Raw genomic sequence first — 57,671 nt, forward strand, 5'->3', positions numbered from 1 at the left:
TGATAAAACTGGCTGAACGTACTTTCGCCATGCGTGAGTTGACGTTTTCTAGGCCAGAGCGTCAAACTCGTGTCGCGCGTGAGGTCATGACTATTTATGCGCCATTAGCCCATCGTTTAGGTATTGCGCAGCTAAAATGGGAGCTCGAAGATTTAGCTTTCCGTTATCTTGCGCCTGATCGCTATAAAGAAATTGCCAAGCTGCTGTCAGAAAAACGTAGCGAACGTGAGTCCTATATTCAGCGCGTACAAGACAAATTGAATGAATCATTAGCAGACGCCAGTATCGAAGGCGAGGTATCTGGGCGCGTCAAACATATCTACTCTATTTATCGAAAAATGAAGCTCAAAGGCTTATCTTTCGATCAGCTTTATGACATTCGTGCCTTGCGCGTCTTGGTCAATAGCCCTTCTGACTGTTATCACGTTTTAGGCCTAGTACATGGCTTATGGCGTTATATTCCTGAGCAGTTTGATGACTATATTACTAACCCTAAGTCCAATGGCTATCGCTCGCTACATACGGCTGTAATCGCGGAAAACAAGTCACTAGAAGTCCAAATTCGTACTCATGAAATGCATTTTGAGGCCGAGCTTGGCATGTGTGCACACGTTAATTACAAAGAAGGACTAAAGAACAAGAAAGACAATTATCTGAATCAAAGAATCAGCTCATTGCGCCAATTATTATCCATCAATAATGAGACACGTAATCAACCACGCTCAGCTATGGTAGCGGGCGAAGAGATAGATGATATTGAGTTTGATGAAGAAGAGCAACTCGTTGATTTTGATGAGCTAGAACGTATTTATATCTTTAGTCGTGATGGCGACATTACCGAACTACCAAAAGGCGCGACCGTTCTTGATTTTGCCTACTATGTGCATACTCAAGTTGGCAACCGTGCGCAGGCAGCCCGCGTCAATCAGCGTTATGTGCCACTGACCTATCAGTTGAAAACAGGTGAGCAAGTTGAGATTATCACTAAGGCGTCGCGTGAGCCCAATCGTGATTGGTTGGTAGCATCACTAGGTTATATCCATACTAATCGGGCCCGTTCAAAACTGCGCCAGTGGTTTAATAAGCAAGACCGTGATAAGAATATTGAAATAGGTCGCCAAATGCTTAGCAAAGAGCTTGAGCGCCTATCTGTTCATCCTAATAGTATTGATCTGAACGACTATATTCAGCATTTTCATGTCAATACGACCGACGATATTATTGTAGGGCTGGTGACAGGTGATATTGGCCTGAATCAGTTGACCAGTCATATCTCTCGTCAGCTACACCTTGAACCTGAGATACCCCCAGAGAGCTTTGTACCGCATGTAGATAACAGAGATACAGGTAAGCTCGACGCGTATAAAATCCATATCGATGGCTTGGATAATATCGAAATCAATTTGGCAGGTTGTTGCCACCCTGTGCATGGCGAACCGATTGCTGGTTACATCACTTTATCGCGTGGCGTCAGTGTGCATAATCGAGGCTGCCCAGAATACTTACGTCTGGTCGAGCGTGACCCTGAGCGTAAGATAGAAGCCGCTTGGCAAGTGCAGACGGGTCGTTATCAGCCCGTTGATATTCATGTCGAAGCATATGACAGGCGCGGTTTGCTACGTGATTTGACACAGATAATTGATAAAGAAAACGTCAATATTCGCCAAGTTCAAACGTTAAGCAATGACGACAATATTGCTTTTTTAAAGTTCCATATCGAAGTCTCAGGCTTAGCGCATTTGTCTAAGTTGCTCGCAAAATTAGAGCAGCAACATGGTATTTTGCACGCGCGCCGTGCAGTCGTGTAAATAAAACCTTAAGTCAGTCGTTGTTTATTCCACAATAGAGTTGTTAAAAAATACTATGCCTGAATTACCTGAAGTAGAAACCACTAAAGCCAGTCTTGCTCCATTGTTAGGCCAACAGGTAGTTGATGTTAAAGTATTTCAGCCAAAGCTGCGATGGATGATGCCAGATAACTTGGACGAGCTGGTTAATTACACATTAGAGAGTGTCGAGCGCCGAGCAAAGTATCTGATTCTTAATTTTCTGCCAGCAGCTGCACAAAATAACGCTCCCATGTCAGCCAGTAAAGTTGAACCACGTCAGCTTCTTATCCACTTAGGAATGTCAGGTAGCTTACAGCAACATAGCTATGGTACTGATAAGCGTAAACATGATCATCTAGTCGTCGTTTTTAATGATAATGCTAACAAAAAGTCTCAGCTACACTACTATGATCCTAGACGTTTTGGTTCAGTACTATGGCATGAAGATTACGGCAATAAACTACTAGATCATCTAGGTCCTGAGCCACTTTCAAAAGATTTTACCGCAGACTATTTATACAGTTTAATCCAGCGTATTGATTTATCTAGCCAAGATAGCAATGGGTTATCGTCAAATAATACTAAAACGAATAAGCGACTAAAACCCATCTCCCGAGCGATTAAATCTGTCATCATGGAACAAGAAGTTGTGGTCGGTGTTGGCAATATTTATGCGACTGAAAGTCTGTACTTGTCCGGCATCCACCCTGCTACACCAGCCAATCAAATTTCACATGATCAGATTATTACCTTGGTTAATCATATTAAAGAAATTTTAAAGAAAGCGATAAAGCTGGGCGGTTCGACACTACGAGATTTCACAGTAGCAAGTGGTCAGACTGGTTACTTTCAGCAAACTCTAAATGTGTATGGTAGACAAGGAGAAAGCTGTCTACATTGCAGCACGACGCTAGAAAACATTAAGCTTACTGGCAGAGCCAGTGTTTATTGTCCAAATTGTCAGCCGTTAAAATAGCTAATAAATGATATCCGATTACTTGTGCTGCGTTTGGATTAAATGAAGATAATATTTAGATACAGTATCTACTTTTGAAAGTATCAAATATTGCCAAAGCTATAGTTAGATTATTCTCATTTTTGTTGCTTATTAGCGCACATCTTGCTTTAATAGTGCTAGCGCTTACATAAATAGTGCGTATCATTTATTTTTCTGTAATATTTAGCCTAACTATTGTTGCCGCAAGATTCCTGTGTGAAGATAGCAGCAGCCATTAATCATACTACTATGAGTTTCAGGATATCGTTATGACTGTTAAAGCAAGAACCCAACGCACAGTTAAGCAGAGATTTTTTACTGCATTAGCAACTTTAGGATTGGTAGCTGCGACTATTCAGCCTACTTTTGCAGCTATAGAAATTGATGAAACTGATTTCGGGCCTTCGTACGAAACGATGGTAGTCGATACGATTGTTGGTAAACCACTTCAACTCGTGAATGCGGTAGCTGGTACGGCAGCTTATATCGTAAGCCTGCCCTTCTCACTTATTGGTGGTAATGCAGATCAAGCACAGCAGAAACTGTTCGTTGAACCTTGGGATGCGATGGGACGCTGTTTAGGCTGTACAGTTGCAGAAGACAACTATTACAAATCTCAAGTCGTTGATAATAACGTGGTACGTATCGTTGTCGATCAACCATCAGAAATTCTAATTAATACCAATGACTATGTAGTGGTCACTCCGTAACAATTTGCTTTTAGTAGGCACATCAAATAGTTCACAAAAAATGACTATGACTATTTCATAGCAAAAAGGCTAACGAGAAGTTAGCCTTTTTTATTGTCAACGAGTTGATAATTTATTTCGTAATACTAGTATTACTTAATTTGGCACTGATTTCGCGCAGCAACTTCACTTCTTCTGATGGCTCTTCTACTGCTTCTTCAATAACCTCCTCTACCTCTTCAGCACGGCGCATTTTATTGACACCTCTAACCATCATAAAGATGATGAAAGCTAAGATTAGGAAGTTAATAAGTACGGTAATAAAACTACCGTAAGCCAATACAGGTACACCTGCTTCTTTGAGCGCATCATAAGTCATAGCAAGACCGTCAGGTGTATCGCCTAAAACTAAGAACATGTTCTCAAAATTAATCTCGCCGCCAAAAATAAAAGCGACAATCGGCATAATAATATCATCTACTAAAGATTTTGTGATGGTAGCAAAAGCCCCGCCGATGATGACACCGACTGCCAAATCCATTACATTACCCTTGACAGCGAACTCTTTGAACTCTGAAACCATACTCATTGTTTTTTCCTCAAAATTTATCTATAAGCAAATAGATATTTATATAATAAGTGTCACATCTAGCTTTCATGTTAATAATTGAATACATTAATGCCACTATTCATTCTGTCTGTATTTTTCCAAGATTACAACACAAAAAAAAGCAGTATAAAGTGAACCACTAATAGTTCACCTTATACTGCTCATTTTTGAATCACTCAGTGCCCGTAGAAACTACTGACACTAAGTGTTCGCGTCAAACATCAATATTATGAATTACTAAGTAACTCACTGATTGATATTAAGCACCTTTCTTACCACGGCCATGACGCTTACGCTCACTTTCAGTCAAGTAGCGCTTACGAATACGTACCGCTTTTGGCGTTACTTCGACTAGCTCATCGTCTTGAATAAATTCAAGCGCTTGCTCAAGAGTGAACTTCACTGCTGGCGTCAACGTCAATGCTTCGTCAGTACCACTAGCACGTACGTTGGTTAACTGTTTAGCAGTCGTTGGGTTAACAGTCATATCATCGTTACGAGAGTTAAGACCAACAATCATGCCTTCATAAACTTCAAGCTGTGGTTCAGCAAACAACTTACCACGTTTCTGTAGGTTAAATAGAGCAAAACCTAGACAAGTACCATTTGCCATAGAAACCAATACGCCGTTAGAACGACCACCAACATCACCGATCTTCTGTGGACCGTAATGTGAGAAGCTCGAGGTCATGATACCACTACCTGAAGTAAGGGTTAGGAACTCAGAACGGAAACCGATTAAGCCACGCGCTGGTATGGTTGCCTCGATACGCATACGGCCTTTACCGTCCAGCTCCATGTTAGTCATCTCGCCTTTGCGTAGACCAACTTGCTCCATGATAGAACCTTGATGCTCTTCTTCGATATCGAAGACAACGTTTTCATACGGCTCTTGTAGCTTACCATCAACTTCTTTAACGATAACTTCTGGACCAGAAACACCTAGCTCAAAACCTTCACGGCGCATGTTTTCGATAAGTACTGATAAATGAAGCTCACCACGGCCTGATACTTTGAATTTATCAGGAGACTCAGTGTCTTCTACACGCAATGCTACGTTATGAATCAATTCACGCTCAAGACGCTCACGAATGTTACGTGAAGTCACAAACTTACCTTCACGACCAGCAAATGGTGAATTATTTACTTGGAAGTTCATAGATACTGTAGGTTGATCTACCGTTAGTGCTGGTAATGCTTCAACGTTGTTAGGATCACAAATAGTATCAGAAATGTTTAGTGCATCGATACCTGTGATACAAACGATATCACCTGCTTGTGCATCTTCAACGTCAATACGATCAAGACCATGGTAACCCATGATTTTTAGAATACGGCCGTTACGCGTCTTACCATGCTTATCAATAACAGTCACTGGCGTGTTAAGTTTAACTTTACCACGTTGAATACGACCAATACCGATTACACCAACAAAGCTGTTGTAGTCAAGGCTTGAGATTTGCATACGGAACGGAGCGTCAGCATCAACCTGTGGAGGCTGAACAACGTCAACGATAGTTTTGAACAATGGGGTCATGTCGTCAGCTAGATCATCTGCTTCTAGACCTGCGATACCGTTCAATGCTGAAGCATAAACAACTGGGAAATCAAGCTGCTCATCGTTTGCACCTAGGTTATCAAACAAATCAAAGATTTGATCCATTACCCAATCAGGACGTGAGCCAGGACGGTCGATTTTGTTGATAACAACGATCGGCTTTAGACCTTGTTCGAATGCTTTTTGCGTCACAAAACGAGTCTGAGGCATTGGGCCATCAACAGCGTCAACAACCAAAAGTACGCAGTCAACCATAGACATTACACGCTCAACTTCACCACCGAAATCGGCGTGACCTGGAGTATCTACAATGTTGATACGGTATTCGGTTTCTGAAGTTTTATCTGTCCAGCGGATAGCTGTGTTTTTAGCCAAAATGGTAATACCACGTTCTTGCTCAATATCACCTGAGTCCATTGCACGCTCAGCAATGTTTGCACGGTCGCCAAAAGTACCAGACTGATGTAATAACTTATCAACCAAAGTTGTCTTACCGTGGTCAACGTGGGCAATAATTGCAATGTTACGCAGGTGTTTGATATCGTTCGCCATATAAAATGCTCGTTTCGTCTTAAAAAAATGCAGTAGCAGTAAGCGCTGCTGAATAAACTTTCATCATCAATCAGATAGATATTGAATCTAAGATGACGCAAAAAAGAATGCTATCAAATAAAAAAGTTCAATACAATCAAATATCTATACTGACGAATTCATCATACAGATTGCTATGCTAATGTACATACTGTTAATTTACAGAATGTTTGGGTGGCTAGTATAACATTATTGATTCATAAATTTATGTAATAACTCATTTTTCTCAATACATAAATAAAAAAAAGCCACCCATTGGGTGGCTTTTTTTGTAACTGTATATTTAACTATACGGTTATTTTGCTAATACTTACTGAACAACCATATCTTTAGTTTGTTCAACAGTCATTGTTTTGTCACCAGTGATGATGGCATAAACACGACGGTTCATAGCACGACCTTCTTCAGTGTCGTTTGAAGCGATTGGGTTGTCATAACCATAGCCTACAGTTGATAGACGGTTTGGAGCAATACCGAATTCGTTAGTTAGCATAGATTTAACAGCAACGGCACGAGCTTCAGATAGACGTTGGTTATAACGTGCTGAAGGACCAGTCTTAGAAGCATGACCTTCTACACGAGCTGTAGAGTTAGGATACTCACGCATCTTCTCTGCTACTTTAGCGATTTCTGGCTTGTACTGGTTTTTGATAGCTGACTTGTCGTTATCAAAGAATACACGTAGTTCCATTTTTAGTTCGTCAGTAATGTCTACTGGTACTGGGCAACCGCGCTCATCAACTACAACGTTCATTGGAGTGCCTGGGCATGCATCGATGCTATCAGGTACGCCATCACCGTCAGAATCAAGATCAGCTTCAACAACGACTACTGGAGTGTTGTCAACTACTGGCTCTTGCATAGGAGGTACTGCTACTGTAGGTGCTAAATGGCCACCTAGTACTACTTCTAGACCGGCCAAAGCCATGCCTTCCCACCAGTTGTTGTCAAAGTTATGAATCGCACGAGCTTCACCACGTAGGCTTAGCGCGTCATTGATGCGATACATAGCACCTAGACCTAGGTTACCGATAGTGTCTGTAGAGTTTGCAACTTTGTCACCAGCGCGGTTCTCAATATCAAGCTTTGAGCGACCCGCACCAACTAGTACATAAGGCTTCAATGCATTATCAGTGTAACCAGTAAATTCTTCAGTACCAATTAAGAAGTTACCAGAAATCATTTCTTGCTCTGCATCAAAAGAGTCAGAGCCATCCTGACGAATAGCATCAGTATTTGAAACACCATATTCTACTTGGAACTGAGTTGAAGGAGTAAGCTCGATACCTAGCGCAGCACCAGTATATAAACCATCTTCTTTGTAATAGCTATCACCATTGCCGCTATAATCTTTTAACAAGTCAGCTTGATCGTCATCAGCACCTTCGCTGTAATGATAACCTAGTAATAATGGACTGATAGTAACACCAGCATTAGCTGCTAAAGGAGCCGCTGTTACAGCGAACAGGGCTAGAGCGATTTTATTCAATTTCATGGACTTCCTCCAAAGGATAATTTTAGTGATGCATTAAGCAAAACCGATTCTCAAGACGTACTAAGATAGACATCTCTTACGCATTTTAAGTTACAAAGCAAAACCAATTAGAGAGTAGCTTAGCGATTATTAATTCAGTTTACAACTTTTTTCGTTAACGAGCTACACATTATTACACGATAATGTTGTAACTAAAACACAATAAACAGGCTAAGTTACCCAGAACTAACACACCTTACGCTTCTTATCTTTTACATTGCAATTTGCGATAGATGAATAGTTCATTAACAGCTATTTCTTGAAGCATTTTATTACAATTAGAATTTTTTCTCTATTGGTAATATCGTTCTTTCACTAATTGAAACATTTTTTGACAGTCGCTATATATTACATATATATTGTAAAAAACCAATATTCTTCTGAAAATCAATTAATTAGCAATTGGATCTGTCTTATATAAAGTTAAGTTAGAGAAAATTGAAAGAATCTGGACAATTGGTGTGCTTGAAAGATAGTCAACACAAGGATGTGTGAGACGTTGTTTTTTACTTGAATGACAAACAGCTATAGGATGTAGCGCATTATGAACTTACTTAATAAGGTACTAACCAGTTATGATAGAAGAATAGTAACTTTTGTTCTTTATATATCTATTCACAGAAAAGACACATATAGAGTTGGTAAGTTTTTAACCATTGCATATAGGTTACTTGATGAACTACTAAAGTTAGTCAGTTATAGGAAATCATTCCTTCACAACAATAATATTCTAAGTGCTAAGCAATCAAACGGCTTTACTCTCGTTGAGCTAACTGTGACGACAATGGTATTGGGAATTATCGCAGCTATTGCAGCGCCAAGTATCTTAACGCACTTAGCACGAATGGAAGCGCAACGGGTCAAGCATCAGTTAGAGAACACTTTATCCTTAGCAAAGGCCGAAAGTTATATAAGTCGGCAGGATGTCTTGGTTTGTTTATCGAATGATGCACAGCAATGTCATAGGAACAGCGATAAAACGCTTCTGCTATTCGTAGATAAAAATAACAATAAGCATTTTGATTCTCAAGTAGATACCTTATTAACACAGCAATCCTTAAACCTAAGATATAGTACAGTGAAATTAAGAGTTGGCGGTAGGCGTCACTATACTAAATTTTGGGGTGATAGTGGCAGACCGCGAGGACACTTCGGCCATATAAAATACTGCCCTACCTCTTCTTATAACAAGTCAATGTACCAAATCTCTTTTAACCAATCCGGTATCGTCAAACATAAACTTAATGCAGACCACCCTACGAAATGTAATGGTTAACAGATATGCAAACCTATTTATACATAGCCTTTTTCATCATTGTCACAGCGCTTTCTAACCCTACAAAGACCGCATCTGCAATAAGTGCATGACCGATATTTAATTCATATATACCATCAATCTTTGCAATGGCATTAACATTGTCACACGTTAAGCCATGACCCGCGTTAATAAGCAACTTATCATCTAGGCTCTGTGCTGTAGCTACTGCATGTTCAATTCTTTTAAGCTCAGCTAACTGTGCGTCAGTATCATTTGCTAAGCCTGTTTCCGCATAAGCACCAGTATGCAATTCTATCGCGTCTGCACCACACTCTATCGCGGCTGCAATCTGCTTGTCATCAGGATCAATGAATAAGGAAACCTTAATATTAGAATCTTGTAGCTTATGAACATACTCTCTTAAAGACATAATTTGCCCTGCAACATCAAGACCACCTTCTGTCGTTAACTCTGCCCGCTTTTCAGGTACTAGACACACCCAAAAAGGTTTAACTTCGCAGGCTATTGCAAGCATCTCATCCGTTGCTGCCATCTCTAGATTCATTCTGGTCGACAACTGCCCTGCCATTTCATAAACATCAGCATCTTGTATATGACGACGATCTTCACGTAAATGTATAGTGATACCGTCTGCCCCTGCCTTTTCGCACAATAATGCAGCAGCTAGAGGACTCGGATAATTCACACCGCGCGCTTGACGCAATGTTGCCACGTGATCAATATTCACGCCTAACAAAGGTTTTTTTGAATTGTTTTCAGATGAGGTAGATACAGAGATACTCATAAAAATCCTTTGGACAATTAAGCCTAACTTATATAGTTGATACTACGATGATATTTGAGAATGCAGTTATTGATAACGTTGCTGCTGCTGCCATAACAGACGGCTTTGTAGCGGCTGATAATCAAGTAAATGATCAATAAGATGTCGATGTAGTTTTGACCAATGGTTTAGCGTCTGCCCAGTAATACCTAAGCGTGCCATTTCTATAATATCCGCACCTTTAAAAACAGTCTGTCCAGACTCACTGGCTAAATGCTCAGACTCTTCATTATGTACTAATACAGGGAGCAAACCTACATCCGGTAAAAAGCGGTAAGTACAATCATACTCGATTGGATCTTCAACGTTGTCATGCGTTAACGTTAAAGTGAATCCTAATTCGGTAAATAGATACTGCTCAAACTGACGTAGACAGAGACGAAGCTCGCTATTATTTAAGGGCTGCTTGAGTTGTTGTAGACTGATTTGATAATGCTGCCACAATACAGGCATTGGGTCTTCAGTAGGTAACAGCCGCCACAGAATCTCATTTATATATAATGCGGCATATTGATGTTGACCGCTGATATTGGCGTAAGGTAAGGCTTCTAAGACAGCAGGTGTAATGTCTTTTTGAACACCGTCTTTTTGAACGCTATCAGCTTGAGTTGTATCTTGCGAAGCAATATTAATTTGACTAAAGGTTTTTAGGTCGCGTTTGCCAGTAGCAAAAAGCTGTAACGGCATAAATAGTGGCGCGCCTTTTTTCCCAACACCATGTATCACACCATGTTGTTGAGAAAAAAGATAATACAAAGCGCGCTTTTCTTGATAAGGACGCTGATGCAATAAATACCCGACGAGCGCTTCATTACGCATTTTTTATTACCTAAATAGCTAAAAGGCAGATAGTGCTTTTGAAGCGTTCGTTTTTAACCGCTATCAATAGCCCAAACTGGTCAACGCACGCTCGTCATCAGACCAACCACGTTTTACTTTGACCCACAGCGTTAACATGATTTTTTTACCGAACAACTGCTCCATATCTTTACGAGCATCCATACCAACTTGTTTGATACGCTGGCCTTTATCACCGATAACGATGGCTTTTTGACCACCACGCTCAACATAGATAGTCGCATCGATGAAAGTACAAGCTTTGCGTGGACGCCCTGTTTTTGGATCAGTATGTGCAGGTTCGTCTTTAAACTCATCAATCTGTACGGTTAAATCATATGGCACTTCATCGCCCGCACTACGCATGATTTTTTCGCGAATGATTTCACTAGCCAAAAATCGCTCAGAGCGATCAGTGATTTGCTCTGTATCATAAATAGGAGCAGCAACCGGTAAATGTGAGGCAATCACTTCTTGTAAACGATCTAAGTTTTGATTTTTTAGTGCAGATACAGGAACGATATCAGCAAAATCGAAACTATCGTTGAAAGTTTCGATAAGTGGTAGCACACTGCCTTTATCTTTTAGAGTATCTGACTTGTTAATAACCAAGACGACTGTTAGATTGGTCTCGCCAAGCTTTTGCAAGGTCAATAAATCATCGTCACGCCATTGATCTGAATCGACAACAAACAATACTAAGTCTACATCTACTAACGCCGATACCGCCGCTTTATTCATACGTTCGTTAATAGCACGTACTTCGTTGCGGTGAATACCTGGTGTATCAACAAACACCGCTTGCATTTCATGGTTTGACAAAATTCCATGAATACGATGACGAGTGGTTTGTGGTTTGCGTGAAGTAATAGACAGCTTTTGACCTAATAAGTGATTCATCAAAGTTGACTTGCCCACATTTGGACGTCCAACAATGGCCACATAACCTGCTCTAAAATCATCAGCCATACGAGCATTGCCACTCGGTGCAAAAAACTCTTCAATAGCCATATCATTGTCTAATGCAATATCTTCTGCATCAGTAGCATGAATCTCTTTGGTAACTTCGATATTGTTCTGGCTTGAATCAATATCTGTATTCTCACCCAAATTTTGGGTGCTGTCTTCATTGTTTGATGGCAAATCAGTATGATTGCTCATAAGTTAATCCTATAGGGTTTGTGTCTAGCCGAACAGTCTCTGATGCTAAACTTATTTAGTCATCATTAAAAATGGGCTAGAAACATTTAAAGTTTTAAAATAAATAATATGTGAGGTAGTTTTAATGTATGTTTTACAAGCTATAAACCAATCTAAGCTAATACTCTGCATCTAAAAATGCATTAATAGACATCGGCTATACACGTTTTTTGGCAGATCCTGGCAATTTATGCAATTGGTTAATCATAAGCTCTGCTGCTTTCTGTTCAGCGATACGGCGGCTCTCACCAGATTCAGTAATGTCAGGGCAATTATTGATATTGACATGGCAACGTACAACGAAAATTTGATGCGGTGCATTACCACGCGTTTCCATGAGTTCGTAGTTGGGCAAGTCAAACTGCTTAGATTGTAGCCACTCTTGTAACCGACTCTTGGCGTCCTTTAGCGCTTTTTGGTCATTGACATTATCAATCAGATCACCATACCAAGAGAGAACACATTTACGAGTAATATCCATATCTTGGCTGTCTAAATAGATAGCACCAATCAGAGATTCTACAGCATCCGCCAGTATAGAAGCACGATTGCGACCGCCACCTTTGCGCTCACCTACTCCTAATATAAGATGGTTAGACAGCTCTAGGTTTTGAGCGATAATTACCAACGACTCTTGGCGCACCAGTGTTGCACGCATACGCGTTAAGCGCCCTTCATTTTGACTAGGATAACGATGATATAAAGCTTCACCCACAATCATCCCTAACAGTGCATCACCTAAAAACTCTAGGCGCTCATAGTTTTTTTTGCTATCAAATGAGCGATGCGTTAACGCAAGTTTAGGTAGACTCAAGTCATTGAACTCATAGCCTAACTTACGCGTTAATACTGCTAACCGCTGAATAAATTCTGAGCTAACAACAAGCGTGTCAACAGACGTACTATTTTTTTGGGAAGTAGGAACCGCTTGGGAATGTTGCGAAGTTGGTTTCATGCGTGGTTTGTGGTTATCCCTTCTGCTTGACAGATTTAGTTTAATAATATTATTTGATATATTTTATGAAATAATGAAGATGCTATGTCGTACTATTACGACTTACTCTGCTGTCGCCATTTCGATGTTACCTTCGAAACGGTTTATGATGTCGACATTGCTAAAAAAGTTATTAGTTACTGCATATTCTTTATAGATAGCCAATTGACCTGTTTTTTTATCAGTAAAGGTAAATACGTCTTCCGCCTTGGTATCATAGTCAGCATTGATAGATAACTGTTTGTTGACACGTTCAACAAATTGCTTGGCTGTCTCTTTATTGTTATTAGCTTCTTTTAGCTGTGCACTTAATACCTTGGTCAATTGATAATCACCAATCTGAGCCGGTACAATAGCTACTGTCAACTTAGTCGCAATACCCAAAAGCATAATAATGAGAACAATGTTTGTCACACTGGCACCGCGCTGCGTAGCCAAACCAGATAATTGCTGCATTATAAGATCCTTCTAAAGATAAACGACTATTTTTAATAAGTGTATAAGTAATAAATAGCTATTAATTATTTATCAACGATATTAGCATAAAACTATTATCAACCAATCAACCAATCAACCAATCAACCTCTAGACAATCTCATAATCTTAATTGATAGTACCATTACGTTCAAATGTCGGTAAGTTTAGACCAGGTGGTTTATGCATCCAGATATAAACTGCCTTACCTGCTAGGTTTTCATCAGGAACGAATCCCCAAAATCTACCGTCTGCACTGCGGTCGCGGTTATCTCCCATCACAAAATACTGACCTTCTGGCACCTCAATACGCCACTCAGTACCCTCTGACTCTACCACCTCTGGTGATTGTTGCTGCAAAAATGGCGCGTATTGTGAACTGTTCATACCGTCTAAATAGCGCACAAGATGTTTATTGTCACCTTGTACTTCTTCAAAGTATTGTGCCGCGTCTTCTTCTTGCTGGCCCATTGCAGAAGCACTCTCTTCGGTCAGCACTTGACCTGGACCAACCTGGCCTGGTAAGTATAGCTGTGAAGTCAATTCAGCATTTGCCGCGAAATCTACAGACTTAGTCTCAATAGGTACGTCATTGATAGACAGCGTGCCTTGGCTATAACTTACGGTATCGCCAGGCAAACCGATAACGCGCTTAATATAATAAATGCTCGGGTTCTCAGGATAGCGGAACACTGCTACATCGCCATGCTTAGGTTCACCAGTATCTAGCACCTTATTATAGGTTAACGGCAGGCGCACGCCATATGCATACTTATTGACGGCAATAAAGTCACCCGTATATAGCGTCGGCACCATAGACGATGATGGGATATTAAATGGCTCAATTAAAAATGAGCGTACTATCAATACCACTGCTAACACAGGGAAAAAGTCATAAGCCCAGCGAACTAGTAAGCCTTCTTGACCTCGACCACGAGTTTTGCGCTGTTTGAGCGCTAGCTTATCTAACAGCCAAACAATTCCTAGGACTATAGTTAACGGCACTAAAATTAAATTAAAATCAAAATCCATACCAAATTGCCTATTAACGAGCGGCTTATCTAACACCTTTACGATAAGACTCACTACATTTGACTGTTATCTACAATGACTATCTTAGGTTACGTTTAGCGATTAGCTATCAACTTGCAACACAGCTAAGAAGGCTTCTTGTGGAATTTCCACGTTACCTACTTGCTTCATACGTTTTTTACCTGCTTTCTGCTTAGACAATAGCTTTTTCTTACGTGACACATCGCCACCATAGCATTTTGCTAATACGTCTTTACGCATGGCTTTTACCGTACTACGACCAATGATCTGGCTACCGATAGCTGCTTGAATGGCGACATCAAACATTTGACGTGGAATTAACTCTTTCATCTTAGTAACTAGAGCATTACCACGATAACGTGATTGGGTTTCGTGCACGATCATCGCTAAGGCATCAACTTTATCGCCATTGATTAGTACATCAACTCTCACTAACTTATCGGCCTGATAACGTTCAAAGTTATAGTCTAGCGATGCAAAACCACGTGAGACTGACTTTAGGCGATCAAAGAAATCCATGACCACTTCGCCCATTGGGATATCAAATATAAGCTGTACTTGTCGACCCATAAAACGCATATCAACCTGAACGCCACGACGCTCAATACATAGCGTCATTACATTGCCTAAGAATTCTTGCGGTACTAAAATCTGACAGCGGGCAATTGGCTCACGGAACTCTTCAATGTTGTTTGGTTCAGGTAGATGTGATGGATTATCTACATAGATTACATCACCGTTCTTTTTCTCAATTTCATAAATAACTGAGGGCGCTGTAGTAATCAAATCCAGATCATATTCACGCTCTAGACGCTCTTGGATAATCTCCATATGCAGCATACCCAAGAAGCCACAGCGGAAACCAAAGCCAAGCGCATCTGACGTATCTGGCTCAAAAAACAGCGACGCATCGTTGATTTGCAGTTTTTGCAAAGCTTCACGGAATTTTTCAAAATCACTCGAATCCACTGGGAACATACCAGAATAGACTTGTGGCGTGACTTGTTTAAAGCCTGGGATACGATCCACATCAGGGGTCTTAGCGTGAGTGATAGTGTCGCCTACTGGTGCTCCGGCAATATCCTTAATACCCGCAATAACAAAGCCGACTTCCCCTGCTTCTAAAACACCCGTATCTACAGGCTTAGGGGTAAAGACACCAATCGAGCCAACCAGATGTGCCTCTTGAGTCGATTTGATATATAATTTGTCACCTTTACGTATAGTACCTTCACGTACCCGTACCAATGAGACTACGCCCAAATAATTATCGAACCAAGAGTCAATAATTAGTGCTTGGAGTGGCGCTTCACGATCACCAGTTGGTGCCGGAATAAACTCTACTAGCGCTTCTAGCAGCTTATCAACACCAAGACCAGATTTGGCTGATACTCGCGGTGCATCAACGGCATCGATACCGATAATATCTTCAATTTCTTGAATGACGCGCTCAGGCTCAACTTGCGGCAAATCAATCTTATTTAACACCGCCATGACTTCTAAGCCTTGATCAACGGCTGTGTAGCAATTGGCTACTGACTGTGCTTCTACGCCTTGAGCGGCATCAACAACCAATAGCGCACCTTCACAAGCTGCTAATGAACGCGACACTTCATATGAGAAGTCAACGTGGCCCGGGGTATCAATAAAGTTAAGCTGATAGCGCTCACCATTTGGATGATCATAAAACAGCGTTACTGACTGTGCTTTGATAGTGATACCGCGCTCACGCTCAATATCCATTGAGTCGAGTACCTGCGCCTGCATCTCGCGATCTTGCAAGGCACCGCACATTTGAATAAAACGATCGGCAAGGGTCGACTTACCATGATCAATGTGGGCAATGATTGAAAAGTTACGAATATTGGCTAATGCAGTCACAAAGCGCCTACTAAATTAAGGGTGATAGAATAATAAAACTAAAAAATAAATACTGTCAGATGCAATTGATAAGGTGCTTGTATTTCTTTGAAGGTTAACCGTTATAACAAGCCGATTGGGCTCATACCACCGTCTAAAACCTATAGCCAAGCACATTAACTCTAATGCGCAGACATAAAAGAGTATTCTAGCAGTTTTCCACTGCAAAGTAAGGCGATTTTGTTAGAAGAGATGTGACTTGCAGATGAAATGAAAAAAAACTTAATACTTATAGAGGATGTCTATTATATCAAGAACTGATAGAAAATCTTGAGAAGATTATTTATCCTAGCCAAAAAAAAACCAATCTCGATAGATTGGTTTTTTAGTACTGCTGTATATGGTGGCGATGAAGAGACTTGAACTCTTGACCTCACGATTATGAGTCATGCGCTCTAACCAGCTGAGCTACATCGCCGTTTTAGGCTGCACATTATGCCCAAGCTGTTGACTGCCGTCAACCCCTAACAAGCATTTTTTGCAAAAAAACGAATTTAATTCAGATTAATTGCAACTATTACTACAACAAACAATAAAAAAGGTTTGGTAAACCGATAAGCCGGGTTCTGTCGTGGACGATCATTCCTCTAGGCGTATCATCGCTAATACGCTCAAGCAACCTACCCGCATCGAACGCGGGCCGCGCCATGCCGATGCCTATTTGGTCTTGCTACGCGTGGAGTTTACCATGCCGTGAACTGTTGCCAGCCACGCGGTGCGCTCTTACCGCACCCTTTCACCCTTACCGATAATACCCTAAGATACCAAAGGCGGTCTACTCTCTGCTGCACTGGTCGTCAAGTTACCCTGCCCAGCCGTTAGCTGGCACGCTGCCCTATGTAGCCCGGACTTTCCTCCCCTGCTCATCTGTTGCCAGTGTGCAGCGGCGATCGCCTAGTCTACCAAGCGCGCTAGTATAGCAAACTTATGACTGCCTGCGCATGTCTTTTGGATTTATTTTTGTGGACAACATAAATAAGCTAAACAAAATTTTCTGGTAGTGTTTCAATATTACCGACCAGATTATTTTTTAGATATGGTATCTGTAGCCAATGCGCTTCGGGATGATGATTGTCCAAATATTTTCGTAGAAATTCAATAGTGCTATTTGCGATCTCAGTATCCGTTTGCTCAGCATCATCATGAATATGATTATAAATTACACTATGTATCATCAATCCACGCGATTCTATGGCTTCTAAACTCAGTAAAGTGTGATTGATGCTGCCCAATCGACCAGAGGTGACCAAAATAACAGGATAGCCTTGCTCAGCAACATAGTCCAATGTGAGTAAATTTTCTGTAATCGGCACGAGTAAGCCACCTGCACCTTCTAATAGTACCGCATCATACTGTACCTGCAATCGCTTGGTAGCGTTAGTAATCATATCAAGATCAAGTGTCTCTCCTGATAGCTTAGTAGCCAAATGAGGAGACGCAGGCTTCTTATAACGATGAGCACAAGTCGTAAAATCGAGGTCACATGGCTGTAAAGAAATGTCCATTAATTGACGATGAGTAACAATATCGTCAGCGATACTCATCTCACCATTATCTGGATTGATCGATACGCCCGTCTGTACTAGCTTTTGAGTGATGACGCTCACACCTTGCTGCATAAGCGCTTTGGCAAGCAGTCCAGTAGCATAGGTTTTACCGATATCGGTATCGATACCGGAAACAAATAAAACACTCATGGTTGACCTCGGTTTTCTAAATACGTACGTACTACTTTTAACAGTGATTGACATAAGGTAATCAGCTCATCATCAGTAACCACGTAAGGCGGCATGATATACACCAGCTTACCAAATGGTCTGACCCAGATACCATTATCAATCAATAAAGATTGAAATACAGGCATATCAACCGCTTCATGCAGCTCAATCACAGCAACTGCACCCAAACAACGTACCTCGGCAACGCCTTCTAATAACGCGGCTGGTGCTAGCTGCTGCTCCATAATGCGTTGCATATTTGCGGTACGCGCTTCAATATCATAAGACATAATCAAATCAATCGATGCACACGCAACTGCACAAGCCAGTGGATTGCCCATAAAAGTTGGGCCATGCATCAGCGCTGGATAGTCACTATTATGGATGGTATCAGCAACTTTTCGGGTACATAGCGTGGCGGCAAAAGTCATATAGCCACCCGTCAGCGCCTTGCCAATGGTCATGATATCAGGGCTAATAGCTGCATGTTCACACGCAAATAATTTACCACTACGCCCAAACCCAGTAGCGATTTCATCTGCAATCAATAGTACATCATGCTCATCGCACAGTTGACGCAGCAATTGTAGATATTCAGGACTATAAAAACGCATCCCGCCTGCGCCCTGAATAATTGGCTCAATGATAAAACCTGCCAGCTGCTCACCATACTTGACAAAAAACTGAGCTAATGATTCACGCTCATCTACTGTCAAGGCGCGATCAAAGCCAAGTTGTGGTGCTGCGACGAAATGCTGCATCGGTAATTGCTTGCCATATAGACTATGCATACCATTAATAGGATCACAAACACTCATGGCGTGCCACGTGTCTCCGTAATACCCTGAATGGGTTGAAGCAAATTGTTGCTTGGTTGGGCGCTTAGCAGCTACTTGGTATTGCAGCGCCATTTTCAGTGCCACTTCTACCGCGATACTGCCACTGTCCGCATAAAAAATCGCATCAAGTCCAGCAGGTACAATGTCGAGCAGTTTTTTGCCCAAATCTATCGCTGGCTGATGAGTCAATCCACCAAACATGACATGCGCCATTTTACCCAACTGCTTAGTCAGTGCGTCATTCAATTTTGGATGGTTATAACCATGAACGCTCGCCCACCATGATGACATACCGTCTATCAGACGCGTACCATCTTCAGTGATGATATAAATACCTTCAGCGCGATCGATAACAATATTGGAATAGGTTGGTGGCAGGCTAGCATATGGATGCCAAAGGTGTTGCTGATCGAAGTCATTTACGACTTGGATAGATTGCGTGGTTGTTGTTTGCGTGGTTACTTTTTCCATAGTCATCGTGTTGTCCCTAAAACGTTGTAAACCCAGACGTCATCAATCGATTATAAATACTCTATTGGCCCGTAATACGTTTGTATTTAGACAGCAGGTCGCTTTCAGTCTCGATATGATTGGGATCGTGGGGAATACAGTCAACTGGACAAATCACAACGCATTGCGGCTCGTCAAAATGTCCAACACATTCTGTACATAGATCAGGGTCGATGACATAGATATCATCCCCTTCTGAGATGGCTTCATTGGGGCAAGCAGGCTCGCACACATCACAGTTGATGCACTCATCAGTGATTAATAGTGCCATGAACTGTTCCTTATATTTTTACTTATATCAGTCATATATGGCTGCTCTTTGCTATTTTAGCAAGTGCTAGCAGCATATCTTTGATACAGCGTCTTTTATTTGATATTTAACTTTTTATCGAATGCTTGCAAAACACAAGGTGGAACGAATTTATTGACGTCACCGCCAAGCTTAGCAATTTCGCGAATCATGGTAGATGAGATAAAGGAGTAATTTTGAGATGGGGTCAAAAACACTGCCTCAAAGTTTTCATCAAGCTCACGATTCATATTGGCTAGCTGAAACTCGTACTCAAAATCTGACATTGCACGCAAGCCACGCAAAACTGCCGTAGCGTTTTTTTCACGCATAAAGTCAACAAGCAGCCCTTCAAAACCAATGACAGATACTTGTGGTAAATCTGCAAATACGGTTTCGACCAAAGCAACGCGCTCTTCAAAATTGAACAAGGGTTTTTTGTGATGGCCTGAGGCAACCGCAATAACGACCTCATCAAATAGCTTGACGGCGCGTGTAACCAAATCCACATGACCGTTGGTAATAGGATCAAAGGTACCAGGGTATAGAATTTTGGTATGTAGCTTTGAGGAATTAGGAGAAATAGAATGGCTCATAGCATGACTGATATAATCGGTGATATTAGGCCATATGCTAGCAAATTTTGCTCAAACTTAATACTTATCTGCTACATTTGTCCTAACAGCTGATTTACCTTTTCATCAGAGGCTTTGATACAATAGGCAGTTCGACTCATCCATCTCATAATCGAAATAAAAAACAAGACCAGTTATTGGATTAGGATGAGGAATTAGTGGGACTGATTAAATAAGGAGCCTGCGTTTTAGGTCATCCTTATGGAGAAATTATGTCAAAAAAATCAAAAAAGCCAGATAATCAGATTTGCGCCAATAAAAAGGCGCGTCATGAGTATTTTATCGAAGAAACCTTTGAGGCAGGACTGGCATTACAAGGTTGGGAAGTAAAAGCCATTCGCGCAGGAAAAATGACCATTACAGAAGCGTACGTCATATTCCGCAATAACGAAGCTTTCTTGTTTGGTGCTCATATTCAGCCATTACTATCGAGCTCAACACACGTTAGTCCAGACAGTATTCGTACCCGTAAACTGTTGCTAAACCGTCGTGAAATCGAGAAACTATCTGGGGCAATCAACCAGAAAGGCTACGCTTGCGTACCATTATCTTGCTATTGGAAAAACTCACTGGTGAAGTGCCAAATTGGCCTAGCCTTAGGTAAAAAGCAGCATGACAAGCGTAAAACGCTAAAAGATCGTGACTGGGAACGTGATAAGCAGCGCGGTTTCAAACAGCATTTAGATTAAGCGTTATTTAATCTAAATAGAAAAGGACGGCTCAATAGTTATGAGTCGTCCTTTTTTGTTTTCTATAACAGTTTATAACTAACTATTTTAAACGCTAGTTGGTAAAAGTAGGCCTTGTAAAGTAGTAGTTTTATAAATGGTCACCTTTATAACATCTAGCCAGTGGCTTTCTATGCCATTTGCTCTTCTAGAGACAATGCTGTCTTTTTACTAGCCTGACGCAATTGCCTAACACCATGCGTAATCAAACATGCAATACCTAACCAAATCAGACCGTAGCTATAGATCATCGCTGACTCAAATGGGTTGCCTAGTACGGTCACTGCCAAAATAAATAGCAACGCTGGCTCCAAATAGCTCATCATGCCATAGACGTTGACTGGTAGCATTTGACTGGCGTCAATATTGGTCTTCATCGCCAAGACACTGAGCACACCCAAACCTACTAGCATCATGATAAAGAAACCAGAGCCGCTAACTAGCGCCAAACTACTTGGGGCAAAGAAGAACAAGTAAGCCAGCGCAAAAGGCGCAAATATCGTTAAATCAACCAATAACCCAGTTACTGCGCCAATTCCCTGCAGTCGGCGTAAAATGTAGTAAACGGGATACGTACCGCATACCCATAGCGTCGCCCAAGAGACACTTTGCGTACGGATAACTTCACTACCCACGCCCAATGCAGCAAAGGCCACTGCCAACCATTGCAAACGGCTTAGTTTTTCGCCAAAGAGGACACAACCAAACACCACCATCATTAACGGGAATAAGAAGTATCCCATCGCGGTTTGCACACCTTGCCCATTCACTGGCGCCCACATAAATAACCAAAACTGGCTAAGGAATATTGGCGTAGGTAATAGCAGCCAAGCCCACTGCTTAGCGCCTCTTATCACTTTCAATTTATCGATGTGCAATCCCAGACGTCCACTTACCATCAGGTATCCGACCAACGCTGCCCACATCGCGAGCATGCGCCAGATAAAAACTTGCGTCCCTGATAATGGCGACAAAAAACTACTATAGGCATAGAGTACGCCAAATAGCACATTGGACAGTATGGCAAAAGACACCCCTAATATTAATGTACGTTGTTGTGCGCTACCTGTCGTCCAAATCGCAGGTAGTGGCAAACGTGCAACAGTCGTTGCTAGCGTATTAGCGAATACATTGGAGAGCATTGAGATAGACATGATAAGCACCGTAGCTATTAATAGATGATAAAAACCAATTGCTAGCTCTTTTTTTAAAGCAGTTCTGATTGGTATAGTCTATTTTACCAGGGTGATTTGATATATTATCTCTATATAAGTTCATTGATGAACAAATATCTCAAATAGGTATCATATAAATCATTATTTTCTTATATTAAAATTTTTAGTGATAATATTTATAAAAATCGATAGAAAACTCTGCTATTAAGGATGTTCTGATATGAGCCATACTTTAGATAATATTGATAAAGCTATTTTGAACTTGCTGCAAGATGATGCGACATTACCGCTTAAAACTGTTGCAGAGCGAGTGCATGTATCCATTGCGACGGCGCAGCGGCGTATACAAGCGCTAATAGATAATGACGTGATTATCAAACAAGTAGCCATCGTCAATCCTGACAAAGTGGGCTATGGCCTGACAGCCGTAGTGATGATAGAAATGGAGCGCTCTAATACCTCAATGCAGCATCGGTTTGAGCGCCTGATGGATGCGCAATCACGAATCATGAGCTGCTATGAAGTATCGGGCGATTTTGATTTTATGCTCATGGTCAATGCAAAGAATATGGGCGACTATCATCAGTTCACGCGCAGCTTACTGACTTACGAAAATAACGTGCGCAATTTCAAAAGCCAGTTTGTGATGAACTTTACGAAGAGTGGAACCAAAATCACGCTAGATTAATTATAATTTAACAGTCTCAGCTACACTTACCTATCATATGACAATGGGTGATGAGTGACTAAATTGCCTCTAACCCCTGTACGATATCACCAAATATCTGATGGAAATTAAACTCTAATCAACCATTTCGTAAGCCTATTTTTTGGACAAGGAAGCCTAATCATGACTGACCATACAAACGCTGCTAAGAAGAATATGAAAGCGTCACTAAAACCATTAAACCTAAAACCGTTAAATTCAAAAAAGATAATAGCAGGCGCTCTGTTTGCTACGGTACTCGTCAGCTCAGGCTGTGCGACTAGCTCATTGTTAGACAATAGCGGACATGTCACTACCAGCACGACGAAGCAAGTCCTGTCTGAAGATCAAATTGTTGCTTTTGGTCGTCCTGCGCAGGCGTTACCAAAAATGCCAAACGCGTCAATGGTTATCGTAGGAGAGAATAACAGCTACGTTCTCACTCAAGGTGGGACAGAGATGGTGAACTTACTAAGTAATCTGTCTCAAAAAAATATTCAAGTGGATAACGACATGAGCTTTCATGTACCCAATAATGATGGGTACTTCCAAGGTGAGATGAAACTGTCTTATGCCAAATTAAAAGATGAATTTGGACGCTCAGACTATCAGTTCTTTTTGCAAAATAACGGTAAAGAGTGCACCTCAGCGAGCGATCAACGTATCAATGCTCAGCGTTTTTGTTTTAGCGTTCCTGTCAAAGGCGCTATCTACCCGCAAGTTAGTAATTTAGGGTTAATTCAGTCAAACTATCGCGCATTGACCAAACCATATACGGTGAGCTTCTATACACAGACTCAGCAAGATGTCGTCACTCGTAGCGGTCCAAATGGCGCACAAAAGCTAGTACTGCTACCCTTTGCCCTCGCCTTTGACGTAGTTACTTTCCCGCTTCAGTTATTAGATTAAATAGCTAAATACTATTAGACTACTCATCATCTAGTATCAAGGTACACCATGAAAGCGATGTTATAAAAGCCCCTCTATATAAGGCACGCTATCGAAAGGTTTTCCGTACCCAACCGTAACGTGCCGACTCAACATTTTAGAATAACTTTTCGACCAGTGTTTTCGGATAGTTTTGTTTCGCCTTCTCTGCCGCTCGAAACATCATCTCATCTGCTTCGACAGGGCCTGCAACATCACATAAGCACACATAAGCCAGCTGCATCAAATTATTCAACAGGTGCTCATTATCAGGTACAGAAGGGCGATTGCCTTCTAAAAACTTACCAATGTTAAGACTATGCCCTTTGAAGGTGCGTTCTTGCGAAACAGTTTGGTGCATGGTCAGAAATAGGTTACGACTTTCTGTTTCTGATAGCTGACTGCGCAGCGCTTCTATGACAGTATAAAACGCCAAAACCAACTCAGAGACAGGGACCGGCGCTTTGACTGTTTCATTATGGCTATTGTGGCTATTATAACCATTGTGATTATTAGCCTCGACTGTCTGCTGACTGTCCGCTTGCAACGTAGCCCAAAAGCCTTTCCTAATATCAGACTTATAAGCTTGCAGCTCAGGATAGCGCCGTGTCGCATCCAAGACGCACTGTTGCATCATTTTTACTGAGACAGTCGAGTATCGCTGCCACTGTGATTTAAGCAGCCGCACCTCTTCAGGGTGTAGATAATCGGCAAGCACTTCTGCCATCGCAGTCACAGCTTGGTCTACGGATTGAGTATCAATATTCATCAGCTCTCTCCTATAAATGCCGCTCAGTTAAACTCTTGGAATCAAACATTTGCTTCTGGAACTCAGGGTAACCAAGCTCTGCATGCTCGGTATAATCAAGGCCGCGCTGCTCATGTAAGCGGCTTGCTTTTAACCCAAAGCTTAAATCGATAAGCTTATACATCACCAGACCCAATCCCAGCCCCCAGCCTAATGCCACGCCGACACCCAGCGCTTGTACGCCAAGCCGTGATAAGTTAAACAAATCTCCTGTATAGAATAATCCTGCTGCGAGCGTACCCCATGCACCGCCAAAGCCATGTACTGCCACTGCCGAGACCACATCGTCTACTTTGAATTTTAATAATGCTTGCGACGATAAGATATAAACCACGGAAGCAACCGCACCGATAATAATGGCAAAGACAGGAGTCGTAGTCGCACAACCTGCGGTAATCGATACGAGACCAATCAAACTGGCATTAACACTATCGCTCAGTAAAATGGCTTTGTTGAGCGATCGGGAGATCAACATATAACTCACCACCGCACTGACTGCTGCGACAAAAGTATTGACTGCGATTAAACCAATATTGCCCGTGATAGATAAGGTCGATCCAGCATTGAACCCGAACCAGCCAAACCATAAGATAAATCCGCCAAGCGCTAGCAACGTCATGTTATGTCCTGCGATGAGTCTTGGCGTACCATCAGGTGCAAAGCGACCTAATCTTGGACCAATGACCAAGATACCTGCCAAGGCCAACCAACCACCGATAGAATGCACGACAGTAGACCCAGCAAAATCAATAAAACCAAGCTCAGCTAGCCAGCCTATACCACCGAAGTAACCGCCCCACACCCAACTGGCAAACACAGGATAGATAAATAAGCAAATCAAACATGCCGCCACCGCATAGCCGATGAACGAAACACGCTCTGCCATCGCACCACTCGCAATCGTCACCGCTGTCGCTGCAAACATCATCTGAAAAAACATCAACGCCCAGTCCATATTGGACAACGCGACTGGCATAAAATGATCCGTACCGACGAATCCGGAGTGATTGGTACCCATCATTAGCCCAAAACCAACTAAGTAGAACGCCAGACCACCGATACACATATCGGTGTAGTTTTTCATCATCACGTTTACCGCATTTTTCGCTCGTACTGAACCGCTTTCAAGTAGCGCAAAACCTGCCTGCATAAAGAACACCAATACTCCGCCCCAGATAATCCAAGCGATATTTTGATATTCGAGTAGCTGTGCCACGGTCAATGTGTCAGTCTCAGCAGCTTGGGCGCTACCCATTGCTGCAAACAATACTGTACTTAGCACCAGCCTATTACTTAGCGATGATTTTAATGGTTGTAATAATTTTAATAATGTCTTTATCGTGTCCAGTCCAACAGATGATGTTCTCATTTTATCTCCAAACACTTATCTATCCGTTCAAATTTTATCGGTGCACTATTTTTACTCATTAATGCACACAAATAAGCCCTAATAAGGGTGGAGCAAAACCTGTGCCAAAACCTATCATTAGAAGTTAAAGAAACTCGTAAATATAAGAAAACAAATGACCAGTATCAGCCAAGTCAGTATTTCGATAATTATGCTTGCGAGGATGTAGCTATAAATTGAACTAGGGTAGAGAATGATTGTTAGAAGGAAGTTTTATAGAGCTGATAATACGACTGTTCTGCCTAGGCTGTTTTTGCCATTATTTTTCTGTGCGGATAGCTTACTTTGCATGAGCAGTTTATCTCACGCTATCAATAACTTACCTTGCTATTATAAAATCTCTTTTTTACATAATGAAAGCAATTCATGTTAAAATGAGCGCTTTTAAATGAGCCGTTGTTAATGAATAACGATAACGGCTTTTTTAGTGCCATTTTTCTAATGAACAGGTCCGCTCATGTCTGCCGATACCATCGCCCGCACCGCCTTTAAACAAGGCACCAAACCTCTTTATGACTACGACAAACATTGGGCGAGCTGCTACGAGCCTGCGCCTTATTTGCCGATGAGCCGTAAAGAAATGGATGAGCTTGGCTGGGATGCCTGTGATGTCATCATCATCTCAGGCGATGCTTATGTCGACCACCCAAGCTTTGGCATGGCGATTATCGGTCGTTTATTAGAAGCGCAAGGCTTTCGCGTCGGTATCATTGCCCAGCCAGATTGGAAAAGCAAAGATGCCTTTATGGAGCTTGGTAAACCGGTTTACGCGTATGGCGTGACCGCTGGCAACATGGATAGCATGATTAACCGCTATACCGCTGACCGTAAAATCCGTAGCGATGATGCCTATTCGCCCGGTAACGTGGCTGACAAGCGTCCTGACCGCGCCGCGATCGTTTATAGCCAACGTTGCCGCGAAGCTTATCCTGATGTGCCGATTATTTTGGGCGGCATCGAAGGCAGCTTACGCCGTATCGCTCATTATGATTATTGGTCAGACAAAGTCCGCCGTAGTATCTTGATGGATGCGCGCGCTGATGTCTTGTTATATGGCAATGCTGAGCGTGCCATCGTCGATGTGGTGCATGGTTTATCAAAAGGTTACACCTTTGAACAAATGAGCAGTTTGCGCGGTACGGCGTACTTATTGACCCCGACCCGCCGTCATTGGCAAGCGGGCATGACCGAGGTTGCTAGCAATGATGTCGATACCGTTGGCCGCGTTGATCCCATTATTAATCCGTATGTCATGACTGAAGACGTTGATCAATGCTCAATCGAGCAAGATAAGACTAGCCCCTCACCCGTTGGACAAGCTACGTCAGCAATGACAGGCATGTCAGCCCAATATGCGAAACAGTATCAAGGCTTTGTCGCCGAACCCGTGACCAATAAAGTCTTAAATGCTGAGCAAGTCGATGAAGATACGCAAGTGGTGCAAATGCGCGGCTTTGATAAGCCAATGACCGCACGTAAACACAAGCTAAAAATGCCACCACGTGAAAAGACAGTGATTCGTCTGCCGGACTATGAGCATGTCAAATCTGACCCTGTGCTTTATGCTCATGCAAGTCGTATCCTGCATTTAGAGACCAATCCGGGTAACGCCCGTGCGCTTGTACAGCGTCATAGCAGCGGTGCTGGTAATTCGCATACTTCTATCGACGTTTGGCTCAATCCACCACCAGTACCACTCTCGACAGAAGAGATGGATTATGTGTTTGACCTGCCGTATGCACGCTTGCCGCATCCAAGCTACGGCGATGCGCGTATCCCTGCTTATGACATGATCAAATTTTCGGTCAATATCATGCGCGGCTGTTTTGGTGGTTGTACCTTCTGCTCGATCACTGAGCATGAAGGCCGTATTATCCAGAGCCGTTCAGAAGATTCAATCTTGCGTGAAGTAGAAGCGATTCGCGATACCGCACCGAACTTTACTGGCGTGATATCTGACCTTGGTGGCCCAACAGCCAATATGTATCGCCTCAGCTGTAAAGACGAAACGATTGAAAAGAACTGCCGTAAGCCATCTTGTGTCTATCCTGATGTCTGTGAAAACCTGATTACTGATCACAGTAACTTGACCAAGCTATATCGCAAAGCGCGTGATATCAAAGGCGTGAAAAAAATCCTGATTGCTTCAGGCTTACGTTATGACTTGGCAGTGAAAGATCCTGAATACGTTAAAGAATTAGTCAGTCATCACGTCGGTGGTTACCTCAAGATTGCTCCTGAGCACTCTGAAGAAGGCGTGCTATCGAAGATGATGAAACCTGGCATGGGCAGCTATGATCAATTCAAAGCCATGTTTGAGCAATTCAGCCAAGAAGCTGGCAAAGAGCAATATCTGATTCCTTACTTCATCGCCGCCCATCCGGGTACCAAAGATGAAGATATGATGAACCTTGCCCTTTGGCTCAAAAGTAATGGCTACCGTGCTGACCAAGTACAGGCGTTTTATCCAAGCCCAATGGCGACCGCGACTACCATGTATCACACACACAAAGATCCGCTACATAAGGTCAGCCGTGATGAAGGTGACATGGATATCGTCAAGTCTGGCAAGCAGCGCAAACTGCATAAAGCATTCTTACGCTACCATGATCCAAAAAACTGGGTATTACTACGTAAAGCGCTACAAGACATGGGTCGTAGTGACTTGATTGGTAAAAACCGTGGTTGTTTGATTCCACCATTTAACGCCAGTTTAGAAGGGCGTGATGCCGCGCAAGATACTTATCAGTCAGCGCGCAAAAAGAATAGCCGTGTTGGCAATGACTCAGTGAAGCGTAGTAATGGCTCGTCAAACAACAGTGTGTCAGCTAAAGGTGCAGCAGGTAAAAATACTGTCGGTAAAAACAGTAAAAAGAAAGTCAGCAAAGGCAATTTCCAGACTCAGCATACTGGTCTGCCACCACGTAAAACCAAGTAGTGTCATAGCAAATAGTGTTCATAGTATAAAAATACATGCTCAAGATAGAGTGTGTTAAGTAAAACAAAAAAGCGTCTATCAGCCACTCGTTGATAGACGCTTTTTTATGCGCTAATTTTATAATCGCACATTTCAAACTAGTACTGCTTACTTTTCACCCTGTCGCAAATTACAAGTTACATTAGACAGCGGTTGGGTAACGAAGCTAACAGGTAACGAACAATTTCTAACACTGAAATGGTTCGTTTTCGCTACTATAACCCTCATATGCTAAACGCATCATTAAGAACAAGTAAATGACATTAGTAAAAAGCTTTGGAGAGCACTATGAAAATGATAACTAAAATTGCGACTACCCTACCAGTTCTTGCCCTATTGAGCGCTTGTGCGACTACCGCACCAACTACCCCAGATGCAACTGATACGCCAGTTCCAGAAAAAGTAACCGCTGCCTATGATCGTATGGCGCCAGCACCGTACACCTGTACCGATGACAGCAAAATCATGGCAAAGCAATCTATCAATAAAGAACAAGTGATGCTCAACGTCACCCTACCAAAAGTAAAATGGGCCGAGCAGCCAATCATTCTAAACGGTAAAGTGAAAGGCGAAGTTGCAAGCTATGTAAACGATTCAAACCCAGAAGTCGTCTATGCATGGCACATGAAAGGTGACAAAGGTATCTTTGCGATGAAATGGGCTGACGGTAAAGAATACCAAGTAAACTGCCAAATCTAACCAGCTAGAGATACGCTCATATCGTAATAGACAAATAGTCGTAATAGATAAAAAGCAGTCATTATATGGTGGCTGCTTTTTTATGCGTGTTTGTTTGATACGTGTATAAAGGTGGCTATAAAAAAAAGTATCAGGTAGATAGTTGTATAGTCAGTTCAATATAATTTCGACACAAGGAAACCGAGTGTAAGTTATACATTAGTATGCTTAGCGAGGATGACGATGTAGCGGATTTATATAGACTTGACTATATAATTGATTCAATTTAAAAGTAGTATAAGGCAGCCGAGTGCAGATATAACTGTGATACTGCAAGCGAGGCTAACGCTATCATTCTTTTATAGAGGATTAGACTATATCAAAACTTCCCATCTGATGTATTTCGCTAGAGAAGCACAAAGAAAGCTGTCAAAATAGCAGATAGAGCGAATCAATTATGACCAACAATCAAAAGGGTAACTCGATGGCAAAGCATCTAATAAATATGATGGTAATTGCAACGGCAAGTATGTGGGCGCTAACAGGCTGCGACAACGCTACCGATTCCGTCGAGGCCACTGAGCAAACTGCGGAGACAGCAGCAGATCCATCTGCATCGACAGCCGATACCATTGACTGGTCACTGGTAGATAGCGGTGCAAAGCCTGCTGACCCTACCAACTATAAGTATCCGTTTGCCATCGATAGTCAAAACGTCCGAGATTATGCAGATTACTTCAAAGTGGACGCTGCGACCGCTCAGCATAACCTGACGGTGAGTATGGCAAGTAACGAAGCACTATCGAAAGCCTTGGATCAACTCAGCGAAACCTATGTCTCACACGAGCTAACCGATGGCAATGAGATGACGCTTATCATTCATACCACGCCTGATGTCGCTGCCAGTCGCTATGATTATGTGCTGTCTGATGACTTTGCCAAAGGGCTGGTGCTACCTATCGTAATTCAGCCAGATGGTAAGAAAGGTGATGTGAAAGCACATGGGGAGATGGTTGAGTAGAAGTTAATAGTTCATAGCGTGTGTTTTGACTTATATGACACACGCTACTATTTTATTACGAAGTCTGGCGGTAAGGATTGTTTGAGGGTTCGATTTTAATCTTTTTACCCATATTATTTTTACCACATAATAGCTTAGCAAAATAAGGCTCATAGTAGCTGGCGGCAGGAGCAATGTAGATTTTGTCTAAATGCACTTTTACCTCTGGTTCGTACTCCACATATAGAAACTTGCCAAAGTCCATTTGCACTTTAGGGTCATCAAGTGACGTGATATATACTATGCGGCATTCTTGCTCTTCTTGGAAAGCTGAATGCTTAATCAAATATTTTAAAGGTAGAATAATCATCTCTAAGAAGCTATCTATCTCGTTCATATCTTCTTCACTCATACCTTTCAAACTGCCCTTTGCTTCAATAATATCTCTATAAATTTTCTTTAGCTCTGCAAACGCTTCTTTGAAACTATCGGTTTTTTGTTCGATATATTTTTTATACTCATTCCATTCGGACGCAGCTTTGGTTGTACTACTGCCTTCTAAAATATCATCACCAAACTCTCGAAAAAATGTTAAGCGGTTGCGCTGAGCTAAGTGGATATAGTCAGAAGTAGGATCAATATATACACATCTCATCACTGGCTGTTCTTTAATTTTTTCTACAGGCTTTTTAATATCTCTTCGTTTAGATGACTCATCAGTGATTCTCTGAATAGAAGCCGTATCAATTTTCTGCAAATTATCTTCTAATGCTACGTAAGATAGTCCTGCAACAGAATTATGCTTTTGAAAGAAATTTTGATTGAATACTAAACTAATTCCAGAAGCCTCCTTATTGTCTTGTTTACCATACAATCTAAACTGATTTAAACTGTCATGGTTAAAAGTAAAACAACCAATAAAGGCATGTAGCTTTTCATCGAAGTCTGGCGCATAAAATGAAGTTTCTTTTACTCCTTTCAGATGATTTGAAAGCAATTGACCTTCACTCGGATCGTTGACGTTATTAATAGTATTTATACGAAACGGACTTGGGTATCTTTTTTCTTTGTCTACGTCTAATAGCTTTTCTGTTGTGTATGTACCAGTATAATGAGCCAACTTTCTTTCGGGAGCCTTGTCAGTATCTGGTAATTGGCTAAAATCCAATTTTAAAATATTAACTATTAATAATGTTTGATCTAAAAGCTTTATAAAATTTTTACCCAAGGTTTCAGTTTCAGAATCAAGGAGAAAGCTATTTATTTTCTTATAACAATATGTTTCATAAAGATATGTATCGTTGATCAAGCTAAATAATTTTATAGACTTTCCATACTCGTTCTTTTCTAAATAATCCTTCGCAAAATTAAAAACATATTCACTCGCAATTGTAGTCACCCATGAATTTCTTTTGAATAATTCAATGATAATTTCATAAGCTTCATCTAAATTACCTTTAAAATAATATTTTACTATTGCTATATTCATTTGAGCTAGTTCATAATATCCCTTACCATCACTCTCTTTCATGTTTTCTAATACATCTAATGCTAAGGCATACTTCTTAACGCCTAGTAAACAGTCATATATCTTAAATTGAGCTTGTGCAAAAACTTCCCCTCTGTTTTGCTCACGCGTGATTTTCAACAACTCTTCAATTTTTTTGCGAGTTTCTTCGTCCAAGCCCTCTAAATCATCAATATTCATACCCTACTCCCCAACCATCGCCAAAAACTCTTCCTCACCCACGATTTTAACGCCCAATTTTTCCGCTTTGGTCAGTTTAGAGCCAGCCTTATCACCTGCCAGTAGGGCAGTAGTTTTTGCCGAGATGCTGCCTGAGACTTTTGCACCCAGCGCTTGTAGTTTGGCTTTGGCTTCATCACGTGCCATGCTATCGAGCGCACCTGTAATGACCCACGTTTGCCCATCGAGTGGTAGACCTTCTGATGCGACCTGCTCGACCTTATCCCAGTGCACGCCAGCTTCAAGCAACGAATTAATCACTTCGATATTGTTCGGCGCACGGAAGAATTTATAGGTCAGCTCGGCGGTAATTTCTCCGACATCTGGCGTTTTTATCAAAGTCTCAATACTGGCTGCCATCAGACTATCTAAGTCACCAAACTGCTGAGCAAAGTTCTGCGCCGTACCTTCACCGACACCGCGTATACCAAGTGCATAGATAAAGCGAGCCAATGTCGTATGCTTGCTGGCTTCGATAGCGTTGATGATATTTTGTACCGATTTTTCACCCAGTTTCTCAAAGGTGACCATCTCATCTGCATGATTGTGCAACTGATAGATATCAGCGACCGTTTTGACCAGACCATGCTCAAAGAAGCTAATGAGCCAACTGGCACCAAGCCCATCGATATCCATCGCACGGCGTGAGACAAAATGAATAAGCGCTTCCTGCTGCTGAGCTGGGCAAAATAGTCCACCCGTACAGCGTGCCAATGCTTCATCTTCAGGCAGCACGACAGGAGAGTCGCAGACAGGGCAAGTAGAAGGTAGCGTTACTGGCATGCTATCAGCTGGGCGCTGATCGTGCCAGACACGAGTGACTTTTGGGATGACATCGCCCGCCCGATGGACGCTGACCGTGTCGCCTGCGCGCACATCTAAACGCTGAATCTCGCCAAAGTTATGCAAAGTGACATTGCTGACAGTAACGCCGCCGACTTTGACAGGTTCGAGCTTACCGACTGGTGTGATTTGACCCGTACGGCCGACTTGCCACTCGATATCATTGAGACGCGTCATTACCGTTTCGGCAGGGAATTTATAGGCAGTCGCCCAGCGTGGCTCGCGTGATAGGTAGCCAAGCTGCTGCTGTAGAGCAAGGCTGTTTACCTTAATCACCATGCCATCGATTTCAAATGGCAGATCGCTACGACCTTCTATCACTGACTCATAATAGGTCTGCGCGGCGCGTGGATTTGCGACCACTTCTACGGCGCTGACCGTAAATCCAAGCTCGGTAAGCCATGCCAACGCCCCTGACTGAGTGTCGATAGTATTTGGCAATCCTTGATTGACCGAATAGCCATAGAATGCCAGTGGACGACTGGCTGCTATCGCTGGATCTAGCTGACGTAAGCTACCAGCGGCAGCATTGCGCGGATTGGCAAAGGTTTTGCCCTCATTCTCTTCTGCCAATCGATTAAGACGCTCAAATCCTGCCTTTGGCATCAATACCTCACCGCGCACTTCTAACAGTTCAATATCAGCTGCATCGGCTATCCATAGTGGCAAGTTACGAATGGTTTTAGCATTTTGGGTAATATCTTCACCCGTCTGCCCATCACCGCGCGTGACCGCTTGGACAAATTTTCCGTGCTCATACTTCAGTGAGACGGCCAGTCCGTCAAGCTTTAGCTCCATCTCATATTCAGGGTTTTGCTGCGAGTCGCTGAGACGATCATTGACACGGCGCATAAAATCGCGCAAATCATCATATTCAAAGACGTTGCCTAACGATAGCATGGGAATATCGTGAGTGACTTGGGTAAAGGCCGATAGCGGCATATCACCGACTTGATTGATTGGGCTATCTGGCTGCACCAAATCTGGATATTCTTCTTCAATCTCAAGCAACGAGCGACGCAACTGGTCGTATTCACTGTCTTCTAGAATCGGATTGTCCAGCACATAATAAGCATAGTTATGCGTCTTAATCGCTTCAATAAGCGCACGCATTTTTGAGACAATCTCTGCACTATTATTGGTACTGCTATCGGTTGGACTGGGTATATTAGATGTCGCAGGTGCTTGGTTTTCTACTTGAGCAGATAGGTTTTTAGAATTATTTGGTGAGGTAGAGTCAGTCATAGTCGGCGTCTTTTTTGCAATTCAAGATGTCGATATGATAACAAGTTTGTAGGAAGCTCGGTATAGTCAATCCTATATAAATCAGATACTGTGTCAGGCTCGCTCAGTCTACTATCTATGGTTAGAATTTTGCAGAAACTAAATCCCATTAAAAAAGGCAAATAACGTTAATCGCTATTTGCCCTTTTTATGATTTCTGATATTAAGCAGCTTTTAACTTTCGTAGCTTTCGGCTTTTAAACCGTTAACCCTCATAATCACGAACTTGGTTACGTAGTTGCTGCTTGTATTCAGGCGTGATTGGTTCGTTCTCTTCATCAAGCATAATCGCGTCAAGGTCGCTTGCCATCATATAAGCAATGCTCATCATGCTATCGAAGCTGCGCACGGCTTGTGGATGTGGTAATGACAAGAACACCACCACGCCGTTATAAGTGTTGGTCGCGACACTATGCGGATCAAACGGCGCGATACCGCTATCAGTGATGCCCATCATACTAAACCACAACATACCCGTACCGTCTTTTTGCTCGTAGCGATGGAACATATTCATCGCACCATAGCGTAGACCGTATTTATCAATCAATGCTAACAGATCACGACCACGGATAATCGCCGCTGGACGGTCACGATATTGGTGCGGCAAGATGGTGATATTGATATTGTCTTTGGCATTAATAAGTGGGCCGTTTTGCGCATCATCACCTGACTCTGATAGATGCTGATCCAGTATCGGGCTGTTGTCATCGAAGCTTGGCTCTTCTGCCGTATCAATGGTTGGCATCAGGCTATCGGTCGCTGACATTAGGCTAGAGAACGCATCAGGCTCTTGCTCGATATGCATCTGATCGGCGACTTCTACAAACTCAGCACTATCGGCACGGCGTTGCTCTTCTTGCCAGCGCGCGTAGTCGGCTTCATCGATGACGTCATGATCATCAGTTGCTACATGGTGACGCTCAGCCGTTAGTTGCGCGTCAACGTTGGTATGCGCTTGCGTCAATGGCTCTTCTTCAACCACAGCATCCAAGTAGCTACGATCTGGACCGATGCTCGTCTCGCCTGCGACTGTATCATCGAGATCTGGCTGATCGACGATGTTGCGCTCGTGACGCGGTATGATCGGAATACCATTTTTATCATAATTGACCGCAGCAGCTTCGGTAGCACCGCGGCGCTTAAAGCTACGAATGACCATAAACAGCCCTGCGAGCACGATAAACGCGGCAATGGCAATCAATATAAACTGAATAACGGTCATGATAAATACATCCTAGTATATATAACAAAAGGGAATACACAAACGAGCATAAATGGCAATATTCTAGCATGGCTGACCTATATCGTCACCACATTGTGTACTTTATAACCAGTATGCTGGACTGAGGTCAAGCTTATTTGCATTTATGCCAATTGATTGATTATATTTGCATCGCGCTGATTCTCATAGCACTTTTAGTGTCGGCTATTTTACGCTTAGCTCTCTACGTAACGCGCAGCTTCATCGAGCGACACACTGACGAGTGTAGAAATGCCCGCACTTGGCATGGTAATACCTTTTAGCTCATCAGCAATTTGCATCGTCAGTTTATTATGACTGATAAAAATAAACTGTAAATCATCTGCTAGCTCATGAATGAGACTGGTAAAGCGCGCAACGTTTGCATCATCAAGCGGTGCATCGACCTCGTCAAGCACACAGAACGGTGCAGGATGCTGCTTAAATATCGCAAAAATCAAACTCAGCGCTGTAAGGGTTTTTTCACCGCCCGATAATACCGCTAAGCGACTATTACGTTTGCCCTTCGGCTGCGCCATCAAGGTAAGCCCTGCCCGCCATTGTTCCGACTTTGGCGTATTGGCTGGCATCTCGTCAGTGTTCAACGTCAGGCTAGCTTGTCCACCGCCAAAGACTTTGGCAAATAAATTGGCCAGCTCATTATTGACCGCATCAAGCGTCTGCATAAACAGCGTCTTGGTCGTCTCATCAATAGAGGCAATCGCTTCAGTCAATGTCTGCATACTGGCCGCGATATCTGCCGTCTGCTGTGCGAGTGGCTCTAGGCGTTCATTCACTTCGGCCAACTCTGCGACCGCTGCCAAATTGACTGGCCCAATCTTGCTCAACTGCTGGGTTAACTTAGCTCGCTCGGACTCTAGCTCAGCGATTTTGTCTGGACGGACACGGCGATCATGAGCGATAAAATCTGCTAGCAGGTTTGAGACGCTCATGCTTTGTTGCGGTTGCTCTGCTTGCGCTTTATATTTATAACTTACACGATAGTAGGCATCTAAAGCGCTCTGCGTGTGTGCGCTAGCATCTTCCAAGCGCGCCGCACTCAGTGCCAGCTCAGTAGCATGATGGGCAAGCTCGTTTTGCTGCATTTGCAATGTATTTTGCAATGTATCAAATGCTGTCTGCTGCTCAGCGTACGTTTGTTTTAGTGCTGTTAGCGCAGTATCACGCTCGTTCAATAGCACTTGCTGCTCATCGCGCGTTACCTGTGCAGACTGTAGCGCTGCTTGTAGCTCCGGCAATTTGGCCTGCTGCTGATCGTGACGCGTCTGTAGACTTTGCTCATTCTCTAACGAGTTGTCGTGTTGCTCAGTCGCACGAGCCAGACTACTAACACTATGCTCCAAGCGCATCTCGTATTGCTGAATACGCAGCTGTAATGCTTGCCACGCGTCATCATCAGCTTGACGCGCACGGTTTAGCTCGCTGCGCTCAGCTTGCAGTTGCTGAGTTGTCGCTCGTGCCTCTGCTATTTGCGGCGTTAGCGTAGCGATCTCGCTTTCAATGTGCTGTTGTTCTTGCTCAAGGGTTTGTTGCTCTTGCGCCAGTTCTTGCTTTTCTTGCTCAAGCGTTGCTTTATCAGCGTTCAGACGCTGGCTATCCGCTTGCAAGCGCTCGGCATTGGCTCGCTCGGTCGTCAGTTGCTGCTGATATTTATGCTTATCACGGGTTAACTGCTCAGCTTGCGCACGCGTCTCTTCTAAGCTAACCATTAACGCATCATAATCGCGCTGATTTTTTGCAATAGATTTTTGCTGATGGTGTATTTTGGTTTCAAACTCATCAAGCAAGTCTTCTAACGCTTGCAAACGAGTGCGCTGCTGCAAACGCTGCGTGAGAAATTGACTGCTGCTATCACTTTGACTATCTTGCGCACCAGCGAATTTGATTAAATTAATCGTTCCATGACGACTGATCAGCCAACCATCTTCGGTAAGTAAAATAGCGGACGATGGTAATGACTTTAGTACATTAGCAAGAGTATCAATCTCATGCTGCTCACTGGTCTCAAACTGCGCTGTATATATATAACATTGCTGCCAAAGCGCTAATGTAGGCTGTTTAATCAACTGCGATAACGGCAATACTTTATCAATCAAACTGTCTGGCAATTCGCTGACAAAATTATGGTCACTGATGCTATTTTGCGCAGTAGGCAACCATAAGCTATGACCCGTCTCTACTAGAGTTTTATCTTTTGCACTGGCAGACGTATTTTGTGCTGTTTGATAAGTTAGTAAATCTGCAACGTCATGCTCAAGAGCTTGCCACAAGCTATCGGCTCTTTGAGAAACGCCAGTAGCATTATTAGCGTCTGATTGTTTAGTTTGATTAGCTTGTTGATTAGCAGCCAGCACATGGCTATCTAGCCACAATGCTAGGATACTATCGAGTAGCGGTGCATACTCCTGCCCCTTCGCACTTAGCTCAATCTGCTCACGTAGCGTTGCAATGGCTAACGGCTGATGATGTATACCATCGTTATCTACATTATCTGTCGCGGTAACTTTCGTATTTGCTGATTGCTGTTGTGTAGGTTTCGGATGCAATATCTGATGCAGTGTATCGTATTCGCCTGCCAGTAGCGCGTGACGCTTTTCATTATTGCTTAGCTCACTCTGTTGTGCGTTTAGTCTCTGCTGCAAACTATGCGCTTGCTGTTGTATCTCTGATAATCGTTCATCGACGGCTTCGTATTGACGCTCAACCTGCTGCAACTGTGTGTTTAGCTCAGTGACTTGCTGTTCTAGCAGTTGACTTAAATCTTGCTCATTATCCGTCTTACTCACATTAGTACGGTCAAATGGCGCTATAGACTGCTGTAATTGCTGCCACAGGTTTTGCCAGTTTTGCTCGCGGCGTTGCCATTTATCATGGCTTTGCTGATGGCGGTTCTGTGCTTGAGCGTTAATAGCTTGCTGCTGCTCAAGCGAACGGGCTTTATCTTGTAAGCGTGACAGATTGTTTTGCGCTTCATGCCACGCGCGTTGTAGTGGCTGCTCATTACGCTTATAGTTATCGCGTTTGTCTGTCAGCTCAATAAGCTGCGGACGTAACGCTTCTAACGCTTGATTCTGCTCAGCTTGTTCAGCGTTGAGCCGTTCGATATCAGCGAGTGATTGCGCACGCTGCTGAGCCAAGCCAGACAGTTGCTGCTCAATAGTAGCTAGCTGTGACTTAGCATCACTTAGCTTATGTTCCGCTTGTTGATAGCCGAGCTGCTGCTGATAGTGAGCGCTTTGGGCATCGTCTTTGAGCCATTGCTCTTGATTGATACGCGCAGTGAGCTTATCTTGCTGAGCTTTGAGCGTGTCGTAGTCAGCTTGTAGTGTCGACACCTCCGTAGCACTACGTTCATGCGCTACTTTCTGCTGTTGATGCGTTTGCTTGGCTTGATAAAGCTGCTGAATGGTGAGCTGCTGCTCGATATCAGCCAGTGTTAAGGCGAGCTCTTCGTAACGCTGCGCACTAGCTGCCTGCTTAGACAGTGTCTTTTGTTGACGCAGTAATTCGCTTTGCATATCGTGCAGGCGAGCTAGATTGTCTTTTGTTTTCTCTAACTTCTTTTGTGTTTCTTCACGGCGAGCCTGATAGCGTGAGACACCTGCCGCCTCTTCAATAAACTCACGCAGCTGCACGGGGCTAGACTCAACGATACGCCCAATCATGCCTTGCTCAATCACCGCATAGCTACGTGCACCCAGTCCCGTACCTAAAAACACATCAACCACATCACGGCGGCGGCAACGCGTACCATTGATAAAATAATCTGAGCGGCCATCCTTATTTACCTGACGGCGAACCGATAACTCTTGGTACAAGTTAAACTCGTGGCGAATACCAGTCTGCTCATCTTGGGTATGCTCAAAAGTCAGCTCGACACTGGCGACGCTTTTGGCTGTCTTATCTTGCGTACCGGCAAAGATAACATCACTCATCGCCCCGCCGCGTAACTGCTTGGCTGAGGTTTCGCCTAGCACCCAGCGAATGGCATCAATCACATTGGATTTGCCACAGCCGTTCGGCCCGACGATGGCGGTGATACCATGACGAAAAGTAAAAGTGGTTGGATTGGCAAAGGATTTGAAGCCTGCCAGCTTTAGAGATTTTAAACGCATGAAGAGTCAATAAACTTAGCAAAAACAGGCGGCTATTCTACCTGAAATTGTGCTGGGTTTTTAGGGTTAAACTGCTAAGTGTATAAACGATTTTGATTCAAGGCTTTGATGGAACCCTCGCAGCAGTTTTTGCTCCACTTGGCAGACGCTATTTTCTGCTAAGTAGCGATTATTAAACTCGATAAAGGCTGCCCAAGAGATACTTGCCACTTCTAAATGATCAACTATTTTTAACAGCTCTGGTCTTAGTAAATGCTGATATTTCCTTGGACGTTTATGACATAGAGCCAGCTCCCGATCTACGAGTGTTTGCTTGTTTTGCTTTAGTGCGTCACCACCGATAAATAACAGCAAAAACTTTGCCCCTTTATCGATAAAGCCCTTTTCTAATAAGTGCTCATACATCAAGCAGTATTTTAGGATTGGGTCTGGGTTTTTCCGACCAGCGAGTTTTAACTCATTGGCTATCAGCACATTCGCCTGATGGTTATAGGCGAGGTTGTCCATATACATTGCTTTTAGCTCTGTACTGTTTTCAAACATGCCGCTATTACCGTGTGTCGACCATGACCCACTTGGCTCGAAGCTAATAAATTTACGATAAAACAAATCCAAGTAGACATCACTGCACAAACTCAAAAAGATATCGAATTCTTTATTTAGATAGTCTTCAGAAAAGAACGTTACGCGACGCACGGCTTCTCTCGCATTACAGATACCCATCGTTTGCGTTGAATACGTCTCTAGCTGCTCAGTTTCATTCATTTTTGTATTGAGCTTTTTGATGACTGATTGCTCAATCTCTTCTATATTTTTATCTTTTAACTCTGGGTGAGTCGCCCACTCAATGATTTGGCGTACGTATTGTTTTTTAGTAATACCTAAAATACGCTGCGGCTCCCATGCCAAAAACTCTACCATATTAGAGAGACCCGTCGTCCATGATAATTGGTCTTTTAGATGATTCATTGAGCCGAAAACACGGCGGTATTTTTCTGCAGCTTTCATACTAATAATTTCTCACGGTTTGCATACTAATTTTATAAAAACTCATTATTACTATAAAACACCCAATCCACTCAATAATAACTGCCCTCCAGCAAATATTAATAACACTCCAAATGCGCGCTTAAGCATCAGCGCAGGTAAGATATGGGCAAGCTTGGCACCGACTTTTGCCATGGCAAAGCTAGCGACTGAAATAAACAAGAACCCTGTGACATGGACAAACCCTATCGTGCCCTCGGGCAGATTGACTACGTCTTGACCGAACCAAGCAAAGCCTGCTGCCCCAGCCAATGCAATTGGTAGACCGCACGCTGCTGACGTGCCGACCGATTGTTTCATCGGCAGCCCTGCCCAGTTCAAGAACGGTACGGTTAGACTGCCGCCGCCAATACCAAAAATGGATGACGCCATCCCAATGCCAGTACCTGCACCAAACTGGATGCCGGCCGATGGTAACGGTTTACCCACCTGCTCTTTATTCGAAAAGAACAGCATTTTTAGAGCAACCAATAGCGCACCGAAACCAATGATAGCCTGTAGCGCTTGCCCATCAATCATATCCGCGATACCAGCGCCGACCAAACTACCGATGACCAATCCAAGCGCCATCTTGCGCCATACTTCCCAGCGCACGCCGCCGCGCTTGTTATGTGCAGTCAGTGAGCTGATTGAGGTCACAACGATGGTCGCCAGTGACGTCCCGATGGCCAAATGGGTGATTACTTCTGGCGAAAAGTCATAAGCGGTAAAAATCCAGACCAAAGCCGGCACGATAATCATGCCACCACCGACGCCAAACAAGCCCGCGCTGACACCGGCAAACGCGCCTGCAATCACAAACCACACATATAACATCATAGAACGAACCTTTTATAATACTGACTGGCGCTATAGTACTCACTAGCGCTTAGGCGTGCTTAATTGTATTTGCCAAATCTCAACGCGACCTTTATGCTGTTTACTCGATACTGTCTGACCGCAACAATCGCTCAGTATATCAAAGTTTCCTTTAACCACATCGACTAAACTTATGCCGCCACTCACTAGTTTTTCTCCCTATTTATCCGAGCTCAATCACCGTCATGTGGCTAGTAGCGCCTCGACCAATAGCGAGCTGATAGAAGCCTTGCAAAACGGGTCGTTAGATGTCGCCACCGTACACGTTTTGACCGCGGAAACCCAAAGCGCAGGTCGTGGACAGCACGGGCGCTCGTGGCAATCACCGCGTGGTAATGTCTATCTGTCGCTATATCATCCTGTGCATATGCCAATCAGTGGCTTGCTATCGCTAATCATTGGTCTTGAGCTGGCAAAAATGCCCGTCATTCAAACGCTGAACGAGCAACTACAAGCACAAGGACTGACGCCAATTGGGGTGAAGTGGGCAAATGACTTGGGGTTTTATCCCACTCAAGAGGCTCATCTTGTACCATCGGATAACGCCGCCGCGAATCAGCGTACACTACCCTTTAATAAACTGGCTGGGATTTTGATAGAGCCAGTGACGAAAGCTGGCAGGCTGGTCGGTGTGGTGCTAGGCATTGGCTTAAACGTACAAGCAGCACCAAAGCTCACCACACAAACGTCTGAAGGTATGAGCTACCAAGCGATTAGCTTACAAGACATTAATGAGAGGCTGCCTTTAGAGTCACGGTCTGCGAGCCTACCAGATCTACCAATGCTCTATCAGCAGATGAGCAAAGCATTGATGGCGGCGATGACACGCTTTGAGCACTTGGGCATAGAACAGCCAACGGGTCATACTTATTATTTGGATAGTTTTTTGGAGCAGTTTGCGATGATGGATGCGCTATCAGGTCTTCGCTTACGCGTCACGCAAGACTATAATAACGAAGAAAAAGTCATAACGGGAATCGCTTGCGGTGTCGACACACATGGCTGTTTGCAATTGCGCCAAGATAGCGGTAAGATTTCTACGCTTTTTACTGGACGCATCGACGTTATTTATTAGGCTTAGACAACTATATTGATGAACACCATCATTAACGAGCACTATATAAAGGGACTTTTATGCTCTGGCTTGATCTTGGAAATACCCGCCTAAAATACTGGCTAACCGATGATATCGGACAAATAGTCGCGCATGATGCTAAGCAGCATTTGCAAGCGCCTGCCGAACTACTTATGGGTCTGACAGATCGTTTTGAGCGTTATGCGCCTGACTTTATTGGTATCTCATCAGTATTGGGTGACAATCTCAATGCCAAAGTATCAGAGACACTCAGTCGTTTGAATATTCCGTTTGAGTTTGTCCATGTCGATGCAGCACATGCGCTGATGAAAAGTGCTTACAATGATCAGCAGCTCGGCTGTGATCGTTGGCTACAGATGCTCGGTGCGGTCGATAAGAAAAAACGTCAATGTGTGATTGGTTGCGGTACAGCAGTGACCATTGATTTGATTGATCATGCTGAGCATTTGGGTGGTTATATCTTTCCCAGCATCTACCTGCAACGTGAATCACTGTTCTCTGGTACTAAGCAAATCACTATCTCGAACGGTACTTTTGATAGCGTCAACCAAGGCTTGACCACTCAAGACGCGGTACATCGCGGTATTTTGCTCTCTATCGTCGGCGCGATTAATGAGATTAGCCATCGTCACCCTAATTTTGAATTGATTATGACAGGTGGTGATGCATCCATTATCTCCCAGCATGTTAATCGCCCAGTGCGCTTACGTGATGATTTATTACTAAATGGTTTGGCAAGATACTTTGATTATCGCAATAAGTCTTAACCGCTTATAGATAATTCGGTTTGACGTTGACATGAAAAAAGCAGCACGTTTTGAACGTGCTGCTTTTTTATTTTACTATCAAAAAATAGCTAACGTATGCTAGCTATTTCCCCAATACTTTCCTATTTGGTCTCGTTAAACAGCTCACGACCGACTAGCATACGACGAATTTCACTGGTACCTGCGCCAATTTCATACAGCTTGGCATCACGCCAGTAGCGACCGAGTGGATACTCATTGGTATAGCCGTTGCCGCCAAATATTTGAATTCCTTCGCCTGCCATCCATGTGGCTTTTTCAGCACACCATAGAATCACACTGGCGCAATCTTTACGCACTTCTCGACTATGACCCTCACCGCGCGCGTCCAACATGTCCAAATTCTTGCCAACGGTGTATAAGAAACTACGACCGGCTTGCAGTATCGTATACATGTCCGCAACTTTACCTTGGATAAGCTGGAACTCACCGATCGCTTGACCAAACTGTTTACGATCGTGGATATAAGGCACAACATTGTCCATCACTGCTTGCATGATACCAATAGGACCTGCAGCCAATACAGCGCGCTCATAATCTAGGCCACTCATCAATACCTTAACGCCTTCATTAAGACCGCCTAAAATATTTTCACTTGGTACTTTTACATTATTAAAAGTCATCTCGCCAGTATGGCTACCACGCATGCCGAGCTTGTCTAGCTTTTGTGCGGTACCAAAGCCTTCCATGCCTTTTTCAACGATAAAGGCCGTCATGCCTTTTGCACCCATTTCAGGATTGGTCTTGGCATAGACCACCATCACGTCCGCATCAGGGCCATTGGTGATCCACATCTTGCTACCGTTCAAAATATAGCTACCGTCTTTTTCTTCTGCTTTTAGCTTCATACTTACCACATCTGAGCCAGCGCCTGTCTCACTCATTGCCAATGCACCGATGAATTCACCGTTGATTAGTTTTGGCAGATATTTCTGCTTTTGTTCTTCAGAGCCATTACGTTTGATTTGGTTAATACATAGATTAGAATGTGCGCCATAGCTCAGTGCTACCGATGCCGAAGCACGGCTAATCTCTTCCATCGCAACCATATGTGCGACGTAGCCCATGTTAGAGCCGCCGTACTCTTCAGGAACGGTAATGCCATGTAGACCGAGGTCACCCATTTTTTGCCATAGATCCATTGGGAATTCATCACTGCTATCAATCTCAGCAGCACGTGGAGCGATCTCGTTTGCTGCAAATTGCTGTACGACATCACGTAGGGCGTCAATATCTTCGCCAAGTTGAAAATTCAATCCAGGTAAACTCATAACCATTCCTTGTTTTTAGTATTTAATTTTCGAATTTTAATCCGTTTTTTAAAGCCAATATAACTGTATTTTTGCTACCGTTTTTAATGTCATAGTCAACTCAATGTGAAACTGTGACAAGGCAACCGAGTGTAGATGTATATCGAATACTTCAAACGAGGTTAACGCTGTCATACCTTCACAGTGGATTGACTATACTATTTAAGACTGACGTTTATTGATGGCGTTTATTAATGATGGCACGTGCCACATTTGAGCCATTTGGTCGCTTTAAAAAATCACTGATACGTTCGCCTGCCACGACCAATTTATCCAAATCGATACCTGTGCTAATACCCATGCCATGCAGCATATACACCACATCTTCGGTCGCGACATTGCCCGTTGCGCCTTTGGCATAAGGACAACCACCTAGGCCAGCGACGGAGGTATCAAACTCACTCACACCCATTTGTAATGCAGCCAGAGTATTGCTTAGCGCTTGGCCATAAGTATCATGAAAATGCCCAGATAGCATAGAGATATCAGCATACTCAAGTGCAGCTTGTAACGCTCGTTGTACTTTGAGCGGTGTGCCCACACCGATCGTATCGGCAATGCCAATTTGTTCTGAACCAATCTCTACCAGACGCTTGGTGACATAAGCTACTTGGCTAGGGTCAATCTCGCCTTCATAGGGGCAGCCAACCGTACAAGAAATCACGCCACGTACCTTGATGCCTTGTGCTTTTGCTGCCGCAGCCACTGGTGCAAAACGTTCGATACTCTCATCGATACTACAATTGATATTTTTTTGACTAAAGGTTTCGCTGGCTGAACCAAAGATGACGATTTCATCCGGGCGATGTACGATAGCATTTTCAAAGCCACGCATATTGGGCACCAGTACCGAGTAGTAAACGTCCGTCTGTCGCGTCGGTGCTAGTGCGTCGAGCAACGCGCTGTTATCACCCATTTGTGGTACCCACTTTGGCGAAACAAAACTGGTCGCTTCCAATTTTTTGACACCCGCCGCAATTAAATCATTAATGAGCGTTTGCTTAACTTCAGTCGGTACCGTCATGGATTCATTTTGTAGTCCATCACGTGGACTGACATCAACAATGGTGACATGGCTTGGATACAAATGGCTCATACTTGTCGTCCTTTTTGTTATTTGCGCTTTGATGAGGCTTTCTTATTAGGCTTCGTCAGCTATGCGCTCTCACTATCGATGCGCAGTAGCTCATCACCATCAGCGACCAAGTCACCTGCTGCAAATAATAGCTCTGCTACCACACCATCTGTCGGTGCGGTAATCGTATGTTCGATTTTCATGGCTTCGATAACGGCAAGTGGTTCGCCTTTTTTCACAGTATCGCCAACCGCTACTTTGAATGCAACCACTTGTCCTGGCATTGGTGATTTCAAACTGCCAACCGCTGCTGTGTCTTCACCCACATGTGCCATCACATCGACAAGCCTAATTTCATCACGACCACCGTCTGTGAATACGTAGACTGTCTCGTTATTTACCCAGCTTTGGGCACTGATACGTGCACCCTCTAACCATAAGGTATGATTGTGCGCGTCACTGCTATCATAGCTGATCTGACCTTCATAAACCGTTTCGGTCTGAGTCGCTACATTGATATTGTTATCATCCTGCGTATTCGCAATTTCTCTTCTAATGACGAGCGTAAAACTACTGAGATTATCGCCGCCTTTTTTGCTATCAGCACAACTCGCATTATGCCAATTACTGATGCGAGCACTGTAGGCTTGCTCATCATAAACCAAGCTAAATGAACGAGTATAATCACTATAAGCACGGAAACCCGTTGGCTTGCTAAACGGATCTGAGCCCTGCATGGTCGCTTCACTCGCAAGCTGCTGCGCAATAGCTGTCACCACAAGCATCGATAATTCAAGAGGATGCTGGTCAAAAAGCTTATCCTGCTCACGCTCTATCAATGCCGTATCAAGATTGGCTTTGCTAAATGAATCGGTATTTAAAATATAACGTAAGAATGCCACGTTGTTTGGCAGACCAACGATACGCGTCTGTGCCAATGCACGATCTAGTCTCGCCAACGCTTGCTCGCGCGTAGGCGCATGGACGATAAGCTTAGCAATCATAGAGTCGTAAAAAGGACTGATCACATCACCCTCACGTACGCCGTCATCGATACGTACATCAGTAATGTTAAAGGTACTATGCTCAGGCTTTTGATAAGTGAATAAAGTTCCTGTCGCTGGCAAAAAATTATTGTCAGGGTTTTCAGCACAGATACGCGCCTCAATAGCATGACCATTAATAGCTAGATCATCTTGCGTTTTCGGTAATGGCTGACCTGCAGCAACCAACAGCTGCCACTCAACCAAATCGACACCCGTAATGGCTTCACTGACTGGATGCTCAACCTGCAAGCGCGTGTTCATTTCCATGAAATAAAAATTCATAGAGTCTTCACGCTGCTCAACGATGAATTCAACCGTACCTGCACCCACGTAATCAACTGCACGTGCAGCTTCGATTGCCGCTGTTCCCATCGCTTCACGCATGGCAGTATCAACACCGGGCGCTGGCGCTTCTTCTAGTACTTTTTGATGGCGACGCTGTACTGAGCAATCACGCTCAAACAGGTGCACATAATTACCATGCGTGTCACCGAATACTTGGATTTCGATATGACGTGGTTTTAGCGCGTATTTTTCAACCAATACTTGATCATTGCCAAAACTGGTAATCGCTTCACGGCGACATGAGTCTAACAAATCAATAAAATCGCTACTTTTTTCAACGATACGCATGCCTTTACCGCCGCCACCTGCACTCGCTTTAATCAAGACAGGATAACCAATAGCATCTGCCTGCTGCTGCAAAAACTGTGCATCTTGGTTATCACCATGATAGCCCGGTATCAGCGGCACGCCAGCCGATTCCATCAAGCGCTTAGACTCAGACTTGCCGCCCATAGCACGGATAGCATCCGCCGATGGACCGATAAACACCAAGCCAGCATCTTGGCAGGCTTGTGCAAAATCTGCGTTCTCACTTAAAAACCCATATCCTGGATGGATTGCTTGGGCGCCAGTCTCAAGCGCTATCGCAATAATAGCATCGCCTTTTAGATAACTGTCTTTCGGTGCCGAACCGCCTAAATAGATAGCTTCATCACAGACAGCCACATGCTTGGCCTCACGATCCGCATCAGAATAAACAGCAACGGTACTGACGCCAAGACGCTTAGCAGTCGCAGCCACTCGGCAAGCAATTTCACCACGGTTGGCGATTAGAATTTTAGAAAACATAACTATCCCTGTGTCTTGTCGTTATTATTTGACGTCTTGTCTATTTGCCCATTTGCCTATCATTGTTCTACTACTAGTTAGTCTGCCATTAACCAATCAGGTTTACGCTTTTGCAAAAACGCTTGCACCCCCTCGCGGCCTTGCTTTGATGAGCGAATATCAGCAATACCTTTGACCGTGTCAGCAATCAGCTCATCTGTAATAGGTGCACCAGCGACATCGTGTAATAGCTGTTTGCAGGTCTTAACTGCGTCAGGGCTATTTTTGACGACCTTATTACAGAACGCAGCCACTTCATCGGCCAGCCACTCTTCGCTAACACGCTCATGGATAAAACCAAGCTGACGCGCCTTTTTGGCATCAAATACTTCAGCACTTAAGAAATAACGCTGCGACGCTCTAGCACCTAGCGCTCGGATAACATAAGGACTGATAGTGGCAGGGGCTAACCCTAACCGCACTTCACTCAGGCAAAAATTAGCAATCTTAACGGCGATAGCCACATCACAAACAGCAACTAAACCCATGCCACCTGCATAAACATCGCCTTGAATAGCCGCAACTGTTGGCTTAGGACATTCATAAATAGTCTTAAGCATTTGCGCCAATTTATCAGCATCCGCTAGATTCTCTTCATAGCTATAGTCCGCCATGGCACGCATCCAATTGAGATCAGCACCTGCACAAAAAGCCTTGCCAGCAGCCGCTAGCACAATGACACGTACCTCATCATCAGCACCAAGCGTATTGAATGCATCGGTTAGCTCAGCAATCATTTCATCGTTAAAAGCATTACGTATCTCAGGACGATTCAACGTCACTGTCGCCACGTGCTGCTCCACTTTAACCAGTAGGCTTTTATAATTCTTATCACTGTCTTTTCGCATAACTTTCTCTATATTTTTTTATGTAAATACTCAAACAAACTCTTGGTCAATCCATAATAATGTTAATACAAGAAAACCAAGTACAAAGACTAAGCGTAGATGTACAAATCGTACTTTAAATGAGGTTAACGTAGTCGTCGCTTATTATGAGAAGACCTTAGAACGCTTACATTCTAAAGACCCCAAAAGTCGTCTCTTCAATCGGCGCGTTATATGCAGCGCTTAGACCTAAAGCTAATACATTACGGGTATCAGCAGGATCAATTACGCCGTCATCCCACATACGTGCGGTAGCATAGTACGGATGACCTTGCTCTTCATACATTTCACGAATCGGCGATTTAAATGCCGCTTCGTCCTCATCGCTCCACGCTTCACCTTTGCGATCAAAGTTATCACGTTTGACCGTTGCCAGTACTGATGCAGCTTGCTCGCCGCCCATGACAGAGATACGGGCATTTGGCCACATCCATAAGAAACGCGGGCTATAAGCACGGCCACACATACCGTAGTTACCAGCGCCGAACGAGCCGCCGACGATGACCGTGAATTTTGGTACTTTGGCATTAGCCACCGCCATTACCATCTTGGCACCATGACGAGCGATACCTTCGTTTTCGTATTTGCGGCCAACCATAAAGCCAGTAATATTCTGCAGGAATACTAATGGGATTTTGCGTTTACAGCACAGTTCGATGAAGTGCGTACCTTTTTGCGCTGACTCACTGAACAAGATACCGTTATTGGCAATAATACCAACAGGTATCCCTTCGATATGAGCAAATCCACAGACCAGCGTCGTACCAAAGCGTGCTTTAAACTCATCAAAGGCACTGTCATCAACGATACGCGCGATGATTTCTCTGATATCAAATGGCTTGCGCTTGTCTGTTGGAATCACACCATATAGTTCTTTTGCATCATAACGCGGCGGACGCGGTGTGATTTGATTAGGAATATTTTTTGCAGGGCGATTTAGGTGACTGACGATATTACGGGCAATCGATAACGCGTGCGTATCATTCTGCGCTAGATGATCAACCACGCCCGACAGTCTAGTATGTACATCACCACCGCCCAAATCTTCTGCCGTGACCTCTTCACCCGTCGCTGCTTTTACCAGTGGTGGACCACCCAAAAAGATAGTACCTTGCTCTTTGACGATAATAGACTCATCGCTCATGGCAGGAACATACGCACCGCCAGCCGTACAGCTACCCATGACCACAGCAATCTGTGGAATGCCTGCCGCACTCAGATTTGCTTGATTAAAAAAGATACGGCCGAAATGCTCTTTATCAGGGAATACATCATCTTGGTTCGGTAAGTTTGCACCACCTGAATCAACCAGATAAACGCATGGCAGATGATTTTCTTGTGCAATCTCTTGAGCACGTAGATGCTTTTTGACCGTCATTGGATAGTACGTGCCGCCTTTTACTGTAGCATCATTACAGACAATCATACATTCGATGCCATTGATACGGCCGATACCCGCAATCACGCCAGCCGCCGGAATCTCTTCGCCATACATATCATGTGCAGCCATCGGTGCCACTTCTAGGAACGGCGTGCCTACATCCAATAAACGCTCGACGCGCTCACGTGGTAACAGCTTACCACGCGCCAGATGCTTGGCTCGTGCGCGCTCTGAGCCACCTTGGGCAACTTTACGCAAGTGTACATACAAGTCATCGACTATCTCTTGCATCGCGGCACTGTTTTGCTGAAAATCGCTTGAGTTTGGACTCAGTTTACTGGTTATGATAGCGCTCATGATATCCCTTTTTTTCTTATACATAGATAGATACGTAGATGTGAGTAGCTTTTTATATAAATGATACTAACTACTATTTTTAAGCGTTGCTCACATATAGTCGATTCAATTTAAAAGTAGTACAAGGCAACCGAGTGCAGATGTATGTGTGATACTTCAAGCGAGGTTAACGCTGTAATACTTTTACAGTGAAATGAATATGGTTAGTCTTTTGTTTTTTAGAGCAGATAAGTAAGCTTACTACAAACCCAGCTCTTCTTTCATTTGCTCAATGATTTTATATTTTTGAATTTTTCCAGTGATAGTCATTGGATATTCAGTCACAAAGCGATAGTAAGTCGGCACTTTATAGTGAGCGATATGCTCGCTACAGAACTCGCGTACTTCTTGTTCAGTTAAGCAGCCAGGCTCTTTTGGAATAATCCACGCCGCAAGTACTTCACCATAACGCTCATCTGGTATACCTACGATTTGCACATCACGAATCTTTGGATGACGATAGAGATAATTTTCAATTTCTACTGGATAGATATTTTCGCCGCCGCGAATCACCATGTCTTTACTACGGCCGACGATTTTTACGTAGCCATCTTCATCCATTGTGGCCAAGTCACCCGTATGCATCCAACCATCTTGGATAGCTTCACGCGTTTTAAAGCGGCTGCCCCAATAGCCTTTCATCACTGAATAGCCTCGTGTAAGCAACTCACCTGTCTCACCCAGCGGGACAATTTCACCTGTTTCTGTATCAACGACTTTCACTTCAAGCGCAGGTTGTACCAGTCCTACCGTCGAGACTTGTTTATCAAGTGGCGTGTGCTCATTGGTCTGGCAAGATACTGGACTGGTCTCTGTCATACCATAAGCAATAGTAACTTCGCTCATGTGCATCTTATCGATGACGCGGCGCATAACTTCAATCGGACAGCTAGAGCCAGCCATGATGCCCGTACGCAAGGTAGACAAATCAAAGTTTTCAAATTCAGGATGGTCAAGCTCTGCGATAAACATCGTTGGCACGCCGTGCAGACCTGTACACTTTTCTTCTTCGACTGCCTGTAAGACGGTTAATGGCTCAAAGCCGTCGTTTGGATATACGATACAACCGCCATGCGTGAGAATCGCTAGATTGCCAAGTACCATGCCAAAGCAATGATACAAAGGTACTGGAATACACAGCCTATCCTCTTCGGTAAGGTTCATGGCCTCACCAATGAAATAGCCATTATTTAAGATATTGCGATGGCTTAAGGTTGCGCCTTTTGGTGTACCTGTCGTACCACTGGTGAACTGTACATTGATAGCATCGGTGTTTTTAAGCTGGGCTTGACGCTCAGCAACACGCGGATCGTTGGCATCGCCCTCGCTCATCCACGCAGAGAATTTTTGCATAAAACCAAAGGTCTCGTCCGACTCTGGCTCATCAATCCAAATGATACGTTCAATCGTTGGAATCTCAACCAAATCAAGCTGAGTGTAGTCTTTGTGGTAAATCTCAGGGCATAGCTCACGGATTAAACTGGCATAGTCACTGGTTTTGAAATGGCGCATCAGTACGAGCGCTGAGCAGCCCAGTTTATTTAAGGCATATTGCAACTCAAAAGTGCGGTAGGCAGGATTGATATTAACGAGGATAACGCCGACTTTTGCCGTGGCCAACTGCATGAGCAACCACTCAGCATTGTTGTGTGACCAAATGCCGATACGATCACCAATCTCTAATCCCATCTCAATCATACTACTGGCTAGCTGGTTGACTTGCTGCTGTAGCTCACGATATGTCCAGCGGATATTTTGATGGCGAACGACCAATGCTTCGCGCTCAGGATATTTGGAGACGATAGCATCAAAAAAGTCACCGATTGTCGCTTCAATCAGCGGTACATCAGGACCTTTATCATAGCTTTGAGTAAGTGGTGCATTGGCTGAGCGTGCGCCCATATTGATACTAGGGATGTTGTTTAAAATAGTGTCGAAGTCAACGTGAGTCGAATCGAAATCAGGAGTTTGAGTCATAACGAGTCCTTTCGTTTTACTTTTTATATTATTTATAAATAGCACTTATTAATAGCCTGCGTGCAAACCTTCTTCCTTGGGCAGGTCTTACATAGCATTCAGCTACTATAACGCCATCAATGAAAGCCTGTCAACAATATCAATACAGTATGTATCATTTAATTAGTCAGTCTGCGTTTCTACTTAGTAAAAGGTAGCATAGAATCATGGCAGATATTTGACACAAAAAAGCCAGCCACATCATAAGGAATGGGCTGGCTCGATCATCAATATTGTCTTTTAACTAAGTCCTCTGGAAAGCATCTAATAAAGGACATCACTTATAAATGATGTCCTTTATTAGTTTTTCAAAAGACGGTATTGCAATCGTTATGCTTTAGGAACTGCAGGCGCTTTAATCGTTACTGTTGCGCTAACGGCTTCATTATCATCGAGCAAATCCATGATTAGCTCATCATCACTCTCAGTCTTTACTTGCCAGTTGCCCGACGCTTGCGGTACACCCGTCACCATCACAGAGATGGCTTTATTTTTTAGGCGAATCATCGGCGGCTTATGATCGTAGCCACTATGCTCATGACCTAAGATATCATCAGCGATAGTCGCAGCCTGCGCGCGTAATGGCGCAACGTAACGACAAGCGACCCCATTGATAGACATACAGTCGCCGATGGCATAGATATTCGCTGCATTGGTGCGCAACGTTGCTGCATCCACCACGATACCCGTACGGCGATCGAATTCCACACCAGCCGCAGCAGGTAATTGCTCATCGACTGTCAGACCTGTACTGGCAATCACATGATCTACCATTAATGGTTCGAGCAGCTGAGTATCAGTATTGTCTGCATCCGATGATAACGGGGCATAGTCTACTTGTAGTTTCTCGCCATCTTCGCTGTCGTCGTCATTACTGCCAACACGAGTAACAGCTGATACTTGATAACCACCTAAGAATTGAATACCTTGCGACTCGATCGCTTTGGCTATACGTGCGGTCGCTTTTGCTGGTAGCATCTGCGAAAGCGGTGCATCGTTTAAATCAATGAGCGTTACTTTATGACCAGCCTTGAGCAGGTCTTCTGCGATTTCTGTACCCACCATACCAGCACCAACGATTGCAACATGCTGGCTACCTGTTGCTAGCTTTTCTTGTAGCTGACTAAAGCGCTCGATATGATTGACATGCCAGACCAAATCTTGTGGCAGACTTTTAGGAAAGATAGGGTGCGCGCCCATCGCCAGTACCATTTTCTCATAGCCAATAGTCGTCAGCGCATCATCTGACTGTGCAGTAGAGCGCACCTGTACAGTTTGGCTCACTGGATCGATATCTGTCACTTGCGTATTGGCTAGCAACGTCACTTCTGCTGTGTTAGCCGCTTCGCTACCAGATGCTCGTACTAAGTCTGATGCTCGTTTGTTTTGGCTGATTGCCATTGTCAACATTGGCTTATGATAACGGTCGCCACTATCAGCTGTGATTAATGTGATTGGAATCTCTGTGTCTTTGGCACGAATGGTATCAATGACATGCCAGCCTGCCAGTCCTGCACCAATAATAACCACACCTTTTTTTGATACTGTGCTCGTTGCTACAGATAAGTTTTCTACGCTCATATAAACTCCAATATGGTTTATGAATTATTTTAATTATCAAAAATATTGACCGCTATTGTATCAGTAAACAGCCATTCACTCACCTATCTAACAATTCACTTAGTCAATATCGAACTCCATGCGATGTGCTGTTGCACGCATGGTTTCACTATCTATTAATTTTTCTATACAGTATAGACTTGCGTGTATGCCTGCACTTATCCCCGCTGATGTGATGATATTACCAGTATCATCACTGGCATCTACAAAACGCGTATGCGAGATCACATCGATATCAGGATAAGATGCTAAATTATCCAAATCCATCCAGTGCGTGGTTGCTGACTTACCAGTTAATAAACCTGCCTTAGCCAACAGCAACGCTCCTGTACACACTGAAAGCGTCAGCTCTGCCAAACTTGCTTGAGTGATAATCCAGTCAATTACCACCTTATTATATATTTCTGTTTTTTCGGCACCGTAACCACCAGGGATGATTAAGACATCAATGTCTGGATGATTGGCAAAACTATAGTCAGGAATGACTTGCAGACCATTCCTAGCGGATATCGTTGCTTGGTTCTCGGCAATAGTGATAACCTCAAAGTGCTTATCATCACTAGCACTGGCAGCATTTTCAGCCAACGAAAACACCTCAAAAGGTCCTGCAAAATCTAATACTTCTACTTCATTGAACAGTAGTATGCCGACGGTTCGTTTTAGCGTCATATTCAATCCTAATTCAGTTGATAGCGTTAAATTAAATTAAACTCATCTATATTATGACTACTATCTTTTCAAACTTGTTTTATTAATCAGATGAGCCATTACATCTGCCTTTGCCGTTTGCGATTTCTCTAATTCGGCGACTATTCCCGCTCTATTTTCAGCGGCTTTATAGTCTCAAAGCTATCTTATTCAAATTCCTTTTGTGTAAAAATCATAGGCTCTAAATCGTTTTTCAAACAGCTATACAAAAAAAGCTCAATACAAAGCGCCCTATTAAAGATAGCGTTTAACTGTCTTTAATAGGGCGCTTTGTATAATTATTAGCAGTGGAAAGAAAAGTAAGCTTTAGAACATGTCTTTATCTTAGAAATACGGCTATAAACAATCGTAAATCAAAGTGTATTTAATGATTTAAAATCTTCGATAAGAACATCTGCGCACGGTCACTTTTTGCCCCTTCAAAAAACTCATCCTTACTACAGTTTTCTACGATATGCCCTTCATCCATAAAGATAATACGATTAGCTACCTGACTGGCAAAGCCCATCTCATGCGTCACGCACATCATGGTCATACCATCACGAGTCAGCTCGACCATCACATCTAGCACTTCTTGAATCATCTCAGGATCAAGCGCGGAGGTTGGTTCATCGAATAGCATTGCCACTGGATCCATAGCCAACGCTCGTGCAATCGCAACACGCTGCTGCTGACCACCAGAGAGTTCTGCTGGATATTTCGCCGCTTGTACCGTCAGACCAACACGGTCTAGATAGGCCATCGCTTTTTGTTTGGCCTCAGACTCTTTACGGCCCAACACTTTGATTTGTGCCACGGTCAAATTATCAATAATAGTCAAATGTGGAAACAACTCAAAATGCTGAAACACCATGCCGACACGGCTGCGTAACTTAGGTAGATTAGTCTTTGGATCACCGACAGAGATACCATTGACCATGATGTCACCTTTTTGAAAAGGCTCAAGTCCATTCACTGTCTTAATCAAAGTTGATTTACCACTGCCCGATGGACCACAAACGACGACGACATCACCTTTATGTACATGCGCCGTACAGTCAGTCAGTACTTGAAAGTCTCCATACCACTTACTGACATTAGATATCTCAATGACCATCTCATCACTAGCATGACCACTATTGGTAACCAGCCCGCCAAAGGCATTTAAGTACGTATCAGCATTGCTCATCACTGGCTCCTAACCACATTATTTTCGATAATCATTATTTAAAAAAGGTAAATCAAACGCTCAATCCAAGCTCTCAACACTCAAAAGCGCAAGAGATAGCTCTATTAAAATACGCTCAATTAAAACCGCAAACGCTTTTGTAATTGTTGCACGCCAATAGAGGCACTTAAGCTAATCACAAAATAGACAGCACCAGCACCTAAGATATACGGCGTGAGTAAGCCCATTAGCTCACCGCGAACGTAGGCTGCGCGGAAAAAGTCTGTCAAACCAATGGCAAATACCAGTGTCGTATCTTGGAATAAAATAATACATTGCTGCAAAATCAATGGAAGCATCTTACGAAAGGCTTGTGGCAAGATGACCAGACGCATGGTCTGCCCATAAGTCATGCCGAGCGCTTTGGCTGCATTGACCTGCCCGCTACCAATCGATTGAATACCAGCACGCACTACTTCTGAGAAATAAGCGGCCTCAAACATCATAAATGCGACCACACAAGAGGCAAACGCAGCATCGAGTTGCAGGTACTTACCCGCTACCCAAAGATAAATCATCGGTACAGCGAAGTAGAACCACAGTAATACCAATAGCAGCGGCACGGAGCGGAAGTAATTGACGTATAGTTTGGCTGGAATCTCAAGCGCTTTGATACCTGACAAACGCATCAATGCTAATATTGTTCCTAAACTGATACCGCCTAAAATAGCCAAAAACAGCACTTTTAAGGTGGTAAGCATGCCACCCATCAAACCAGGATAGGCTGTTGCCAATTCGGTCATATTCATTTCTGACCTCCCGCAATAAGCCCAGGCACACGCAATTTACGTTCAATCAATCCCATAATAGCGATTAAGGATAAATTGAAAACCAAATAAATAATCGTCGCGTAAGTATATATCTCGATACTATTTTGAGTGTATTCGCTGATGGTTTTGGTTTGGCTAATCAGCTCCATTACCCCCACTAGCGAGGCCACAGAAGCGTTTTTGAAACAGTTAGTCAGCTCAGAGCTGAGCGGTGGCAAGATAATACGAAATGCCTGCGG

The 57,671-nt window shown here is 43.4% G+C and carries 46 protein-coding genes, 1 tRNA gene and 1 other RNA gene (2 of these 48 cut by a window edge); 12 read left to right on the plus strand and 36 right to left on the minus strand.

The features are described from left to right. The 3 genes from Q0788_RS05175 to Q0788_RS05185 all read left to right on the plus strand — a co-directional run. On the plus strand, positions 1-1,808 hold the 3' portion of the coding sequence (locus Q0788_RS05175) for a bifunctional (p)ppGpp synthetase/guanosine-3',5'-bis(diphosphate) 3'-pyrophosphohydrolase (protein ID WP_298808443.1). 730 nt of this gene lie to the left of the window's left edge; 1,808 of the gene's 2,538 nt are visible here — the last part of the coding sequence; the start codon falls outside the window, past its left edge; it ends in the stop codon at positions 1,806-1,808. 55 nt (positions 1,809-1,863) lie between these two features. Continuing rightward, complete coding sequence (gene mutM / locus Q0788_RS05180) at positions 1,864-2,805, plus strand: bifunctional DNA-formamidopyrimidine glycosylase/DNA-(apurinic or apyrimidinic site) lyase (RefSeq protein WP_298808445.1); 942 nt, start codon at positions 1,864-1,866, stop codon at positions 2,803-2,805. A 290-nt stretch (positions 2,806-3,095) separates the two neighbouring features. Beyond that, a complete protein-coding gene (locus Q0788_RS05185; RefSeq protein ID WP_298808448.1) occupies positions 3,096-3,536 on the plus strand; it encodes a hypothetical protein in 441 nt (146 codons plus the stop codon). A gap of 112 nt (positions 3,537-3,648) precedes the next feature. On the opposite strand, the gene mscL is transcribed toward Q0788_RS05185, so the two are convergent. From mscL to Q0788_RS05200, 3 genes are all read right to left on the minus strand, one after another. After that, a complete protein-coding gene (gene mscL / locus Q0788_RS05190; RefSeq protein ID WP_298808452.1) occupies positions 3,649-4,104 on the minus strand; it encodes a large conductance mechanosensitive channel protein MscL in 456 nt (151 codons plus the stop codon). Between the two features lie 280 nt (positions 4,105-4,384). Further along, positions 4,385-6,235: a translational GTPase TypA gene (gene typA / locus Q0788_RS05195; RefSeq protein ID WP_057758402.1), complete on the minus strand. Its 1,851-nt coding sequence runs from the start codon at positions 6,233-6,235 to the stop codon at positions 4,385-4,387. Positions 6,236-6,584: 349 nt separating this feature from the next. Then, a complete protein-coding gene (locus Q0788_RS05200) occupies positions 6,585-7,769 on the minus strand; it encodes an OmpA family protein (RefSeq protein ID WP_290178093.1) in 1,185 nt (394 codons plus the stop codon). 583 nt (positions 7,770-8,352) lie between these two features. Between Q0788_RS05200 and Q0788_RS05205 the strand changes: the two genes are divergently transcribed. Continuing rightward, positions 8,353-9,084: a GspH/FimT family pseudopilin gene (locus Q0788_RS05205; RefSeq protein WP_298808455.1), complete on the plus strand. Its 732-nt coding sequence runs from the start codon at positions 8,353-8,355 to the stop codon at positions 9,082-9,084. 13 nt (positions 9,085-9,097) lie between these two features. On the opposite strand, the gene Q0788_RS05210 is transcribed toward Q0788_RS05205, so the two are convergent. The 13 genes from Q0788_RS05210 to coaD form a co-directional block, all read right to left on the minus strand. Further along, positions 9,098-9,871, minus strand: a complete 774-nt coding sequence (locus tag Q0788_RS05210; RefSeq protein WP_298808458.1) for a pyridoxine 5'-phosphate synthase — start codon at positions 9,869-9,871, stop codon at positions 9,098-9,100. Positions 9,872-9,937: 66 nt separating this feature from the next. Further along, the gene (locus Q0788_RS05215; protein ID WP_298808460.1) at positions 9,938-10,729 is read right to left on the minus strand and encodes a DNA repair protein RecO; all 792 of its coding nucleotides are present in this window, start codon (positions 10,727-10,729) and stop codon (positions 9,938-9,940) included. 63 nt (positions 10,730-10,792) lie between these two features. Then, positions 10,793-11,758, minus strand: a complete 966-nt coding sequence (era, locus tag Q0788_RS05220) for a GTPase Era (RefSeq protein WP_057762330.1) — start codon at positions 11,756-11,758, stop codon at positions 10,793-10,795. Positions 11,759-12,104: 346 nt separating this feature from the next. Then, entirely contained in the window at positions 12,105-12,902 is a 798-nt protein-coding gene (gene rnc / locus Q0788_RS05225; RefSeq protein WP_298808463.1) for a ribonuclease III, read from the minus strand. Between the two features lie 102 nt (positions 12,903-13,004). Then, on the minus strand, positions 13,005-13,397 hold the full coding sequence (locus Q0788_RS05230; RefSeq protein WP_298808466.1) for a DUF4845 domain-containing protein: 393 nt from the start codon (positions 13,395-13,397) through the stop codon (positions 13,005-13,007). 147 nt (positions 13,398-13,544) lie between these two features. Next, positions 13,545-14,447, minus strand: coding sequence for a signal peptidase I (gene lepB, locus Q0788_RS05235; protein ID WP_298808468.1), 903 nt, complete (start codon positions 14,445-14,447; stop codon positions 13,545-13,547). A gap of 102 nt (positions 14,448-14,549) precedes the next feature. After that, positions 14,550-16,349, minus strand: coding sequence for a translation elongation factor 4 (gene lepA, locus Q0788_RS05240; protein WP_101204270.1), 1,800 nt, complete (start codon positions 16,347-16,349; stop codon positions 14,550-14,552). Between the two features lie 380 nt (positions 16,350-16,729). After that, a tRNA-Met gene (locus Q0788_RS05245) sits at positions 16,730-16,806 on the minus strand. Positions 16,807-16,927: 121 nt separating this feature from the next. Beyond that, positions 16,928-17,294: RNase P RNA component class A (gene rnpB, locus Q0788_RS05250), an RNA gene on the minus strand. Between the two features lie 74 nt (positions 17,295-17,368). Further along, positions 17,369-18,085: a dethiobiotin synthase gene (bioD, locus tag Q0788_RS05255; RefSeq protein ID WP_298808471.1), complete on the minus strand. Its 717-nt coding sequence runs from the start codon at positions 18,083-18,085 to the stop codon at positions 17,369-17,371. Next, positions 18,082-19,422: an adenosylmethionine--8-amino-7-oxononanoate transaminase gene (bioA, locus tag Q0788_RS05260; RefSeq protein WP_298808473.1), complete on the minus strand. Its 1,341-nt coding sequence runs from the start codon at positions 19,420-19,422 to the stop codon at positions 18,082-18,084. The genes bioD and bioA overlap by 4 nt, the downstream gene beginning before the upstream one ends. Before the next feature lie 55 nt (positions 19,423-19,477). Beyond that, positions 19,478-19,726 (minus strand): YfhL family 4Fe-4S dicluster ferredoxin, encoded by a 249-nt coding sequence (locus Q0788_RS05265; RefSeq protein WP_201568453.1) that lies wholly within the window; start codon positions 19,724-19,726, stop codon positions 19,478-19,480. A 95-nt stretch (positions 19,727-19,821) separates the two neighbouring features. Next, a complete protein-coding gene (coaD, locus tag Q0788_RS05270) occupies positions 19,822-20,340 on the minus strand; it encodes a pantetheine-phosphate adenylyltransferase (RefSeq protein WP_102078894.1) in 519 nt (172 codons plus the stop codon). 251 nt (positions 20,341-20,591) lie between these two features. On the opposite strand from coaD, the gene smpB reads away from it, so the two are divergent. Continuing rightward, a complete protein-coding gene (smpB, locus tag Q0788_RS05275) occupies positions 20,592-21,068 on the plus strand; it encodes an SsrA-binding protein SmpB (protein ID WP_057758370.1) in 477 nt (158 codons plus the stop codon). 170 nt (positions 21,069-21,238) lie between these two features. Here smpB and rarD read toward each other — a convergent pair whose 3' ends face one another. Continuing rightward, a complete protein-coding gene (gene rarD / locus Q0788_RS05280) occupies positions 21,239-22,261 on the minus strand; it encodes an EamA family transporter RarD (RefSeq protein WP_298808477.1) in 1,023 nt (340 codons plus the stop codon). A gap of 241 nt (positions 22,262-22,502) precedes the next feature. On the opposite strand from rarD, the gene Q0788_RS05285 reads away from it, so the two are divergent. Together Q0788_RS05285 and Q0788_RS05290 are read left to right on the plus strand one after the other, a co-directional pair. Beyond that, positions 22,503-22,970 carry an Lrp/AsnC family transcriptional regulator gene (locus Q0788_RS05285; RefSeq protein ID WP_298808479.1) on the plus strand — a complete coding sequence of 156 codons (468 nt, stop codon included), beginning with the start codon at positions 22,503-22,505 and terminating at the stop codon, positions 22,968-22,970. A gap of 162 nt (positions 22,971-23,132) precedes the next feature. Beyond that, positions 23,133-23,897 carry a hypothetical protein gene (locus Q0788_RS05290; protein WP_298808481.1) on the plus strand — a complete coding sequence of 255 codons (765 nt, stop codon included), beginning with the start codon at positions 23,133-23,135 and terminating at the stop codon, positions 23,895-23,897. Positions 23,898-24,033: 136 nt separating this feature from the next. On the opposite strand, the gene Q0788_RS05295 is transcribed toward Q0788_RS05290, so the two are convergent. Both Q0788_RS05295 and Q0788_RS05300 read right to left on the minus strand, forming a co-directional pair. Beyond that, on the minus strand, positions 24,034-24,684 hold the full coding sequence (locus Q0788_RS05295) for a hypothetical protein (protein WP_298808483.1): 651 nt from the start codon (positions 24,682-24,684) through the stop codon (positions 24,034-24,036). A gap of 10 nt (positions 24,685-24,694) precedes the next feature. Further along, a complete protein-coding gene (locus Q0788_RS05300; RefSeq protein ID WP_298809022.1) occupies positions 24,695-25,978 on the minus strand; it encodes an ammonium transporter in 1,284 nt (427 codons plus the stop codon). Between the two features lie 610 nt (positions 25,979-26,588). Between Q0788_RS05300 and Q0788_RS05305 the strand changes: the two genes are divergently transcribed. The 3 genes from Q0788_RS05305 (at position 26,589) to Q0788_RS05315 (ending at position 30,807) form a co-directional block, all read left to right on the plus strand. Continuing rightward, positions 26,589-29,069 (plus strand): YgiQ family radical SAM protein, encoded by a 2,481-nt coding sequence (locus tag Q0788_RS05305; RefSeq protein WP_298808485.1) that lies wholly within the window; start codon positions 26,589-26,591, stop codon positions 29,067-29,069. A 327-nt stretch (positions 29,070-29,396) separates the two neighbouring features. Then, positions 29,397-29,807 (plus strand): hypothetical protein, encoded by a 411-nt coding sequence (locus tag Q0788_RS05310; RefSeq protein ID WP_101204281.1) that lies wholly within the window; start codon positions 29,397-29,399, stop codon positions 29,805-29,807. Between the two features lie 436 nt (positions 29,808-30,243). After that, positions 30,244-30,807, plus strand: a complete 564-nt coding sequence (locus tag Q0788_RS05315; RefSeq protein WP_298808487.1) for a hypothetical protein — start codon at positions 30,244-30,246, stop codon at positions 30,805-30,807. A gap of 55 nt (positions 30,808-30,862) precedes the next feature. Here Q0788_RS05315 and Q0788_RS05320 read toward each other — a convergent pair whose 3' ends face one another. From Q0788_RS05320 to Q0788_RS05345, 6 genes are all read right to left on the minus strand, one after another. Beyond that, entirely contained in the window at positions 30,863-32,494 is a 1,632-nt protein-coding gene (locus tag Q0788_RS05320; RefSeq protein WP_298808489.1) for a hypothetical protein, read from the minus strand. A gap of 3 nt (positions 32,495-32,497) precedes the next feature. Then, positions 32,498-34,621, minus strand: a complete 2,124-nt coding sequence (gene ligA / locus Q0788_RS05325; RefSeq protein ID WP_298808491.1) for an NAD-dependent DNA ligase LigA — start codon at positions 34,619-34,621, stop codon at positions 32,498-32,500. A gap of 244 nt (positions 34,622-34,865) precedes the next feature. Beyond that, the gene (locus tag Q0788_RS05330; protein ID WP_298808493.1) at positions 34,866-35,882 is read right to left on the minus strand and encodes a cell division protein ZipA C-terminal FtsZ-binding domain-containing protein; all 1,017 of its coding nucleotides are present in this window, start codon (positions 35,880-35,882) and stop codon (positions 34,866-34,868) included. Between the two features lie 215 nt (positions 35,883-36,097). Next, positions 36,098-40,036: an AAA family ATPase gene (locus tag Q0788_RS05335; protein WP_298808495.1), complete on the minus strand. Its 3,939-nt coding sequence runs from the start codon at positions 40,034-40,036 to the stop codon at positions 36,098-36,100. Positions 40,037-40,102: 66 nt separating this feature from the next. Next, positions 40,103-41,044 carry a hypothetical protein gene (locus Q0788_RS05340; protein ID WP_298808497.1) on the minus strand — a complete coding sequence of 314 codons (942 nt, stop codon included), beginning with the start codon at positions 41,042-41,044 and terminating at the stop codon, positions 40,103-40,105. A 51-nt stretch (positions 41,045-41,095) separates the two neighbouring features. Further along, a complete protein-coding gene (locus Q0788_RS05345) occupies positions 41,096-41,899 on the minus strand; it encodes a sulfite exporter TauE/SafE family protein (RefSeq protein ID WP_193834220.1) in 804 nt (267 codons plus the stop codon). A gap of 175 nt (positions 41,900-42,074) precedes the next feature. Between Q0788_RS05345 and Q0788_RS05350 the strand changes: the two genes are divergently transcribed. Beyond that, the gene (locus Q0788_RS05350) at positions 42,075-43,016 is read left to right on the plus strand and encodes a biotin--[acetyl-CoA-carboxylase] ligase (RefSeq protein ID WP_298808499.1); all 942 of its coding nucleotides are present in this window, start codon (positions 42,075-42,077) and stop codon (positions 43,014-43,016) included. Positions 43,017-43,075: 59 nt separating this feature from the next. Then, positions 43,076-43,804 (plus strand): pantothenate kinase, encoded by a 729-nt coding sequence (locus Q0788_RS05355; protein ID WP_298808501.1) that lies wholly within the window; start codon positions 43,076-43,078, stop codon positions 43,802-43,804. Between the two features lie 122 nt (positions 43,805-43,926). Here the strand turns inward: Q0788_RS05355 and Q0788_RS05360 are convergent, their stop codons facing one another. The 11 genes from Q0788_RS05360 to Q0788_RS05410 all read right to left on the minus strand — a co-directional run. Next, on the minus strand, positions 43,927-45,114 hold the full coding sequence (locus Q0788_RS05360; protein ID WP_298808503.1) for an isovaleryl-CoA dehydrogenase: 1,188 nt from the start codon (positions 45,112-45,114) through the stop codon (positions 43,927-43,929). 214 nt (positions 45,115-45,328) lie between these two features. Beyond that, positions 45,329-46,249, minus strand: a complete 921-nt coding sequence (locus Q0788_RS05365) for a hydroxymethylglutaryl-CoA lyase (protein ID WP_298808504.1) — start codon at positions 46,247-46,249, stop codon at positions 45,329-45,331. A 59-nt stretch (positions 46,250-46,308) separates the two neighbouring features. Next, on the minus strand, positions 46,309-48,408 hold the full coding sequence (locus Q0788_RS05370) for an acetyl/propionyl/methylcrotonyl-CoA carboxylase subunit alpha (protein ID WP_298808506.1): 2,100 nt from the start codon (positions 48,406-48,408) through the stop codon (positions 46,309-46,311). Between the two features lie 77 nt (positions 48,409-48,485). Next, a complete protein-coding gene (locus tag Q0788_RS05375) occupies positions 48,486-49,295 on the minus strand; it encodes an enoyl-CoA hydratase/isomerase family protein (RefSeq protein WP_298808507.1) in 810 nt (269 codons plus the stop codon). A gap of 166 nt (positions 49,296-49,461) precedes the next feature. Then, entirely contained in the window at positions 49,462-51,072 is a 1,611-nt protein-coding gene (locus Q0788_RS05380; RefSeq protein WP_298808509.1) for a carboxyl transferase domain-containing protein, read from the minus strand. Between the two features lie 240 nt (positions 51,073-51,312). After that, entirely contained in the window at positions 51,313-53,088 is a 1,776-nt protein-coding gene (locus tag Q0788_RS05385) for an AMP-binding protein (protein ID WP_238050806.1), read from the minus strand. A 369-nt stretch (positions 53,089-53,457) separates the two neighbouring features. Beyond that, the gene (locus Q0788_RS05390; RefSeq protein WP_298808552.1) at positions 53,458-54,708 is read right to left on the minus strand and encodes an FAD-dependent oxidoreductase; all 1,251 of its coding nucleotides are present in this window, start codon (positions 54,706-54,708) and stop codon (positions 53,458-53,460) included. A gap of 99 nt (positions 54,709-54,807) precedes the next feature. Then, on the minus strand, positions 54,808-55,416 hold the full coding sequence (locus Q0788_RS05395) for a DJ-1/PfpI family protein (RefSeq protein ID WP_298808555.1): 609 nt from the start codon (positions 55,414-55,416) through the stop codon (positions 54,808-54,810). A 403-nt stretch (positions 55,417-55,819) separates the two neighbouring features. Continuing rightward, positions 55,820-56,551, minus strand: coding sequence for an amino acid ABC transporter ATP-binding protein (locus Q0788_RS05400; protein ID WP_057762314.1), 732 nt, complete (start codon positions 56,549-56,551; stop codon positions 55,820-55,822). Between the two features lie 191 nt (positions 56,552-56,742). Next, the gene (locus Q0788_RS05405) at positions 56,743-57,411 is read right to left on the minus strand and encodes an ABC transporter permease subunit (RefSeq protein WP_102091653.1); all 669 of its coding nucleotides are present in this window, start codon (positions 57,409-57,411) and stop codon (positions 56,743-56,745) included. After that, positions 57,408-57,671: the end of an amino acid ABC transporter permease gene (locus Q0788_RS05410; RefSeq protein WP_057758328.1), read on the minus strand. It continues 483 nt past the right edge of the window; only the last 264 of its 747 coding nucleotides appear in the window; its start codon lies off the right edge, out of view — the gene reads right to left on this strand; it ends in the stop codon at positions 57,408-57,410. The genes Q0788_RS05405 and Q0788_RS05410 overlap by 4 nt, the downstream gene beginning before the upstream one ends.

Source organism: uncultured Psychrobacter sp. (assembly GCF_947500265.1).
Taxonomy (GTDB): domain Bacteria; phylum Pseudomonadota; class Gammaproteobacteria; order Pseudomonadales; family Moraxellaceae; genus Psychrobacter.

Bases quoted from the DNA above. Each gene is read 5' to 3' on its own strand.
- mutM (WP_298808445.1), top strand. From the start codon at position 1,864: ATGCCTGAATTACCTGAAGTAGAAACCACTAAAGCCAGTCTTGCTCCA.
- Q0788_RS05185 (WP_298808448.1), top strand. From the start codon at position 3,096: ATGACTGTTAAAGCAAGAACCCAACGCACAGTTAAGCAGAGATTTTTT.
- mscL (WP_298808452.1), bottom strand. From the start codon at position 4,104: ATGAGTATGGTTTCAGAGTTCAAAGAGTTCGCTGTCAAGGGTAATGTA.
- typA (WP_057758402.1), bottom strand. From the start codon at position 6,235: ATGGCGAACGATATCAAACACCTGCGTAACATTGCAATTATTGCCCAC.
- Q0788_RS05200 (WP_290178093.1), bottom strand. From the start codon at position 7,769: ATGAAATTGAATAAAATCGCTCTAGCCCTGTTCGCTGTAACAGCGGCT.
- Q0788_RS05205 (WP_298808455.1), top strand. From the start codon at position 8,353: ATGAACTTACTTAATAAGGTACTAACCAGTTATGATAGAAGAATAGTA.
- Q0788_RS05210 (WP_298808458.1), bottom strand. From the start codon at position 9,871: ATGAGTATCTCTGTATCTACCTCATCTGAAAACAATTCAAAAAAACCT.
- Q0788_RS05215 (WP_298808460.1), bottom strand. From the start codon at position 10,729: ATGCGTAATGAAGCGCTCGTCGGGTATTTATTGCATCAGCGTCCTTAT.
- era (WP_057762330.1), bottom strand. From the start codon at position 11,758: ATGGCTATTGAAGAGTTTTTTGCACCGAGTGGCAATGCTCGTATGGCT.
- rnc (WP_298808463.1), bottom strand. From the start codon at position 12,902: ATGAAACCAACTTCGCAACATTCCCAAGCGGTTCCTACTTCCCAAAAA.
- Q0788_RS05230 (WP_298808466.1), bottom strand. From the start codon at position 13,397: ATGCAGCAATTATCTGGTTTGGCTACGCAGCGCGGTGCCAGTGTGACA.
- lepB (WP_298808468.1), bottom strand. From the start codon at position 14,447: ATGGATTTTGATTTTAATTTAATTTTAGTGCCGTTAACTATAGTCCTA.
- bioD (WP_298808471.1), bottom strand. From the start codon at position 18,085: ATGAGTGTTTTATTTGTTTCCGGTATCGATACCGATATCGGTAAAACC.
- bioA (WP_298808473.1), bottom strand. From the start codon at position 19,422: ATGACTATGGAAAAAGTAACCACGCAAACAACAACCACGCAATCTATC.
- Q0788_RS05265 (WP_201568453.1), bottom strand. From the start codon at position 19,726: ATGGCACTATTAATCACTGATGAGTGCATCAACTGTGATGTGTGCGAG.
- coaD (WP_102078894.1), bottom strand. From the start codon at position 20,340: ATGAGCCATTCTATTTCTCCTAATTCCTCAAAGCTACATACCAAAATT.
- smpB (WP_057758370.1), top strand. From the start codon at position 20,592: ATGTCAAAAAAATCAAAAAAGCCAGATAATCAGATTTGCGCCAATAAA.
- rarD (WP_298808477.1), bottom strand. From the start codon at position 22,261: ATGTCTATCTCAATGCTCTCCAATGTATTCGCTAATACGCTAGCAACG.
- Q0788_RS05285 (WP_298808479.1), top strand. From the start codon at position 22,503: ATGAGCCATACTTTAGATAATATTGATAAAGCTATTTTGAACTTGCTG.
- Q0788_RS05290 (WP_298808481.1), top strand. From the start codon at position 23,133: ATGACTGACCATACAAACGCTGCTAAGAAGAATATGAAAGCGTCACTA.
- Q0788_RS05295 (WP_298808483.1), bottom strand. From the start codon at position 24,684: ATGAATATTGATACTCAATCCGTAGACCAAGCTGTGACTGCGATGGCA.
- Q0788_RS05300 (WP_298809022.1), bottom strand. From the start codon at position 25,978: ATGGGTAGCGCCCAAGCTGCTGAGACTGACACATTGACCGTGGCACAG.
- Q0788_RS05305 (WP_298808485.1), top strand. From the start codon at position 26,589: ATGTCTGCCGATACCATCGCCCGCACCGCCTTTAAACAAGGCACCAAA.
- Q0788_RS05310 (WP_101204281.1), top strand. From the start codon at position 29,397: ATGAAAATGATAACTAAAATTGCGACTACCCTACCAGTTCTTGCCCTA.
- Q0788_RS05315 (WP_298808487.1), top strand. From the start codon at position 30,244: ATGACCAACAATCAAAAGGGTAACTCGATGGCAAAGCATCTAATAAAT.
- Q0788_RS05320 (WP_298808489.1), bottom strand. From the start codon at position 32,494: ATGAATATTGATGATTTAGAGGGCTTGGACGAAGAAACTCGCAAAAAA.
- ligA (WP_298808491.1), bottom strand. From the start codon at position 34,621: ATGACTGACTCTACCTCACCAAATAATTCTAAAAACCTATCTGCTCAA.
- Q0788_RS05330 (WP_298808493.1), bottom strand. From the start codon at position 35,882: ATGACCGTTATTCAGTTTATATTGATTGCCATTGCCGCGTTTATCGTG.
- Q0788_RS05335 (WP_298808495.1), bottom strand. From the start codon at position 40,036: ATGCGTTTAAAATCTCTAAAGCTGGCAGGCTTCAAATCCTTTGCCAAT.
- Q0788_RS05340 (WP_298808497.1), bottom strand. From the start codon at position 41,044: ATGAAAGCTGCAGAAAAATACCGCCGTGTTTTCGGCTCAATGAATCAT.
- Q0788_RS05345 (WP_193834220.1), bottom strand. From the start codon at position 41,899: ATGTTATATGTGTGGTTTGTGATTGCAGGCGCGTTTGCCGGTGTCAGC.
- Q0788_RS05350 (WP_298808499.1), top strand. From the start codon at position 42,075: ATGCCGCCACTCACTAGTTTTTCTCCCTATTTATCCGAGCTCAATCAC.
- Q0788_RS05355 (WP_298808501.1), top strand. From the start codon at position 43,076: ATGCTCTGGCTTGATCTTGGAAATACCCGCCTAAAATACTGGCTAACC.
- Q0788_RS05360 (WP_298808503.1), bottom strand. From the start codon at position 45,114: ATGAGTTTACCTGGATTGAATTTTCAACTTGGCGAAGATATTGACGCC.
- Q0788_RS05365 (WP_298808504.1), bottom strand. From the start codon at position 46,249: ATGAGCCATTTGTATCCAAGCCATGTCACCATTGTTGATGTCAGTCCA.
- Q0788_RS05370 (WP_298808506.1), bottom strand. From the start codon at position 48,408: ATGTTTTCTAAAATTCTAATCGCCAACCGTGGTGAAATTGCTTGCCGA.
- Q0788_RS05375 (WP_298808507.1), bottom strand. From the start codon at position 49,295: ATGCGAAAAGACAGTGATAAGAATTATAAAAGCCTACTGGTTAAAGTG.
- Q0788_RS05380 (WP_298808509.1), bottom strand. From the start codon at position 51,072: ATGAGCGCTATCATAACCAGTAAACTGAGTCCAAACTCAAGCGATTTT.
- Q0788_RS05385 (WP_238050806.1), bottom strand. From the start codon at position 53,088: ATGACTCAAACTCCTGATTTCGATTCGACTCACGTTGACTTCGACACT.
- Q0788_RS05390 (WP_298808552.1), bottom strand. From the start codon at position 54,708: ATGAGCGTAGAAAACTTATCTGTAGCAACGAGCACAGTATCAAAAAAA.
- Q0788_RS05395 (WP_298808555.1), bottom strand. From the start codon at position 55,416: ATGACGCTAAAACGAACCGTCGGCATACTACTGTTCAATGAAGTAGAA.
- Q0788_RS05400 (WP_057762314.1), bottom strand. From the start codon at position 56,551: ATGGTCATTGAGATATCTAATGTCAGTAAGTGGTATGGAGACTTTCAA.
- Q0788_RS05405 (WP_102091653.1), bottom strand. From the start codon at position 57,411: ATGAATATGACCGAATTGGCAACAGCCTATCCTGGTTTGATGGGTGGC.